The organism is Flavonifractor sp. AGMB03687, from assembly GCF_017811815.1.
GTDB lineage: Bacteria > Bacillota > Clostridia > Oscillospirales > Oscillospiraceae > Flavonifractor.
In genome coordinates, this window is sequence record NZ_JADKZI010000010.1 from 1 (window position 1) to 56,669 (window position 56,669).

The 56,669-nt window shown below is 52.7% G+C and carries 59 protein-coding genes, 3 pseudogenes and 2 other annotated features (1 of these 64 running past the window's edge); of the genes and pseudogenes, 38 read left to right on the top strand and 24 right to left on the bottom strand.

The features are described from left to right. Positions 1–344 precede the first annotated feature (344 nt). Complete coding sequence (locus J9789_RS15325) at positions 345–1,532, bottom strand: IS256 family transposase (RefSeq protein WP_209346561.1); 1,188 nt, start codon at positions 1,530–1,532, stop codon at positions 345–347. Between the two features lie 248 nt (positions 1,533–1,780). Here J9789_RS15325 and J9789_RS15330 point away from each other — a divergent pair, with 248 nt between their 5' ends. The 7 genes and pseudogenes from J9789_RS15330 to J9789_RS15360 all read left to right on the top strand — a co-directional run bounded on the left by J9789_RS15330 (position 1,781) and on the right by J9789_RS15360 (position 6,829). After that, the gene (locus tag J9789_RS15330; protein ID WP_012775604.1) at positions 1,781–2,464 is read left to right on the top strand and encodes a class I SAM-dependent methyltransferase; all 684 of its coding nucleotides are present in this window, start codon (positions 1,781–1,783) and stop codon (positions 2,462–2,464) included. A gap of 32 nt (positions 2,465–2,496) precedes the next feature. Next, positions 2,497–3,405, top strand: coding sequence for an aminoglycoside nucleotidyltransferase ANT(6)-Ia (locus J9789_RS15335; protein WP_001255866.1), 909 nt, complete (start codon positions 2,497–2,499; stop codon positions 3,403–3,405). Then, positions 3,402–3,944, top strand: a complete 543-nt coding sequence (gene sat4, locus J9789_RS15340; protein ID WP_000627290.1) for a streptothricin N-acetyltransferase Sat4 — start codon at positions 3,402–3,404, stop codon at positions 3,942–3,944. Before J9789_RS15335 ends, sat4 begins: the two co-directional genes overlap by 4 nt. A gap of 92 nt (positions 3,945–4,036) precedes the next feature. Beyond that, entirely contained in the window at positions 4,037–4,831 is a 795-nt protein-coding gene (aph(3')-IIIa, locus tag J9789_RS15345; protein WP_001096887.1) for an aminoglycoside O-phosphotransferase APH(3')-IIIa, read from the top strand. A gap of 275 nt (positions 4,832–5,106) precedes the next feature. Next, positions 5,107–5,238 (top strand): annotated as a pseudogene (locus J9789_RS17185) (HTH domain-containing protein); the annotation flags it as partial. A 75-nt stretch (positions 5,239–5,313) separates the two neighbouring features. Then, a pseudogene (locus tag J9789_RS17190) lies at positions 5,314–6,059 on the top strand (WYL domain-containing protein). Positions 6,060–6,169: 110 nt separating this feature from the next. Beyond that, a complete protein-coding gene (locus J9789_RS15360; protein ID WP_000802831.1) occupies positions 6,170–6,829 on the top strand; it encodes a RibD family protein in 660 nt (219 codons plus the stop codon). 650 nt (positions 6,830–7,479) lie between these two features. Here J9789_RS15360 and J9789_RS15365 read toward each other — a convergent pair. Then, the gene (locus J9789_RS15365) at positions 7,480–7,746 is read right to left on the bottom strand and encodes a Cys-every-fifth RiPP peptide CefA (RefSeq protein WP_209346562.1); all 267 of its coding nucleotides are present in this window, start codon (positions 7,744–7,746) and stop codon (positions 7,480–7,482) included. 324 nt (positions 7,747–8,070) lie between these two features. On the opposite strand from J9789_RS15365, the gene J9789_RS15370 reads away from it, so the two are divergent. From J9789_RS15370 to J9789_RS15430, 13 genes are all read left to right on the top strand, one after another. Further along, entirely contained in the window at positions 8,071–8,391 is a 321-nt protein-coding gene (locus J9789_RS15370; protein ID WP_209346563.1) for a helix-turn-helix transcriptional regulator, read from the top strand. 2 nt (positions 8,392–8,393) lie between these two features. Next, the gene (locus J9789_RS15375; protein ID WP_209346564.1) at positions 8,394–8,978 is read left to right on the top strand and encodes a DUF2812 domain-containing protein; all 585 of its coding nucleotides are present in this window, start codon (positions 8,394–8,396) and stop codon (positions 8,976–8,978) included. A gap of 17 nt (positions 8,979–8,995) precedes the next feature. Further along, entirely contained in the window at positions 8,996–9,385 is a 390-nt protein-coding gene (locus tag J9789_RS15380; RefSeq protein WP_209346565.1) for a hypothetical protein, read from the top strand. A 312-nt stretch (positions 9,386–9,697) separates the two neighbouring features. Then, a complete protein-coding gene (locus tag J9789_RS15385) occupies positions 9,698–10,681 on the top strand; it encodes a hypothetical protein (protein WP_209346566.1) in 984 nt (327 codons plus the stop codon). A 15-nt stretch (positions 10,682–10,696) separates the two neighbouring features. After that, complete coding sequence (locus J9789_RS15390; RefSeq protein ID WP_209346567.1) at positions 10,697–11,173, top strand: hypothetical protein; 477 nt, start codon at positions 10,697–10,699, stop codon at positions 11,171–11,173. Between the two features lie 88 nt (positions 11,174–11,261). Then, positions 11,262–11,417, top strand: a complete 156-nt coding sequence (locus J9789_RS15395; RefSeq protein WP_209346568.1) for a hypothetical protein — start codon at positions 11,262–11,264, stop codon at positions 11,415–11,417. A 157-nt stretch (positions 11,418–11,574) separates the two neighbouring features. Further along, entirely contained in the window at positions 11,575–12,111 is a 537-nt protein-coding gene (locus J9789_RS15400) for a sigma-70 family RNA polymerase sigma factor (protein ID WP_209346569.1), read from the top strand. 2 nt (positions 12,112–12,113) lie between these two features. After that, positions 12,114–13,028 carry a DUF4367 domain-containing protein gene (locus tag J9789_RS17445; RefSeq protein ID WP_209346570.1) on the top strand — a complete coding sequence of 305 codons (915 nt, stop codon included), beginning with the start codon at positions 12,114–12,116 and terminating at the stop codon, positions 13,026–13,028. A 161-nt stretch (positions 13,029–13,189) separates the two neighbouring features. Beyond that, positions 13,190–13,630 (top strand): cell agglutination protein Mam3, encoded by a 441-nt coding sequence (locus J9789_RS15410; protein ID WP_245185325.1) that lies wholly within the window; start codon positions 13,190–13,192, stop codon positions 13,628–13,630. A gap of 259 nt (positions 13,631–13,889) precedes the next feature. Further along, complete coding sequence (locus J9789_RS15415) at positions 13,890–14,600, top strand: hypothetical protein (RefSeq protein ID WP_209346571.1); 711 nt, start codon at positions 13,890–13,892, stop codon at positions 14,598–14,600. Beyond that, on the top strand, positions 14,597–14,803 hold the full coding sequence (locus tag J9789_RS15420; RefSeq protein WP_209346572.1) for a hypothetical protein: 207 nt from the start codon (positions 14,597–14,599) through the stop codon (positions 14,801–14,803). Before J9789_RS15415 ends, J9789_RS15420 begins: the two co-directional genes overlap by 4 nt. A gap of 270 nt (positions 14,804–15,073) precedes the next feature. Beyond that, positions 15,074–16,189 carry a hypothetical protein gene (locus J9789_RS15425; RefSeq protein WP_209346573.1) on the top strand — a complete coding sequence of 372 codons (1,116 nt, stop codon included), beginning with the start codon at positions 15,074–15,076 and terminating at the stop codon, positions 16,187–16,189. Positions 16,190–16,218: 29 nt separating this feature from the next. Continuing rightward, positions 16,219–16,416, top strand: a complete 198-nt coding sequence (locus tag J9789_RS15430; protein WP_209346574.1) for a hypothetical protein — start codon at positions 16,219–16,221, stop codon at positions 16,414–16,416. A gap of 125 nt (positions 16,417–16,541) precedes the next feature. Here J9789_RS15430 and J9789_RS15435 read toward each other — a convergent pair whose 3' ends face one another. The 12 genes from J9789_RS15435 to J9789_RS15490 form a co-directional block, all read right to left on the bottom strand. Further along, positions 16,542–18,101, bottom strand: a complete 1,560-nt coding sequence (locus tag J9789_RS15435) for a S1 RNA-binding domain-containing protein (RefSeq protein WP_209346575.1) — start codon at positions 18,099–18,101, stop codon at positions 16,542–16,544. A 27-nt stretch (positions 18,102–18,128) separates the two neighbouring features. Next, the gene (locus J9789_RS15440) at positions 18,129–20,036 is read right to left on the bottom strand and encodes a VirD4-like conjugal transfer protein, CD1115 family (protein WP_245185326.1); all 1,908 of its coding nucleotides are present in this window, start codon (positions 20,034–20,036) and stop codon (positions 18,129–18,131) included. 11 nt (positions 20,037–20,047) lie between these two features. Continuing rightward, a complete protein-coding gene (locus J9789_RS15445; RefSeq protein ID WP_348633708.1) occupies positions 20,048–21,034 on the bottom strand; it encodes a hypothetical protein in 987 nt (328 codons plus the stop codon). A 283-nt stretch (positions 21,035–21,317) separates the two neighbouring features. Beyond that, the gene (locus J9789_RS15450) at positions 21,318–21,980 is read right to left on the bottom strand and encodes a DUF6100 family protein (protein ID WP_209346578.1); all 663 of its coding nucleotides are present in this window, start codon (positions 21,978–21,980) and stop codon (positions 21,318–21,320) included. Between the two features lie 3 nt (positions 21,981–21,983). Next, positions 21,984–22,511 (bottom strand): DUF5697 family protein, encoded by a 528-nt coding sequence (locus J9789_RS15455; protein WP_209346579.1) that lies wholly within the window; start codon positions 22,509–22,511, stop codon positions 21,984–21,986. Positions 22,512–22,644: 133 nt separating this feature from the next. Then, entirely contained in the window at positions 22,645–25,701 is a 3,057-nt protein-coding gene (locus J9789_RS15460) for an ATP-binding protein (RefSeq protein ID WP_209346580.1), read from the bottom strand. Positions 25,702–25,731: 30 nt separating this feature from the next. Beyond that, positions 25,732–27,108 carry a C39 family peptidase gene (locus tag J9789_RS15465; protein ID WP_209346581.1) on the bottom strand — a complete coding sequence of 459 codons (1,377 nt, stop codon included), beginning with the start codon at positions 27,106–27,108 and terminating at the stop codon, positions 25,732–25,734. After that, positions 27,109–28,101: a hypothetical protein gene (locus tag J9789_RS15470; protein ID WP_209346582.1), complete on the bottom strand. Its 993-nt coding sequence runs from the start codon at positions 28,099–28,101 to the stop codon at positions 27,109–27,111. A gap of 11 nt (positions 28,102–28,112) precedes the next feature. Next, a complete protein-coding gene (locus J9789_RS15475) occupies positions 28,113–28,823 on the bottom strand; it encodes a hypothetical protein (protein ID WP_117777638.1) in 711 nt (236 codons plus the stop codon). Between the two features lie 39 nt (positions 28,824–28,862). Next, a complete protein-coding gene (locus tag J9789_RS15480; protein ID WP_209346583.1) occupies positions 28,863–29,261 on the bottom strand; it encodes a fimbrial protein in 399 nt (132 codons plus the stop codon). Between the two features lie 252 nt (positions 29,262–29,513). Next, positions 29,514–30,065: a hypothetical protein gene (locus J9789_RS15485; protein ID WP_007712695.1), complete on the bottom strand. Its 552-nt coding sequence runs from the start codon at positions 30,063–30,065 to the stop codon at positions 29,514–29,516. A 12-nt stretch (positions 30,066–30,077) separates the two neighbouring features. After that, complete coding sequence (locus J9789_RS15490; RefSeq protein WP_209346584.1) at positions 30,078–31,217, bottom strand: helix-turn-helix domain-containing protein; 1,140 nt, start codon at positions 31,215–31,217, stop codon at positions 30,078–30,080. A gap of 365 nt (positions 31,218–31,582) precedes the next feature. On the opposite strand from J9789_RS15490, the pseudogene J9789_RS15495 reads away from it, so the two are divergent. After that, positions 31,583–32,077, top strand: a pseudogene (locus J9789_RS15495) (lysine--tRNA ligase); the annotation flags it as partial. A gap of 64 nt (positions 32,078–32,141) precedes the next feature. Here the strand turns inward: J9789_RS15495 and ilvD are convergent. Then, positions 32,142–33,803, bottom strand: coding sequence for a dihydroxy-acid dehydratase (gene ilvD, locus J9789_RS15500; protein ID WP_209346586.1), 1,662 nt, complete (start codon positions 33,801–33,803; stop codon positions 32,142–32,144). Between the two features lie 117 nt (positions 33,804–33,920). Here ilvD and J9789_RS15505 point away from each other — a divergent pair, with 117 nt between their 5' ends. From J9789_RS15505 to J9789_RS15525, 5 genes are all read left to right on the top strand, one after another. Then, complete coding sequence (locus J9789_RS15505; RefSeq protein WP_209346587.1) at positions 33,921–34,598, top strand: FCD domain-containing protein; 678 nt, start codon at positions 33,921–33,923, stop codon at positions 34,596–34,598. A gap of 88 nt (positions 34,599–34,686) precedes the next feature. After that, positions 34,687–35,040 (top strand): helix-turn-helix transcriptional regulator, encoded by a 354-nt coding sequence (locus J9789_RS15510; RefSeq protein ID WP_209346588.1) that lies wholly within the window; start codon positions 34,687–34,689, stop codon positions 35,038–35,040. 113 nt (positions 35,041–35,153) lie between these two features. Next, the gene (locus J9789_RS15515) at positions 35,154–36,167 is read left to right on the top strand and encodes an acyltransferase (RefSeq protein WP_209346589.1); all 1,014 of its coding nucleotides are present in this window, start codon (positions 35,154–35,156) and stop codon (positions 36,165–36,167) included. Positions 36,168–36,324: 157 nt separating this feature from the next. Then, on the top strand, positions 36,325–36,798 hold the full coding sequence (locus J9789_RS15520; protein ID WP_209346590.1) for a sigma-70 family RNA polymerase sigma factor: 474 nt from the start codon (positions 36,325–36,327) through the stop codon (positions 36,796–36,798). Further along, positions 36,795–37,454, top strand: coding sequence for a zf-HC2 domain-containing protein (locus J9789_RS15525; protein WP_209346591.1), 660 nt, complete (start codon positions 36,795–36,797; stop codon positions 37,452–37,454). The genes J9789_RS15520 and J9789_RS15525 overlap by 4 nt, the downstream gene beginning before the upstream one ends. 56 nt (positions 37,455–37,510) lie before the next feature. Here J9789_RS15525 and ilvC read toward each other — a convergent pair whose 3' ends face one another. From ilvC to ilvB, 3 genes are all read right to left on the bottom strand, one after another. Then, the gene (gene ilvC / locus J9789_RS15530) at positions 37,511–38,530 is read right to left on the bottom strand and encodes a ketol-acid reductoisomerase (RefSeq protein WP_209346592.1); all 1,020 of its coding nucleotides are present in this window, start codon (positions 38,528–38,530) and stop codon (positions 37,511–37,513) included. Between the two features lie 114 nt (positions 38,531–38,644). Beyond that, entirely contained in the window at positions 38,645–39,202 is a 558-nt protein-coding gene (ilvN, locus tag J9789_RS15535) for an acetolactate synthase small subunit (protein WP_209346628.1), read from the bottom strand. A 15-nt stretch (positions 39,203–39,217) separates the two neighbouring features. After that, positions 39,218–40,927, bottom strand: a complete 1,710-nt coding sequence (ilvB, locus tag J9789_RS15540; RefSeq protein ID WP_209346593.1) for a biosynthetic-type acetolactate synthase large subunit — start codon at positions 40,925–40,927, stop codon at positions 39,218–39,220. Positions 40,928–40,983: 56 nt separating this feature from the next. Continuing rightward, positions 40,984–41,202 (bottom strand) — a binding site (T-box leader). A gap of 381 nt (positions 41,203–41,583) precedes the next feature. Here ilvB and rsxC point away from each other — a divergent pair. From rsxC to rnfB, 6 genes are read left to right on the top strand one after another with little or no spacing between them, the layout of a single operon-like run. After that, positions 41,584–42,930, top strand: a complete 1,347-nt coding sequence (gene rsxC, locus J9789_RS15545) for an electron transport complex subunit RsxC (RefSeq protein WP_209346594.1) — start codon at positions 41,584–41,586, stop codon at positions 42,928–42,930. Continuing rightward, complete coding sequence (locus J9789_RS15550) at positions 42,927–43,988, top strand: RnfABCDGE type electron transport complex subunit D (RefSeq protein WP_209346595.1); 1,062 nt, start codon at positions 42,927–42,929, stop codon at positions 43,986–43,988. The genes rsxC and J9789_RS15550 overlap by 4 nt, the downstream gene beginning before the upstream one ends. A 3-nt stretch (positions 43,989–43,991) precedes the next feature. Next, entirely contained in the window at positions 43,992–44,549 is a 558-nt protein-coding gene (locus J9789_RS15555) for an FMN-binding protein (RefSeq protein ID WP_209346596.1), read from the top strand. 15 nt (positions 44,550–44,564) lie between these two features. Further along, positions 44,565–45,212 (top strand): electron transport complex subunit RsxE, encoded by a 648-nt coding sequence (gene rsxE, locus J9789_RS15560; protein WP_209346597.1) that lies wholly within the window; start codon positions 44,565–44,567, stop codon positions 45,210–45,212. Continuing rightward, complete coding sequence (gene rsxA, locus J9789_RS15565; RefSeq protein WP_209346598.1) at positions 45,212–45,802, top strand: electron transport complex subunit RsxA; 591 nt, start codon at positions 45,212–45,214, stop codon at positions 45,800–45,802. The genes rsxE and rsxA overlap by 1 nt, the downstream gene beginning before the upstream one ends. 15 nt (positions 45,803–45,817) lie before the next feature. Further along, positions 45,818–46,732, top strand: coding sequence for an RnfABCDGE type electron transport complex subunit B (gene rnfB, locus J9789_RS15570; protein WP_209346599.1), 915 nt, complete (start codon positions 45,818–45,820; stop codon positions 46,730–46,732). A gap of 58 nt (positions 46,733–46,790) precedes the next feature. On the opposite strand, the gene J9789_RS15575 is transcribed toward rnfB, so the two are convergent. The 3 genes from J9789_RS15575 to J9789_RS15585 all read right to left on the bottom strand — a co-directional run bounded on the left by J9789_RS15575 (position 46,791) and on the right by J9789_RS15585 (position 48,475). Next, positions 46,791–46,961 carry a DUF1540 domain-containing protein gene (locus J9789_RS15575; protein WP_209346600.1) on the bottom strand — a complete coding sequence of 57 codons (171 nt, stop codon included), beginning with the start codon at positions 46,959–46,961 and terminating at the stop codon, positions 46,791–46,793. Between the two features lie 129 nt (positions 46,962–47,090). Then, a complete protein-coding gene (locus tag J9789_RS15580; protein WP_209346601.1) occupies positions 47,091–47,948 on the bottom strand; it encodes a hypothetical protein in 858 nt (285 codons plus the stop codon). After that, entirely contained in the window at positions 47,945–48,475 is a 531-nt protein-coding gene (locus J9789_RS15585) for a gamma carbonic anhydrase family protein (RefSeq protein WP_209346602.1), read from the bottom strand. Before J9789_RS15585 ends, J9789_RS15580 begins: the two co-directional genes overlap by 4 nt. Positions 48,476–48,597: 122 nt before the next feature. Between J9789_RS15585 and J9789_RS15590 the strand changes: the two genes are divergently transcribed. Next, a complete protein-coding gene (locus J9789_RS15590; RefSeq protein ID WP_087335851.1) occupies positions 48,598–48,810 on the top strand; it encodes a hypothetical protein in 213 nt (70 codons plus the stop codon). Between the two features lie 45 nt (positions 48,811–48,855). Here the strand turns inward: J9789_RS15590 and J9789_RS15595 are convergent, their stop codons facing one another. The 3 genes from J9789_RS15595 to J9789_RS15605 all read right to left on the bottom strand — a co-directional run bounded on the left by J9789_RS15595 (position 48,856) and on the right by J9789_RS15605 (position 50,570). Beyond that, positions 48,856–49,398, bottom strand: coding sequence for a putative ABC transporter permease (locus tag J9789_RS15595; RefSeq protein WP_209346603.1), 543 nt, complete (start codon positions 49,396–49,398; stop codon positions 48,856–48,858). 69 nt (positions 49,399–49,467) lie between these two features. Continuing rightward, entirely contained in the window at positions 49,468–50,241 is a 774-nt protein-coding gene (locus J9789_RS15600) for a permease prefix domain 1-containing protein (protein ID WP_209346604.1), read from the bottom strand. Then, positions 50,238–50,570, bottom strand: coding sequence for a helix-turn-helix transcriptional regulator (locus tag J9789_RS15605; RefSeq protein WP_209346605.1), 333 nt, complete (start codon positions 50,568–50,570; stop codon positions 50,238–50,240). Before J9789_RS15605 ends, J9789_RS15600 begins: the two co-directional genes overlap by 4 nt. A gap of 153 nt (positions 50,571–50,723) precedes the next feature. Between J9789_RS15605 and pyrB the strand changes: the two genes are divergently transcribed. From pyrB to J9789_RS15630, 5 genes are all read left to right on the top strand, one after another. After that, on the top strand, positions 50,724–51,782 hold the full coding sequence (gene pyrB / locus J9789_RS15610) for an aspartate carbamoyltransferase (RefSeq protein WP_087335844.1): 1,059 nt from the start codon (positions 50,724–50,726) through the stop codon (positions 51,780–51,782). Between the two features lie 143 nt (positions 51,783–51,925). Beyond that, on the top strand, positions 51,926–52,474 hold the full coding sequence (locus J9789_RS15615) for an RNA polymerase sigma factor (RefSeq protein WP_209346606.1): 549 nt from the start codon (positions 51,926–51,928) through the stop codon (positions 52,472–52,474). Further along, positions 52,471–53,292 carry a hypothetical protein gene (locus J9789_RS15620; protein ID WP_209346607.1) on the top strand — a complete coding sequence of 274 codons (822 nt, stop codon included), beginning with the start codon at positions 52,471–52,473 and terminating at the stop codon, positions 53,290–53,292. The genes J9789_RS15615 and J9789_RS15620 overlap by 4 nt, the downstream gene beginning before the upstream one ends. 61 nt (positions 53,293–53,353) lie before the next feature. Continuing rightward, positions 53,354–53,563: a binding site (T-box leader), on the top strand. A 46-nt stretch (positions 53,564–53,609) separates the two neighbouring features. Beyond that, a complete protein-coding gene (locus J9789_RS15625; protein ID WP_209346608.1) occupies positions 53,610–56,243 on the top strand; it encodes a valine--tRNA ligase in 2,634 nt (877 codons plus the stop codon). A 171-nt stretch (positions 56,244–56,414) separates the two neighbouring features. Further along, positions 56,415–56,669, top strand: partial view of a hypothetical protein gene (locus J9789_RS15630; RefSeq protein WP_209346609.1) — the beginning only. It continues 474 nt past the right edge of the window; the window shows 255 of its 729 coding nt (coding positions 1–255); its start codon is at positions 56,415–56,417; the stop codon falls past the right edge of the window.

A 56,669-nucleotide genomic window follows, 5' to 3' on the forward strand; every position in this document is an offset into this window, starting at 1 on the left:
CGGCTGCGGCAGCATCGTCCACGATGGAAGCCAAAGGCTCCCATCATGCCCGACGCTCTGATTAACTAATTTCTACTGTGCAGGTGTCCAACTTGCACTTGCAATTTTCGGTTGAATTTAAATCAGGTGTTGAAATAGATATTGAGATATAGGATATCAGAAATGGCGACCAAATGAGAGGTGTTACTTCCTTGATTGGTGGCTTTTCTTATTTACGGATTGACTTTGACTGTGAATATACGTATAATAATATCAACAATGTTGTTGATATTATTATTAATAAGGAGTGGACAACAGCCTGCGTCAAGTATTGTTCGCAAAAAGGGTTCCTGTAAAATAAGAAGTTAAGCTGCCGGTCGCAACAGCGCCTGAACAGATTGTTCACTGAGGTATGCCCTGGAGGCAGACCAATCTTCTGCATATTCCATAAGATATGTGGTGACCAGTCTGGTGTAGGCATCTGCACTGGGGAATATCCCTACGACACCAGTACGGCGGCGAATCTCCCGATTCAGCCGTTCTAGCACATTGGTGGAAGAAATCTTTCTTGCGTCCAACTGCGGGAAGGCATAAAACGCCAGTGAATCCTCTAATCCATCCTGCAGGCAACGAACAGCTTTGGGAAACCGGCGCTCGTACTGCCGGCAGATTTCCTCAGCCAGTTTGCGAGCCTGTTCCTGGGTGGGGGCCAGCCAGATGGTTTTGAGGCTCTGAGCAAAGATATCTTTGTCCTTGTGAGGAATATGTGCCAGAATATTTCGCATGAAATGTACCTTACACCGTTGCCAACTTGCTCCCGGGAAGCCTTTGCGGATCGCTGCAACAAGTCCGGCGTGTGCATCTGAAACCACCAATCTAGGTGTACAAAGTCCTCGTTCCTGCAATCCTCGGAAAAGTTGAAGATAGGATTCTTCCGACTCTTCCAACATGGGTTCTATTGCCAGAATGTCTCGCTGTCCGTGTTCATCTACACCACAGACCACCAGTATTGCCATACTTACAATTCTGCCGTCCATACGAACTTTTTCGTACAGAGCATCCACCCACAAAATGGGATAACTGCTTTGGGAAAGAGAGCGGCTACGGAAAGCATTTACCTGGTCGTTCAAGCCTTTTGTCATCTCACTGACCTGGCTGCGGGACAGGCTTTCAATCCCAAGGCTCTTGGCCAGTTTTTCCATCTTACGAGTGGATACGCCCTGTACAAATGCCTCCTGCACCACCTCAATCAGTGCCGCCTCACTGCGTTTGCGTTCCGTAACAAAGAACGGAATGTAGCCCCCATGCCGTACCTTCGGCACCATGAGATACATGGTCCCCATCCGGGTATCCAGTCTGCGAGGCCGGTAGCCACAGCGATATCCGCTGCGGCTTTCGGCACGCTCGCTTTTCTCCGCTCCCAGCTGCTGGCTTACTTCAGCTTCCATGAGCTGGCTGCACAGCCATTCCAGCATACTCAGCATGGGATCCGGCTGTGCCACGCATTGCAGTAGCAATTCGGTCAGATTTGTGGTATGATTCTTTTGAGCCATTAGGTTTTTCTCCTTTGTATTGTGATTGTCTGGACAACTTTCATTTTACAGGAGCCCTAATGGCTTGTCTATTTCTTATTTAATTTTGCGAACTCGATTATACGCTATCGGACAACATGATTGATGTAAATGAGCTATTGGAAGAAGCTATTAGAGAAACTGAAAATCTAAATGATGGCGAAGTTTTTCTTGTTAAAGATTTATTCAAGGGATATGATGATAATATATTTTTTCAAAAATACAGTCAAATGAGTCGCTCGCAGAAAGGACTGGCTGGTGCGGGAGAATGGGAGACTTTGAAAAAGATGCTACCTGATTTTAAGGGTAAGCGTGTGCTTGATTTAGGATGCGGCTATGGATGGCACTGTATATATGCGATGGAAAACGGTGCTTCCTCTGTAGTAGGTGTTGATATTTCTCATAAAATGCTCGAAGTAGCAAAAGGAAAAACCCATTTTCCACAGATTGAATATGAATGCTGTGCCATAGAAGATGTGGATTTCCCAGAGGAGAGCTTTGATGTAATACTAAGTTCGCTTGCGTTTCATTATGTAGCAGACTATGAGAATTTAATAAAAAAGATATATAGGATGCTGAAGGCTGGTGGCAATTTAGTTTTTACAGTTGAACATCCTGTTTTTACTGCTCATGGAACACAAGACTGGTATTATAACGAAAAAGGAGAAATACTGCATTTCCCGGTGGACAATTATTATTATGAGGGCAAACGGACAGCTATGTTTTTGGAAGAAAAGGTTACAAAATATCATAGAACACTGACCACATATCTAAATACACTGCTTTCAAATAGTTTTATAATAAATCAGATTGTGGAGCCACAGCCGCCAGAGAACATGATGGATATTCCGGGGATGGCGGATGAAATGCGACGCCCAATGATGCTGATTGTATCGGCAAAAAAGAAGATGTAATAATATAGAAAAAATAAACGAGGAGTATGTAAATGAGATCAGAAAAAGAAATGATGGATTTAGTACTTTCTTTAGCAGAACAGGATGAACGTATTCGAATTGTGACCCTTGAGGGGTCACGCGCAAATATTAATATACCTAAAGATGAATTTCAGGATTATGATATTACATATTTTGTAAGTGATATAGAACCGTTTATATCTAATGATGACTGGCTTAATCAATTTGGGAATATAATAATGATGCAAAAGCCGGAGGATATGGAATTATTCCCACCTGAAGAAAAGGGATTTTCCTATCTTATGCTATTTGATGATTACAATAAAATTGATCTTACCTTATTGCCCTTGGAAGAGTTAGATAATTACCTAAAGGGCGATAAATTAATAAAGGTTCTAATTGATAAAGATTGTAGAATTAAAAGGGACATAGTTCCGACTGATATAGATTATCATGTAAGAAAGCCAAGCGCAAGGGAGTATGATGATTGCTGCAATGAATTTTGGAATGTAACACCTTATGTTATTAAAGGATTGTGCCGTAAGGAAATTTTATTTGCTATTGATCATTTTAATCAGATTGTTCGCCATGAGCTGCTGAGAATGATATCATGGAAGGTCGGCATCGAAACAGGCTTTAAATTAAGTGTAGGCAAGAACTATAAGTTTATTGAAAGGTATATATCCGAGGATTTGTGGGAGAAACTTTTGTCCACCTACCGGATGGATTCCTATGAAAACATATGGGAAGCATTATTTCTATGCCATCAATTGTTCAGGGCGGTATCCGGTGAGGTGGCGGAAAGGCTTCATTATGCCTATCCGGAGTATGATAGGAATATAACAAAATATACCAGGGACATGTATAAAAAATACACTGGTAAAACCGGCTGCCTGGATAGCACATATGCCGCTGATATAGAAGAGAGGCGGGAACAGTGATTACAGAAATGAAAGCAGGGCACCTGAAAGATATCGATAAACCCAGCGAACCATTTGAGGTGATAGGTAAGATTATACCGAGGTATGAAAACGAGAATTGGACCTTTACAGAATTACTCTATGAAGCGCCATATTTAAAAAGCTACCAAGACGAAGAGGATGAAGAGGATGAGGAGGCAGATTGCCTTGAATATATTGACAATACTGATAAGATAATATATCTTTACTACCAAGACGATAAATGCGTCGGAAAAGTTAAACTGCGAAAAAATTGGAACCGGTACGCTTATATAGAAGATATCGCCGTATGTAAGGATTTCAGGGGGCAAGGCATAGGCAGCGCGCTTATCAATATATCTATAGAATGGGCAAAGCATAAAAACTTGCATGGACTAATGCTTGAAACCCAGGACAATAACCTTATAGCTTGTAAATTCTATCATAATTGTGGTTTCAAAATCGGCTCCGTCGATACTATGTTATACGCCAACTTTGAAAACAACTTTGAAAAAGCTGTTTTCTGGTATTTAAGGTTTTAGAATGCAAGGAACAGTGAATTGGAGTTCGTCTTGTTATAATTAGCTTCTTGGGGTATCTTTAAATACTGTAGAAAAGAGGAAGGAAATAATAAATGGCTAAAATGAGAATATCACCGGAATTGAAAAAACTGATCGAAAAATACCGCTGCGTAAAAGATACGGAAGGAATGTCTCCTGCTAAGGTATATAAGCTGGTGGGAGAAAATGAAAACCTATATTTAAAAATGACGGACAGCCGGTATAAAGGGACCACCTATGATGTGGAACGGGAAAAGGACATGATGCTATGGCTGGAAGGAAAGCTGCCTGTTCCAAAGGTCCTGCACTTTGAACGGCATGATGGCTGGAGCAATCTGCTCATGAGTGAGGCCGATGGCGTCCTTTGCTCGGAAGAGTATGAAGATGAACAAAGCCCTGAAAAGATTATCGAGCTGTATGCGGAGTGCATCAGGCTCTTTCACTCCATCGACATATCGGATTGTCCCTATACGAATAGCTTAGACAGCCGCTTAGCCGAATTGGATTACTTACTGAATAACGATCTGGCCGATGTGGATTGCGAAAACTGGGAAGAAGACACTCCATTTAAAGATCCGCGCGAGCTGTATGATTTTTTAAAGACGGAAAAGCCCGAAGAGGAACTTGTCTTTTCCCACGGCGACCTGGGAGACAGCAACATCTTTGTGAAAGATGGCAAAGTAAGTGGCTTTATTGATCTTGGGAGAAGCGGCAGGGCGGACAAGTGGTATGACATTGCCTTCTGCGTCCGGTCGATCAGGGAGGATATCGGGGAAGAACAGTATGTCGAGCTATTTTTTGACTTACTGGGGATCAAGCCTGATTGGGAGAAAATAAAATATTATATTTTACTGGATGAATTGTTTTAGTACCTAGATTTAGATGTCTAAAAAGCTTTAACTACAAGCTTTTTAGACATCTAATCTTTTCTGAAGTACATCCGCAACTGTCCATACTCTGATGTTTTATATCTTTTCTAAAAGTTCGCTAGATAGAGTTCTATATTAGAGATGTAAAGAGTTTTGGTGAAGAGGTTTGTGAGTATGGCTTTTATAACCAGGGTGCAATGAGAAGCACTAACAGCAGCTAGCTTAAGAACGCATAGGATATACTTTTTATGGAAGTCACAGAGGAGGAATAAAATTTGAACAGGATTAACAGAGTAACCTCTATTCTTATTCAGCTGCAATCAAAAAAAATAATTCCTGCCAAAGAAATTGCACAGCGATTTAATATAAGCTTAAGGACAGTTTACAGAGATATCCGGACACTTGAAGAAGCCGGAATACCAATTGGATCTGAGGCCGGAAAAGGATATTTTCTTGTAGAGGGCTTCCTACTTCCGCCGGTAATGTTTACAGCGGCGGAAGTGGGTGCATTGATTACAGCAGGGAAATTTTTAAATTGCCATGGAGATGAATCATTTATAAAGGATTTTGATTCAGCTATGTATAAAATCAAATCTATTTTGAAGCATGGTGAAAAAAACTATGCACAGGAGTTGGAGAACAGTATTAACGTGTACAGCACATCTGGACAGAAAAATACATTGGCGGATAACGTTATTGCAGCAATTCAGACTGCAATCTGCAATAAAAGGGTAATATCAATTCAATATCCTGCATCAGGAGGGCAAGAACCGGAAAGCAGAATGATAGAGCCTATATCACTGGGGTTTTATGAACAGAACTGGTACTTAATCGGTTTTGCAGGCTAAGAAATGAATATAGGAATTTTCGTGTGGATCGGATTAAAAGCATTTGCATAGAAGAAGAGCTCTGTCAAAGCCATGATGGCTCTTTGGAACAAATATTAAAACAAATGCTTTCATATAAAAAACTATATAATGTAATTCTTAGAGCTGAAAAAGGGGAGACATACAATTCTATCAAGAACAGGTATTCTCTCGGCTTCCTTGAAGAAACCGATTTGGGAAGTAAAATGGAAATCGAATTCCAGACAGATTCCTTTGAGATATTGAGCAAGCAGCTGATTGAATATGGATCAGGCATTGAAATAGTCCAACCTGATGAATTAAAATGCATAACCCGTAAACACCTGGCACAAATTACGAATCACTGCCTAAACTTGATTTAGAGAAAGCGATTGGTCTGTTATGTATTTTTTGTAAGGTTTCATATCCCCTGCTGACATACAGCTGTCAGTGTATTATGATATTCTACTATCAAAAAGGAGGATTGAAAAATATGAAACCAAAGATAATTATGCACACACAAATTAGCCTTGATGGCCGCATTAAAGGCTTTGATAATCCGGAAGTTTACTACCAGGTTGCCGGGGGAATTCATTCGGATGCGGTGCTGTTTGGGTCCAATACTGTTTTTACTGCATTTGAAAAATATCCTGCTGAAACAGAGGCTGATTTTGAGAAAATCATAACAAGCCCGGAGGACCCCAGACCAATAGGAGTCATACCTGACAGCAGAGGTATCTTGAGAAGTCTTCATTGCTTAAGAAATCTTGGATATCTGAAGGAAATTGTCATTCTGGTATCAACTGCCACTCCGAAGGAATATTTGAATTATTTGGAGGAAAGGCATTACCCATATATTGTGTCAGGAAATGATCATGTGGACTATGAAAAAGCCTTTCAGATCCTGCATGAGCAATATGGGTGTAAATACATGCGGACAGACAGTGGCGGTGGATTAACCAACAAATTATTAGAAAACGGACTTATTGATGAAATCAGTCTTGTGATATCACCATGTTTTGTAGGTAATAAAGAAAAACAACTATTTGATAACCTTCTGTTATCTGAAAAAGTTAATTTGGAATTGCAGGGAACAGAGAATGCAGAACATGGCTGTCTGTCATTGCGCTATGCTGTGAAAAATAAGGATTAGTGCAGCATACTTTAAAAAGTGTCTGTTGGGACAGTGTCCTAAAGGAAGCATAAGCTCATGGCTAGCGGCGGTGTTAAAGTAACGGCACTCGGCCCCAATATATAGTTGATATGCCCCTAAGCCTTTGAGGGCAAGGCGGTCAACCGCGCCTTTTCCGGTCCGCATACAGTCGTTCAATGAGGGTATCAAGCTCGGCAATGCGGCGGTGCTTCTCGGTGGTTCGTTTCTTCGCCGCCGTTTTCGGCTAATTCTAATTGATCCGAACTGTAAGGATAAGCAATTATCCGGGGCTAGTTAAGTATCTTAGAGAGGAAGATAAAGATAAGTAAACCAATTTTAAAGTTGTACCGAATAAAGCCTTCAAGAGGACAACATGCTTTTGAAGGCTTTATTGCTTACAATTACTTGGATTGTAACGCAAAAGCAGGCACCAAATCAATGAAAAATAGCCTATCCAGGCGACTGTTTCAGAAATATGGGCTTCCGCCAAGGGGATACCAGTGGGGTGCGACATCTTTTTTGCCCACTCAAGGCATAAGCTCTTAGGAAATATGTATAGCTGCTTTTAGATCGAAACCAATGGAGTAGACCGATTCTAGGCTGATAAATTATTTTGCAGTGAGATGTGCCAAGCTGAGGAATGCCCTCTATTAAGCGGGGGTGTCTCCCTCGTTCAGAGGACCAGGCAGCGGGGTAAAGTTCAGGACACATGCGTCAGCAACGCAGCCGTTCAGGGGGCAGGCGTTAACCGCGCAACCAGCGGCACCACAACCATCGACACCACATACATTGGCGGCGCAGGCCACGGCAACACAGGCATTAGCGGCACACCCTACATCGGCAATACAGCCTGCATCAGCAGCACAGCCGAGAGGAGTAGCGTTACCGTATCCATTTCCGATATATTCAGCACTCATTCTTTTCACTCCTACTCAAAATGATTCTCATTACAGAGAATCTGATGAACATACAGAAAGCAGCTATACATATTATTTCCAGCCACTGTATTACAGCAAATCCTCTGTAACTATAAAGGAATATTACGCTAAGCGATATAACGGTTAGCGATATATCCTTTTATAGAAGTATACAAAAAACATGGTAAAAAATCAATAGGTTACATATAATTATACCATTTTCAAAACTCAAAAATTGAATTGGAGTATGTTGAATGCTTGACACTGACATCTGCATCTGATATATTTATATTACAGTAACCGTAATAATATGGAGGCGATAGCTTGAGAGATAATGCTAAAGGCGGAGCACTGACTGAGGTGACTTTCTATATTCTTTTGGCATTATACGAGCCAAAACATGGATACGCAATTATGCAATTTATAGAAGATAGAACAAATGGACGATTGTTACTAGGTGCTGGCACATTGTATGGTGCACTGAATTCTCTATCTGAAAAGAAGTGGATTGAACCTTTTGGGGATGGCGAAGGGAGAAAAAAAGAATATAAGATAACTGAACTCGGCAAGAATGTTGCAGAGAAAGAGTTGTTGCGCCTTCAGGAATTGACCAGAATTGCCGGTGAGATTATTAGGAGGAAATAGTTATGAGTAAAAGATGCTACCGTTTTTTTGGGGGATTATTGCGGACTCAAACAAATTGGTTAAATAAAATGGCTTCGGAAGGATTCCGTTTGGTTCGCACGGGAAAACTGCTTTACGAGTTTGAATCGTGTGAACCTAATAAGTATGAGTACTGCCTGGAATTCATTGGCGAAAAATCTCAGCAAGGTGCAGAGGAGTATAAGAAGTTCCTTGAAGATATTGGATACCATGTCTTTTATAAGAATATTAATTTGAATTACTCTATCGGTAAAGTTAGGGTTCGCCCTTGGGCAGAAAAAGGTGGACGAATTGCAACAAATTCCACCACCTTCAATAAGGAATTGTTAATCGTAGAGAAGGTGAAGGATGGGAAGCCTTTCGAATTACATACTACAAATGAAGATCGTGCTCAATATATAAAGCAACTGAGAAATCCCTGGCTATCTTTCGGACTGATCTTCTTGGTATGCGGCTTTCTAATGAAATCTATCATTCTTGCAATTCTCGCAGTTGCTTCTCTGATTCCTGTTATTCTTTACCAGGTTGAAATTTCTAAACTTGAGAAAGACGCAATAACAAGGGAATAGAGGGAGTGAGCAGTAAAATGAGAAGAAAAGCAACAGTGGTAGGCCTGTGCGGTTTGGTGCTGTTTATTGTTGTTGCGTATGCGTTGGGCTTCAATACAACAAGATTAGCAACAAGAATTGGTTATACGGGCCATGAGTGGTTGGATAGTTGGTCCGGCAAATATATTTGCCTTGATGGATCTATGACTAAGACAATCCATACAAACTCCGATCAGGATGCTATACATGTGGAGGTCGTAACTGAGTCTGGAAATATTTCAATCACGATGACCGATAGTGAAGGCAATACTGTTTTCGAAGAGGATGATATAGAAACATCAGAGTTTAATGTTGATGTATCTGGATCTGTTAAAGTAAGAATTACTGCGGATAAGCATAGAGGTAGTTTTTCCGTTGCAAGCGAATAGTGTGCCAACCGGCTTGAAAAATATACATGCTGCCAATATTATTATGCTTTTGATTTTTTGTTTCCGGTGGCGACACTTGACAGGTCCTGCCGGATGATCCACTCGATGATACCTAAAGCACCCCCCGCTCCATGTTCAGGTGGGTAACGGCAAAGGATACATTAGATTTTAATGGAAAGGGGAGGATTCCATTGTGCTAATATTTAATGAGCCAGCTTTTTTAAGGAACATATGGCCCAAGTTATAAAAACAGTTATAGCAATATGTTTGAGAATATCTGTCGATGCGACTGCAAAAAAGGAGGTAAGACAAATGAAAAGATTTATAGCTTTGATCCTCTCGGCAATTATGATGTTTTCTCTATCGAGCCAAGCATTTGCGGCATCTATTGAGCCAGAAGACGTTACAACGGTCGTGTTAACAGACGAGTTGGGCATACAGACTGGGGAAGGAATGAGTGAAGCTGAGGTTAGGGATGTAGCAAATAAAACATTTGATTACCTAACACCGGAGCAGCAGGAAGTATACATTTATCTAATCGAATCGCTTGCTATAAGCGGAGACTATTCTCTTGTTGAGTTCCATCAAAGATATGTTGATCCAAACTATCGTTTTGAGCCAAGTGCTTCAAGCAGAAGCGCTATTGTGAATGATGAAGTGGTCCTCTATAATGCAGCAAGTATAGCAGGACAATTACAAGCATTGAACCTGCCAGAAGTTGTTTACAATGGCTTTATGGCACTGGCTGCTGCTTTAGCAATGCCTGTTGGGAATGTTGTAGATATAGTAATTGGACTTGGCCTTGGAGTTATCATCGTAGCTAACTGGGATGCGATTAGTAGTAAGTGGAATGATATTGTAGATATTTTCGTTAATGCGTTTGGTTCTACTGTTATGGAGGCTTTCTACTATTTACAGGGACTGGTTGGCATTTATACGGTCACGGTGTCGGGAAAGACTATTACGGTAAATAATGACAAATATAACTGTACGACAAAAGCAGATGTTGCTGTGGCTGATATGAAAAATAATGGGCATCAGTATTATCCAGCAGTGCTAAGTGGTAGCTATGTATGGGTAGCACCTGTTGATATTTCAAGAAAAGTAGCTTTGGCAATTATGAAGATAAATAGCAGCAGTGCAGGAATTTTTACAGTGACATCAAATCTTGCAAGGAACTTGTGCGAAAGTTTAGGTGGAGCAAAGGGACCCGAGATTCATGGCAGTGGATCGAAATATTGGTGGCATTATCATGGGCGTAGCTACATGAATGCTCATTGTTGGTATGTGGCGTGAGAGTCTGGTGGTCGTATGTTGTCATTAACTGCAAATTTGTCTGGAAAAGAATATGAACAACTGATTTCTATTTGCTTTAAGTTTGCGGATCTTTTTTCATTGACGAAAAATGGGTGGATAACACCAAAAGAGGAAAAAGAGTCTACGGACTTAATGCAACGCCTTTTGCCGTATCATATTGAAACGCGTCATACAGATAGATGGTTTTGCTATCGAGTTCCAGATGAACAAAAGATAGAAACTTATCTTTTTCGGGCTACACCTGAATCCCAAAAAATCTTGTTAACATCATATAATTGCATGTTTAATGATGGGGTTATTTGGAGAGTTCCGGAGGATCTATGTTTTTTTAAAGAAGGAAAATTGGTTCTTGGAAGTGTATCGCATGAAAATATATGTTATGTGTATGACGAAGAATTAGGAAAGAAACTACAGGGATGCGGAAAATGGGAAGATATTCCTGAAGAGGAGAATGAACGAATTTATCTATGAGTAGGAGCTGCCTCTCGGAGTAACAGAAAACAATAAAAAAGCCCCCGCTCCAGCATGTGCACAATCGAGTGCCGCTGGAGCGGGGGCTTTGTATTATGCGATTACAAATTCTGCGGGTGATCCGCATGATGATACCCGCAGCAATGTTGAATTCATACAAATGGGTGACGGCAGAAAAAAGAGTGATGAGTTGGATTGCATTCATGTGGTAAATCCTTTTTTGCGCGGTGGATTCGGTATTTAGGTTTTGGCAGGTTTCTAAGGAGGGCATTAGCCACCGGGCGTAAATCAGATCCAAGCAAATACTAAAACTTGATGAACAAATCTGTACAGTGAGAATAAGCCCATGATATAATCATAACAGAATTTCAGAAGAGCTTATTTGATCAGGAGGGGAGAGAATGCTATGTATCTTTTTGGGCGTTTTGACCGAGGAACAGAGAAACTTGGTTGAACAGATATTTCAAACACACCATGTCAAATTTATAAATATTTCCTGCAAAATAGTGAAAACTGAGCCTTTGGCAAATGATGCAGTGGCGACAGCATATTTGAAAATAATGGACAATATTGAAAGAATATCAGAATTGCCCTGTCCCCAAATGACTGCCTTTTGCGTTACAATAGTGAAAAATGCATCAATTGATATTTTGCGCCAATCAAAAAAACATGTTTATGTGGACTCGATAGATGCTTTTGCTGAAAAGTCATCAGATAATTTTGAAGATGCATTCATCCAAAAGCAAAATATACAAAGATTAGTAGAATTGGTCCATTTACTTGCTGACGAAGAACGGTATCTTATTCATATGAGATACGTACAGAATATGAATTATGCCGAGATAGGTGCGATGCTTGGGATTTCAGAGGAATCGGCCAAAAAGCGAGGACAGCGAGTTGTAAAAAAGCTAAAAAGACTGTTTGAAAGGGGGGAATAACAGTGAATGATAGTTTTAATGACTTGTTGAAAATTGCAGCAAATCTTGAGTTTGAAAAGGAATGTTCCCAGGCTGTAGAAGTAGATAGCATGCAACATAATGAAGTGAATTTAAGTCGTGAACAGCTGCAAATTCTAAGCGAAAAGATATTGCTCCTTCCTAGAGAGGGGATATTGATACTGTTCTGCAAATATTGCTTTCATTTTACACCAGAAGAGGCGGAACTGTTCTACCACATAAAGGATGGAAAAGCACTCCTTTTATACTATAAGAAATGGTTGTCTTATATTATAGGAATTGATAATAAAGAGATGATCTCAGAATCCAATTTCAAAGATGCCAGTGTAATGGCAATGAAAAAGTATTTGGATCATGAACTTTATGAAGCTACTCCACCTTTAATTCTGAAAAAAAGCATCAAAAAACGAGTGCTGCGAAAGATTGCAGTAGCTGCCGTTATTGCTGCTGTAACTTTTTCTACGGCTTTAGTTGCAAATGCTGAATTTAGAGAACGTGTTGTTTCTTGGTTTATTGAAACTTTTGAAAAGTATACCATCTTTGAATTAAAGAGTAGTGATGGGTTGCAGATCCAAGAGTTACAAGATTTTTCACCACAATATCTTCCTGATAAGTTCGAATTGCTTGATACGATTGAGCAACCTAGCTTGATTTTATATGAATATGAGCGTGGTGACGACGAGTTTTTGAATGTTTTGATTAGTCTGTCGGATACCAAAGTTTATGTTGATACAGAAGGAAGCCTATTGGAAACCGTACAAATAGAAGGTGTTTCTGGATACTACTTCAAGAAAGACGGAAATAATTACGTTATATTTGAAAAAAACGGCTACTATTTCTCGGTCTATGGAACCATTGACAAGAGTGAACTAATCAGGGTTGCTGAAAATATAAAATGAAATAGATGTCCCCTTTTGTCTCCCTGTGCGTTATATGAGTAAAGACTCATAAACGCACAGGGAGTTTTCTTATACAGAAAAAAGTTTTTGACGGAAAAAGATTGTCCCTTTTTGCTTCTCTGTACGTTATATGGGTAAATAGCCAAAGAGGAGGGTTTCTTTTGAATAGAAGTAAGAAAAAAACGGTTGTACTAGCACTAACGGCGATTACGCTTATGAGTGCATTGACTTTCCCGGCATCGGCCATGGGAGCTGTTCCACAGCCCCTCGATCAAAGTGCTCAAAATGCCACTATTGATTCTCGCTGGACGAGTACGACGCTTGTTGTTCCATCTATCAAAAACTCAGGAAAGAATATTTCTGTGTCGCTCTTAATCAAGCCCAAACAAAGTAAAGAAAAAACGAAGGGAACTCTATATTTGGAGCAGTATGATGGATCAGGATGGAAGGAAGTAAAGTCTTGGCCGATTAGCGAAAGTGGGACGGTCAATGTCACAAAAACTTACACTGTAAAGGATAAAGCCAGATATCGTGCAAGAGTTGCGGTTACTACAGGCGCAGATGATATTTCGGCTACTTCTACAGAAGTGGATCTTTCATAGAGACGGAACATTTCAAATTTATGGAAGGTGTGATCCCAATGGTGTAAGATATCTATCATGACAGTTTGGCCGATACGTATTTTGGAAAGGATGGGATGCTTTAATTTGTGAAAAAAGAAGATAGAGAGAAGCTATATATTGTCGTTGCCTGCTTTGGGGGCGGAGTCATTCTTGTACTGCTGATGCCGCTGTTTTTTCGCCTCCTTTTAGCACTATGACACAATGAGATATTTTATTTTCGTTACAAGGAGGAATAGATGTGAAAAAATTTGGAGCTTTTATGTTGGCTTTGATTCTGGCCATGAGTTTATCTGTTTCTGCTTTTGCTGCAGATAATAACGATTCTCCCAGCGATATTCCGCAAAACGCTACCGTTACCACCTTTGTTGGAGATGATGGCCTGGTTTATGAGTACATTCAGTATGCTGAGCCCGTCTCCTACGCATATGACGGAACAACCCATACTTTATTGGGTGTTCTCCGTCGCCAAGAAAACAAATCTGCAATTATGACCAGAGACTATCGTGAATGGAAAGAGTGGAAGGTCATCGACAATGGTATCGAGCAGTCTTGGGTATTCATGTCAAAACCTTATTTTGTAAAGAGTATTGCCCGCGGTGAAACTTACCAAAAGTCGGTTGAAAAGGCGGTTTCGATTTCTCCAAAAGCGGGAATCAGTATTCCTGCAGGTTGCCAACCGACAGTAAACAAAGCACTCAAGGGTGAATTTTCACTTAGTCTGACCGGAAGTTACAAAAAGACTATCACCATCACCCTCAGCGGTCCGGATGATGATAGCTCCAATAATACCAGAACTTTTTATTATAAGCTCGGTTATCATAAACATAACTTAACTATCATTGAAACATTGCGTTCCAATTGGGATGGAGTGATTAAAGAAACTACACACAAAAATTGTTATGGATACGAACCTGCTGTGAAGTCGTATTCGGAGGATAGCAAGGCATGAACAAATTGATGGCGATTTTGCCGATTTTCTTTATTTTTATTGCAAGCATATCCTTTATCTTGATTGTCGGGTGTTGGGCTGCAAACTATGTTCCAGAGGCCTTTTTTTATAAGACTATTCCTTTCGCTATTATTTGTGCCGGAGCACTGATCGCTTTGGCAATTTTGGGTAGACAGACTGCAGACAAATTCCGTAACAAGTAGACTAAGGCCATCCTTAACGGAACATACGTTGATAGGTGTTACACTGCGGACATTCTATGTTTCCCTAAACTGGACTGGAATAGTACCGGTAAAGTCATCGAAAAGAAATGGAAATTGTATGAGGCCCATTAAAGTAATAGGCGGAATCGTATTGATTTTTATTGTTTTAAGTATCGCAATTTTAGCGCTAGCGCCTAAGTAACATATCAATGCTTTAAAATTACAGATTTTTATGTTTTTGCCTAAGAGTAAAAATTAAGAGGTATGTATATGAAAAAGTTTTTAGCCTTTTTCCTTGCTTTGATCATGGTATGTTCTTTGTGCATATCTGCAATGGCAGCAGATGCTGAAGCGGAATATCAGGATGAAGGTGAGAATTTAGCAACTGCACAAGAGATTTATAAACAAGCAGAAATCTTCGCACAAGCCAAAGGACTACAATTACTCCCTGAAGAAGTTGTCTTTGCTTCTTCCGCGAATAACAGTGAAACAATTCCCCCTGCATCGGCTCCATCGAAAGTCGCTAAACCTTCCTCTTCCATTACAGTAACGGAGGGGAAAGGCTCAACTCAAACACTCACCGCCAATGGCGAAAAATGGTTCACCTTCAAAACAACATCTGGTGGTGCGTACAATATTTATACGACTGGCTCAACAAACACTTATGGCGAGTTGTATAAGAGTGGATTGCTTGGCCTGAGCTTAGTGACCAAAACAGGTACCGGTGGGAGTAACAATAACTTCCAAATCAAGGTGGATTTGAACAATAATACAACCTATTATGTTAAAGTAAAAGGCGGCACGTCTTCTTCAAGTGGAAGTTTTAGATTCTATTTTGTTGGTAACCGTGATTCTAAGACTTCTTCGAACGGCGGCGAGTGGAGATGGTCAAAAATGGATGTAGACCCAGACGGCGCGTTCTTTAATATTGACCAAATCACCTACTTGACTCCAACGCAGGCTACAGGGTATTATAATGTGGTCTCGACCGACAGTATTCGAAAAGTTCGTGACGCAGTTATCAATCTTACTACCACTAAAGCTATTGAGTGGATTATGAAGTATTATGGTGTCAATGCTGATGTGGCAAAATGGATTCTTGATATTTTGGCTGTTGGATCTGCGGTTGTTCCCCAAATCCCCTCATTAACCTCTGTAGAACTTGATTCTATTGCTAAAGCCGCAGCCCGAGATGCAAGTACAGGTATGTGTACCAAAGGCTTGATTGTATATAGCGTTACAACATATACCAGCACAGGAAGCGGTGGAATGATACCGGTTACCATGAATACATATGAACGCTGGAATGGTACTACAATGTATGGCCAAAAATATTATAGAGGTACATTTTCGCTTCCTGCCAATCCGAAACCTCTGTGGCGTTAACCAATTTTGCGGCGTAAGGGGATGCAACAATGAGAAAGTTCATACGAAATGTAATTATTACGCTTGCCATCCTTGGTTTAATATGTGCTGCATTTTATAAGATTGGATGGCTGACAAGCTGGCGCGAGGTGATAAGTTTATATATCATCGCCTTTATAGTGATTGTTGCTAATAAAGCAATCGATATCGCTGTTTCGAAAATCCAGTCGCGCAAAAAAGACAGATAAGCAGTTCATACCTTTACGCTATTAAATGTCTGCTTCGCTGTTCAGAGTAGCAGCAAACAATAAAAGCCCCCGCTTCAGCAAGGCACAAGAGAGTGCCGCTGGAGCGGGGGCTTAATACTATGTTATTACAGGTTCTGCCGGATGATCCGCGTGATGATGCCCACGGCTACGCCACGCTCCATGTCCAGGCGGGTGACGGCAAAGGACACATCATCCTTTTTCCCGGGCATCCGGTAGTCATAGCAGGAGTGGGCCACCGCATTGACGCCGTTGGAAAGTCTGACATAGACGACGCCCTTGTGGACATCGGTGACCTTGCCGGCGTACTTGCCCTGGATGCGGCACTTCTGCAGGTTGTCCCGGTCGGTGTTTTCCGAAGTGCTCTTGATGTCAGCCCGGATGCTCAGGTCTTCCGGACTCTCGCGCCGCACGCTGAGGATGCGGACCAGCACCTCATCGCCCACAGCAAAACGCTCATGGGCGTCGCCGATCCAGTCCCAGGCCAGATCCCGGGCCAGGATGGAGCACTCGACGCCGAACACTTCCACGCGGATGACTTTCTCAGCCACGGCGATCACACGGGCCTGCACAATGCGGCCTTCGTAGACACGGTACATGCCGTCAGCATCCAAATCGAAGTAGAAGATCTGGCGTTTACGCATCATCGCCTCCCGGCGGCTGGCGACCACGCTGCGGGTCTTGGAGTCAATGCCCCGCACCACAAAGTCGATGTCGGCGCCCAGCATGTTGCCCAGGATCTTGTTCTGGCGCAGCATCAGGTCGGCGTAGTCCTGGCCAGAAGGGCTACGGCCCAGGTTGATCATCATTTCCTTGATGGGAATGATGATGCGGAAACCCTTGTAGTCCACCACGGCCACCGTCTTACGGTTGTCCAGCTGCTCGATGCCGCCCAGCTGGCCCGTCAGAATACGGCGGGTGCGGTAGGCGTTGTGGATCTCATGCCAGATGACATCCTCACGGTCTTCCGCCGTCTCGACATCCTCACGGCTGCGGATGGTCAGGATAGAGGGCTCGCGGCGCGTCTGCACATTCCACCGGCGAGCGGGCGCCCGGGGAGTGGTGGCTTCGGGTGCCTGCTCATCCACCGGAGCGGGATCATCTTCCAAAACGGATTCACCCTCCGCAGTAGTATCCTCGGCCGGGGCCTCATCCATCGGGAGCGGCTCAGCGTCTGCCTGCGGAACAGGGGCCTCCGCCTCAGCAGCGGTATCCGATACCTTCTTCTTGCGGGAAGTGCGCTTGGGCTTTGCGGCAGGCGGTTCTTCGACGGCCTGGGGAGTCGGCTCAGAAGCAGCGGTATCGTCACCTACTCTGTCTTCCTCTGCGGGGAGCTCTCCGTCGCCGTCAGCCGTTGCCTCATCGTCCTGCTCGAAGTCTGTGTTCTCGTCAGAAGGAGCCTCGGCGGCGTCCTCGTCGCTGCTCACAGCATCATCGCCGAACATTTCGGCTTCCGTAAGCTCCGGCAAATCACCGGTGGTATCATCGGAAGGGGGCGCGCTGTCGGGCTGATCCATAGCGGCCAACAGAGAGTTCAGGTCCTCGCCGTCAACCGGGGCAGTATCAGGAGCAGTCGTATCCTCGGAGGGAGCGGGGGAATCCTCCAATGCGGTGGTCTCAGGAACAGGGGCCTCCTGTTCCAGAAGTTCCTTTTTCTTGGTTGCCATATAAGTAAACCTCCTTAATTTGGTGTATTACGAAAGGATCGAATCCTTGTCGGTTGAAACAATGCCCTCCGGGGGTTTGGCTCCAGGTTTTTTCACATCAGCAGCAGGAGCGGAAGGCTTGGGCTTTTTTCGTGTCGGCTTTTTCGGTGCGGCGGGCGGCGGGGGAGGAGCAACAGGGGCAGCTGGCTGTTCCTGCTCCATCTGCCGCCATTCAGGAATGTGGGAAGAGGCTTTGCAAGAATGGAGCTTAGGCGCCTCCGGGTGCTTGGAATAGTCCATCTTGTCAACTTTAAGTACCTTCTGACCGCGGATGATGACCAGAGCCTGCGTGATGGGCAATCGAAGTACTTCATCCGGGGTGAGGACAGGCCGCTTGCCAACGCCAGAAGTTTCACGGAATTCCGGTGTGTAGTTGGAAATGCGCCAGGTGCCCAGCTGCTTGGATTTGCTGGATACCGACACTGAGGCCAGACCGGTGCGCTCGGAGATAAACTCAGCTGTGAGGCCATCCGTGCAGCCCAGAAATAGTTGCGCGTCGCAGTTGCCCAGGATTTCCTGCCAGAGATTGAGAGGGTAGCGGTTCTGAAGGCCCGCGAGATTTTGGAACACGCAGCTCATGGAAATGTTGCGAGAGCGAATCACACTGAGTCGCCGCGAGAGATCAGGGATGGTGCCGCAGGCGGTAAGCTCTTCCCCTAAAATGTGGACAGGAATTGGAAGTTTGCCGCCCTCACAGTTTTTGTCCGCATACCGAACCAGCTTGATAAAGCAGAAAGAGAGAAACAGACTTGCCAGAAAATCAAAGGTACTGTCCTGGTCGCTGGTAACAAGGAAGTAGGCACACCGCTCTTGGCCGGGAAGCTCCAGATCGATTTCGTCCCGGGTGGTAATTTTCTTGATCAGTTCTGACTGGAATACCTGCAGGCGGGAACCCAGACCGATGATGACACCGCTGCGCACGGTATCGCTGGCCTGCTTGAACAGACTGTACGGAGCTTTGGCAGGATGAGTGGGAGGCAGAACATCGAACAGATTGTCCAGATCGGATTCTCCGTTTAGCGTCAGCAAACGGTACACCTCACCGATATTGCGGTTCTCCGCCGCATAACTCTGATCCACATAAAGGACAAGGGCTTTCAGCAGATTCATTTCGCAGCTGTCCCAGAAGTGGTCGCCCTTGCCGGTACTGTTGGTGTTCTTGATGATGACATCCACAAAGAGTTGGGCCATCAGTTCCTGCCCTTCCACTTCGGAAAGGCAGTTCCAGCTGTCCGAGTTTTCCGGGAGTACCAGATTGAACACCTTGACACAGTAGCCTTGATTGCGCAGGTACTCGCTGGATTTTTCGTAGAGCTCGCTTTTGGGGTCAGAAATGATCAGGGATTCTCCGCGAATCACCGCCTGAAGGATGCGGTTCATACAGAAGGAGCGGGTCTTCATGCTGCCGCTGGAGCCGTATACGGCCAGATTGCCGTTGATTTTGGGATTTTCAGGGATGCAGACCGCTTTCCCATCTAACATTCCCAGCACAACACCTTTATGCTTGCGAAGGTCGGGCACCAAATCGAGCACACCCGCCATCTCCTTGCGGCTCAACCAACCAGAGGTGCCATAGGTTCCCTTGGCCGAATAGATGAAATTTCGGTCAGTATCATATTCGCCCGTATCGCTGTAGCCCATCTTCATCACCATCAGGAGCAGGATAGCCAGCAGGCCGATGCAGATCAGGACACCGTATACCCCATAGGGAGGGTGCAGCACTGAGGTCAGGCAGGTAAAAAAGTCGGGCGACGCCGCCACCGGAGATGTGCCGTCTCCGGGAACGCCGCCGCCCTGTTTCCAAGCTGCGTAATTGCCCAATATCTGCCCCAGAAAGCCGCCAGAATAGAGAATGGCGAGGATGGCCAAAGGAGCAGCCATCAGGCAGGCAATCATTTTCTTTTTGTTTATGGGAAGAACCTCCTCTCGAATTTGATGAAGTCAATGGTTTGAAAGCGCACCCTGCTGCCGCAGTAGCGCCGCAGTACATCTGCCTGAAAATCAAAGCAAATGATTATTCCGGAACTGTCCATAAGATCGAGGGCGCTGTTGAAGCGCGCAATCCTGGGCAAATCGAAGAAGTAGCAAAACAAAACAGGCGTTCCATCCGCTTCAAAGGCATCGTGTTCGATGGCCCGACTCGCAGCCCCGGTTGTAAGGCCCTGCTTCAAGATGTCATTGAGCTGCGCTGTCTTAGCACAATCGCACAGCAAGGCCAGCAGCACTTCTCCCTGATGGTCGTTGGTAAAAAAGAAAAAATGGTCGTAGCTTCCGTCCAGCATGAAAGAGTCATGTTTGGCGCCGCCAGTGCTGGTCAGCATCTGGTAAGCGAGTTCCATGCTTTCCCCCAGAACGACTCCCTGCACAGCGTCTGCATTGTATTGCCCGGTGAGGCGCTGCTGACACAGAACGCTCCACATCAGAGCCTTTACCCGCATCTCGGACTTGTAGCGCCATTTCATCAGAGCTGCGCTGCTGTTGTAAGTAATATAGATGCCGCTGGAGGTAAGGAGCACACCAGTGAAGCGAGAACTGCGGATCTGCGTGGTATCCACCCCCATCTCCTTGACTTCACGGGAACTGTAAAATGAGGGATACTCCACGGCCCCATCGGAATAGCCCTGCGGGGCAAAAACCTTCGGTTTTTCATCTTGGAAAAGTCCCACCCCAGCATTGTCCATCGTGACATAGGTTTCTGCCAGACGGTGAAGACGAAGCCGACGCCCAATCTCGCTTTTCAGCCGATTGGTGTCGGTATCGCCTGTCAGATAGGGAGCAAAACGCTCAGGCCAGTTGTCCAGCAGCCTGTTTTTTGCGCGAACGCCTAAACGATAGCCGCGGAGTTTGTCACGGTAATAGGTGCGGAGAAGCCCGCTCTTTTTCAGATCGGTCACAACCGACTCCAAATAGTAAGGACTGGCTGGGAGACGGTTGAGCTGGCTGGTGGGGAACTCTCCTGAGATGGCTGTCAACGCCAGAAGCCGGAACGGGAGCGTGTCCGGCTGTGGAAATGTCCGGCTGCTTTTCCCAAGTGATCACCTCCCTTGTGAATTGTTTTTTTACCGTGATGACTGAGAACTTCGGTAAAATTCTGCAGTGGCGCAAGTCTGGAAGCGTTGAAAATCCGGGCTTTTTTGTGCCATCAAGGTATGTCGGGAAAAATAAGGGCCAAAAGGCTCAAAAATCCGAGATGGTTTTCAAGCTCTCTTTGCGCTCTGCAAGCCATTGGGGAAACCGCTGTTTTTCCATGACAAAGATCTTGGTGCAGTCCTGCTCTCCCAGCTCTGTGGTATTATAGGCATCGCATAGCAAACCGGTATCATCGGCCATCACAAAGGTGGACAACAGATCCAGCAACTGCTTTTCCTCCAGATTGTCATAATCACGCACCCGCCTGGTGGGAAGTGTTTGATCGTAAACTTGGGCAAAGCAGACAACACAATTCCGGTAATGGGGGAGAGGCTGTTCCTTTGCGTACTGCTCCAGAGCGAAATAGAGCGGGTCTAACAGGAACTCGGAACTTTGCCGTTGCCGGCGCTTCGGGAGAAGCCCGGGAAGGGTCACTTCCAGGACCCCGTTTTCATAGGCTATCGAGATGCCCTGCGCCACGCTGGCGGATTGGAGATACTCGCCCTTCTGGATGGAGGTGCTGGAATATATCAAATGCCGCAGCCGGCAGGCGATCCGTTCCGCCCGAAGCGCAGCATCCGTAGAGAGAATTTCGTAATTGTCGGGATAGCGTTGGATGTCTGTTGTGTCCATCGCATACAGCGCATTACTCAAACGGGATATATCGTCGAGAATGCTCCCTATTCTGCGGGAAATCAGTTTTCGATCCAAAAATCATGTGCCTCCTGCTTTCTTGAAATACTGGGTTTGTCCATCTTGGGATACGGTGCAAAAACCGGATATGTCGGGACAGTCGATTTTGGCAATCTGTGTCGGAGAATCGACCAAGATGATGCGACGGCTACCGCCCTTGTTGCCCCGTAGAGCATGACAGACTAACGCTTCCTGTCCATGGGCGACATAGGCGACTTCATACAGTTCCCCATCGGCGAAAAAGACCAGTTTGACAGGAAACTCCGCAGGTGCGTGATAATCAGCCTGCTGAATGAAATCCAAAAGGACCCACACCGCCTTGATAAGCGCCTGATCAGCTTTGGGCGAATAGCCGGCAGGAAAATATCCGCCGTTATCACTTTGGAAAATGCGGCCCTGCCTTTCCAGATGGGAAAGCAGGGCTTTCGCTGTTTCAGACTTGCCAGGGTGAAAGCAAAGAAGCTGCTGCTGGCTGAGACCAGGATACATAGTCACCGTCCGCAGTAGCGTTGCAGCTTCATTTCCATAGATTTCAGCCCTGGTCTTCATGAGCTCACCTCCTGTTTGTAAAAATAGATGACGCATAAAAGACGCCATCGGGGCGCCTTTCAAAAATAGTCGCTGAAAGGCGTCATCGCAGCGTCTATTTGGCGTGTTTTGAAGAAATGTAGGAGAACAAGGGTTATGCAGACTCCTGTTCACGGCGCTTGCGCTCCAGAATTTCACGAAGTTCACGCCGGTCGGTGGTAATCAGGTCCTTCTCAAGAGGGCTGGCCTTAAACTCAACCATGACATTGTTGTTGTTGGTCGAGATCAAGCCATTGCCACGCTCAAAATGGGTGACCTCCATCGTTTCCGCATCGGACAGATGCAGGGTCTCCTGAACCCGTTCCGCTTCATCATCCTCCAGGTTAAGAATGATCTTTGTCTTGCTGTTGTTGATGATACCTTTGCCAAAGCGACCTTCATCCAGATTGAAGAAATCGTTGAGGTCTTGGCTCGCGAAGACCGCCGAGCCTCCATACCCACGTATCGTTTTCGCAATCTCCAAAAGGAAATCGCCGGCCAGCCGTGTGCCTGTGGCGCCTGCACCGGAAAGGAGCTGCCAGCATTCGTCGATGAAGATTGTTTTTTCTTCCGTGCGGTCAGCCTTTGCCCGGTCCCACACGAAATCAAGCGCCACAAACATTCCTACAGTCAGCAGATCGCCGGTGAGCGAGGAAATGTCCAGCACGGTATATTTGTTATCCAGACTTACATTGGTCTGCTTGTTAAATGTACTGGCCGAACCGTGAACCAGACGGTTGAGAATATGAGCCATGCGGATAGTTTCCGGCGCAGCTTTCAGAATCTCATGCAGGTCGCCTAGCACCGGCATTTCCCGGTACTGACCCGGATTGGCCGGGTCATCCAGTGAAGCGTTATCATGCGTGATGCCCTTTGCGTTGTAAGTGCGGATCAACGCTTCGTCCAAAAGCTGACGCTCTTCATGGCTCATATCGGGAATGAGCAGGCTGAAAAAGATGTGCAGCTGCTGGATTTTTGCCGCCAATTCAGAAAGCTGGATTCCGGGGCCGTCCAGAAGTTCATTGACAGACCGATCAACCTTGCGGATCTCCATAACATTGATGCAGTGAGGGCTTGCCGGGGAGATTTGGATAAACTCGCCGCCTACGTTTGCACAGGCGCGGTGAAACTCGTGCCCCTTCAAGGGAGCGACGATGAAAATAGGGATATTTTTACGCCGCATTCTTAACGCCATAAGCTGCATTGTGAAGGTTTTGCCTGCGCCACTGGTACCTAAAATCGAAATGTTGGCATTTTTGTAAATCGCGGAATTGAAAATATCCACGATGATGAGGGAACTGTTGTACTTGTTCACCCCCAAAAGGATGCCGTTGTCGTCACACATCTCAAAGGAAGTGAAGGGGTAGCAGCTTGCGGCGCCGCCAGTCAGCAGGTTGCGCTTGCCACGCTCAAAAAGTCCTTTCTCCATGGATACCAGCGGGAGCGCAGAGAGAAATGCCTGTTCCTCACGAAAATGGCAGGAACGGACATCCATATCCTGCGAAAGCAGAAGCTTTTTCATCTCGCTGACCTTCCATTCCAAATCTTCCTCAGTAGGGGCAGTAACGGTAATCAACAGATTCAGATAGTAGAAGTCCTCGTTGTTGGCAAGACCTTCCTTCAGAAAATAGCCGCTTCGGATGGCGCCGTCGATGTCGTCAAAATCGGTGTTGGTGTCGCTCGCGTCCTTGATTTTGGAACGATTGATGCGGAGCTGCTGGCCTACCCGCTGGATGATGCGCTCTTTGGGCTGCCTGGAAAGGAACATGTCCATGTCGATGCCGTCGCCGGCGTTGACGATTAAACTCAGCCATCCGGCGGGAACCTGCGTCTTATAACCATCCGACGGAATCAGCAAATAGGCGTAGTACAGCCCGTCTATGCACAGATAGCGCCCATGAGTAAAATCAATACTTTTGGGAGCGGCAAACTCGGCTGCAGGGATATGGTCAATCTCGCTTTCCCGGCCTTTTGCCGCATACTGTGCAACAACCTCCTGTGCCCGGAGTGCCAGCGGTTTGATGGCGCTCTCATTTCGGCAGAGGAGATTATAAAGAACATCAACCGTAAATTCGTCCTCGTTTTCGGGGATAATCACTTCATTACCGCATTGCCGGAGGTAATTGGATGCAGTATGTACGGCGCTTTGCAGGGACTGAATAGCTTCCTCTTCCTGTTCCGAACGCCGGGTGTTGTTCCAGGGCTCATACTCAAAAATCAGGAAAAAGCGCCGTGTGACAGCTTCCCGGGCGCCGATCTGCTGCACAAAGCTCAGATAGTCTTCCTGCATCAAACGGCACTGCTCATTTTTCTCCTGAGCCATCTCCCTGCGTACTGTGTCCAAATGACGGTTGATGTCCGCGCGACGGGTCAGCACCTTGATCTGCAGCTTGACGGGAGAGATTTTCAGATACGACACAAAAGAGTAGATGATATTGCGCTGCTCTCTTGCGCTGCGGAGCATAAAGTTGATGGGAACCACCTCGACCACCTTGACATACCGGTGGTCTTTGGTGTAGATGATGCCGTTCTGGATCTTTTCGATGGGAAGATAGTCTGCCACCGGATTCAGGCAGGCGGGCGGCTGCTCTTTGATATGAGCGGGGCGCTTGGGCGGATGTACCTTCTCCTTCCGCTTGTTGGGCTTTTTCTTCGCTTTTTTGGACGAAAGTTCTTTCTTCGGCTTTTTCTTGGGCCGGAGCTTCTCACGAATCTCGTAACTGCGAACCTCGTCAAACTCAGCTGGAAAATCCGATTCACCGGAACGCCTGCGCTTCGGAGGCCGAGACTCCTTTTCTTTCGGAGTCCTTTGCTTGAGATGTCTGCCGGGGCGTTTCATAGGGGGCGCTTGCTCATTCGGCTGCTGACCATCGCCGCCGACGATGCGGCGATTCCGCAGATATTTCAAAAAGATAATCAGAAATTCCGACAAACTCTCGCCAGAAATGCCGATCAATGCGACCAGAGCCGCAGGAAGGGCGGTCAGGCACAAAATGATAATGCGGGTCGTCAACCCGAACGGAACAAACATGAAGACCGGCACCCCGATGGCAAAAGCCAGGATACCGGCCTCAATAACATTCCGCGCACGGAACATACCGCCGAAAAATGTGCCTGATTCAATGAAATTCGGCGGTATGATATAAATATCATGGTCGTTTTTGTTGCTCATACATACCTCATTTCCGTAACCGAAGGAAGGTCAACCGATAATCCAGAACGGACCGCCGGCGCCTGCACGACGGCTGGCCTCGTTTAAGATAATGGACAGATCCCAAAGTTGCTCACTGCGCTTATAGCTGGCCGGGTCTGCCACCATGATTTGACCGTCTTTTACACCTCGAAGAACGATGAAGTGGCCGGAAGAAGTGAAATGCCCTTCAGCCATGATTGCCACAACCAGCTTTCCCTCAGAAAGTGCATCGACGATGCGCTGCGGCTCGGATGTCGTACAGCCGGATACCGGCAGCCCCCAGGCTTCTGCTGCGGCAGGAATCAGGGCGTGATAGGAGCCGCTGTTGTCACACCAGTATCCATTTTCATAGGACCACCGTGCCATCTCCACGGGATCAACCGTATCGTCCGTAAGGGAAGACACTACGATTGCCATGCTGGTCGGCCCGCAGCCGTAGCCGCCAATGTTGTCAGTTCCATAAGGCTGGCTGGCATAGCGTTCATCCAGCTGATTATAGTACACCACCGGTGTCACACCATCGGTAAAGGTTACATCCCCAAGAGAGGGGATGCTGTTTCCGGTCCACTCTGTCATGTTCTGGAGCAGCCCATCACCCAAAAAGGTACTCAGGTTGGAAGCGTAGTCAGAGGCAAGCTCCTTTTGCTCATCCGTGAGTGCGAAAACATGGTCCGCAAGATAGGATTCACCGTTATACCGGATCGTGTAAATGATCCATGTTTCGGTAGTGGTGGTTTCCTCGCCGGTTTCCGGGTCTTCGGTAGTAACCTCACGGGATTCCTGAACGCTGGTGTAGGAATACAGGTGTTCCTTATTGTCCCGGAGAACAGCGGCCAAATCATCCAGTGAAATGCTTTCAAAATCCTCATCCCGGGCCGCACAATACTGAGAGATGATGAGATTGGCATTGAAAACAGGGCCGGAGGAATAGGAATTCTTGATCTCCATGTGGTCAGCACCAGACGAAGCAAAATCTTCCTCGATCCGGGCCATCACATCATCCAGCGCCTCGCCCAGAATGGAATTGATGGTGAATGTGATGTCATTGGCGTTTTCCACGATAGCTGTCTCGCTGTTGAGGACAGGGGCTTCGGAATCTGCCGGAGAAAAGGCGTTAACCAGACCTCCAAAGATAAGCCCCGGGAGCATCAGGATAAACAGTACCGGGAGCAAAAGCAGAATGATAATGACGGCAATGATCTTGCCGATGTGCTTGCGTCCGGCCCAAACGGCCCCGGCCACGGCACCATACGGGCCGCCGGCGGCGGCTCCTTTTGCGGCACCGGAAATTGCCTTGCCTGCCTTAATGGCGCCTTTTATCGTGTGGGCGGCGGATGCTCCGGTTTCCACAGCGTCGGCAAGACCAGTCTTTTTTTCTTCATCCATTTAGAGCCTGTCCTTTCTGCGGGGAGTGGGGGGCAGCTTTTTGACGATTGACTCGTTGTAGGCTATCGAACCATCCGGCGCCATGTAGGGGGATTTCTCTACAGTGTCAACAGCGTATTGCTTATACCATGCCGCACCGTCGGCGGAATGAACCGTTGTGTATTGGCCCTCGGGTGCAACATACTGATCTGCATGATACATTCCGAAAGCGATACCCACCGGATGCTCGGCGGTAACTTCGGTGCCTGTGATACGCCCGCCGCCGATCTCAACATTCTGGTATTGGGGAATGTTTTCAGCGCCAGCTTCCAAAGCAGCGTGCCCCATGTAAGAGTGAAGAGCGTCAACAGCTTTCTCACCGGAAATTGTACCCATCTGGGTGATGTTCCCGGTGGCAACAGAACCGATCACATTGTTGGCGAAATTGCCGCCCTTGCTGACGGACGAAGTATAGATGTGGCCGCCGATACCCCCCGCAGCACCGCCTACGAGACCACCAAGGCCGGAGGCTTTTGTTTCTGAGGGAGTTGTCGCTGTTTTTACCGCATTGTTCGTGACCTTCCGGCCAATTACCCCGGCCAGACCGCCGCTGGCAAAGCCGGCACCAAAGCCGCCGCCCTTACCACCACCGCCTGCATTCACATGGGTGGAATTGCTGCTGTGCCCACCGCCGAAATGGTGGCTGGAAAAGCTCTTGAATCCACTGAAGCCCCGGGCGGCTATCATGGCTTCCGCCAACATACTGCCGCCGGTTTGGCCTACATTGACTCCCAGACTTGCCATGAAGGAGTCGATTTTCTGTGATACTTTGAGAAAACCAATCGCACACATGAACCAAATCAGGACATTGCCGGATACTGCTTCTTTGCCTACGGCATCTACCTGCGCCTGCACTTCTTCCTCCGTAACGGCGGCAAAAGCGGGTTGGCAGCATAGACAGGCAAGAAGCCCGACCATGAGCGCAAGAAACAGAATTCTTCTGAGTTTTTTCATTACGCCCCTCCTTAAAGCGAAAGCGGGTTGGAGATAAACGAACCAACCATGCTCGTAAATAGGCGCAGGCACCAGGCGTTCATAAGCAGCAGAAAAATCTGCCCGCCCAGCATCCGACACCAGGATTTCCAGATGTTTGATGTGGTTTGGCTTGCCCCCATCGCAAAAGCGACTGGTGCAGTATAGACCAGCACACCAAGCAATACATATCGTTCCGCTGCTTCAAGCAGCAGTTTCAGATAGTTCCATGCCAAAATGACGACCAGAATCAAAGTGATCAAGGCCACGGCTCCATTGGCACATACACCGATGATCACCAGCATCACCGAATTGAAATCAGCAAAGCTGAGGGGCGGCAGTTCCGAATCCATGATCCAGCGGTACGGGGTGCCGCCGATGGTCAGTATTGTGTTGATGATCTCGTCTGAAAAAAGTGCCAGCAGAATGAAGAGAACCGAGCGGATGCTCAGCTTCACAGGATCTTCTGCCTCGATACCGGCGCTCAGACCAAAATTCTTAAACAGCTGCCATACCCAGTTGAGCAAAATCAGACCGACAGCCAGAGCTACAAAAATCCCGTACATCGTCTCTGCGGCGGGGAAATAGCGCAGAAAAACGGTCATGTCACAACCAAGCGCGCCCAAAACCGAAGTAGTCACAAGGTCGAGACCTGCCATGATCTGCTCTGCAATCCATTCAACGATGCCATCCAGGATACCCATAAATTACGCCTCCTTCCAGCGGGTGTAGAGTTGTCTCTGTCATCCAGCCCACTGACCGCCGGCAAACAGAGGCGTCACATAAGCCATGATAAAGCCCAATCCGTTGAGGATCGCCCAGGTGATACAGATGCGCTTCAGCCAAGCACGGCTTTCATCGACGGTCCGGTCGGAGCGGGAGAAGTTCATCAACAGCAGGGCGACCGAGGCGGTCACAATGGCCGCAATGGTGGAAATAGCGACGATCTGCGTGTAGACATCCTGCATGATCTCTTTGGCTTTAGACCAAACATCGGTTGCAGCGAAGGCCGGCTGACAGAAGACCAGCGACATCGTGACACAGAGAAAAGCCATATAGGCGAGTTTGGCAGCGGAAAAATGATGCTGAGGCGTGCGGTCGGCATCTTTCCGCTTCGGCTGGGGAAGTTTCAGTTTCTTCAATGTTTGAGGACCTCCAATCCAAATGTGATGATCGTTGCTCAAAAAGCAAAGAATAAGCCCACACCTGATTTACAGATGCGGGCTTATTCCCGGGCCGGACGGCCGTTTGGACAGAAAAAGCACCTCGGAAAAAGGCGCTGTTCTCTGTCCGTATTCGGTTTTGGGTGCAAGTTTGAGCATATTCAGTCTAACACATGGAGATTTACGCCTCAAGGGCAGAAACGCGCCAATTATTTTCCCGATATGTGCCAATTATTTGCCCTGCTTGTTTTCGCCGGCCTTCAAGTCTGGGAAAAATTGCTCCAGCACATCCAGGCTGTCCTTGGAGGTATATCCCCACAGCACGGAACTGAGGGCTTCGATGGCCTCCCGCCGCTTACGGTAATAGGTGCGGAAGGAAATATCCCGGATATGAGGACGCAGGTTCTCGATGATCTCCTCCACATTTTTCAGCTGCTGGGGGGAGAGGAAAGAGTAGTACAGAAGCCAGTAGTATGCTTCACCGTTCTTGTGCTTGGTGCGGAGCAGATCGACTGCCGAATCCAGCAATTTCAGCATTTTGTGGCTGCGCTCAATGCACTTGGCGTGATGCTCAATATCGCTGCCCGCCAGATCGGCGCCGGCCAGGTAGACAGAATCCAGAAAATCCTCGATGGAAGTGCCATACTCGATCTCAAATTTTGTCCGGACATGCTGAACAGACAGCTCCAGGCTCCAAACCACATCACGGTATTTTTTCAGCAGCTTCCAGGTGTCGTGGTACAGCGGGTTTTCAGCAACATTCTTTTCGTCAAATTTCTTCATGGTTATGCCTCCTTAATCGTTTTCAACAATGGGGTTGAGAGTAAGTTCAAAACTTGCGACCTGCTTGTTGCCGCACAACACAGCCAAGCCTAAGCGCAGCACCGTTTGATCGCGCGCGCGGGGTAGTAATACTTCCCGGCAGTCGCCCGATAAAGGATATAACTTGTAGTGAGAGAGGGAGCATCCAAAGCACGAAATCCCTTGTGCCATCAGGATTTGCGCCATTTTCTGCAGGATGATTTCAATGTGAGTTTTTGAAACGCTGGAGAGTTCGTCTGAAACGATGACCTCATGCTCCATGGTGGGCTCTTCCTGGTCAACACAGCCCTCCGCAGGAAGCTCCAGACGGATATTGAGTGTCATAGCGACCTCCTCTTTGTCCACCATCACATCAGATATTTCAAACATGGTGGACAAGTAGTTTTTAAGATAGATTACACTGCCGTGGCGGCCGGGGAAGGACATGAGGGAAATATAGTCCAAGGAGGACAGCTTTTTAAGAATACGGCCAACAGTGGCCCGAGAAAGGCCCCAGCGAGCGGAAAGTTCCGTATAGGTGACCAAAGGGTTGCCGGTGCCATTGCGAAAATAGGCTACAGGCCCAAGCGCCGACCCCTGCACTTGACTGTCGTTGTAGATGGCTGAGACCCATAGATCCAGCACGATGTCCATTTCAGAACAGCGGTCAGAGCTGATTAAATCAGTAACGATGGATACCGGTAAAAAGAAAAAGCCGGTGTCCTTTTGACAGGGAGCGTTATACTCCAGAACCGTGTTGTGTCGGGACCAGTTCCGGATTTTATAGCGGATCACATTCCCTCGCCCCAGAGAGGAGAAGTCAATGAGATGACGCTGCTGAAGCTCTCCCAGGATGGAAAGCGCCTGACACTGAAAACGAGTCCGAAACCATTGAGAAAGCTCTTTGAGCGTACAGACCCATTCGCCGGGGTAGACGGTGTAGCTGATGCCATCAATTCGCCGGTATGAGGTGCGGAAGTTTGCAAAGCTGCAAAGCACGGTATAATAAAAAAGGCCGGAGCCGCCGCTTGCGCGAATGCTCCGGTCATCTATCAGACGATGGATAAACTGTCGGTAAATCCGACAACGTGGATAGTCCACCACCTGTTTAATTTGTAATTGATAGGCTGGCATAAGAATCTCCTTTTTATATATAAGGTATGAAATTGGATTGCACTGCGAAAAAATCGTTGACTTGAACATCTCTGGGGCTTATGCTATACTTGTTTCTGTATGAATCTGCTTGCTGATGCTGGCAGTATCCATGCAGGCTTTACTCTTCCTGGGGCTGTTGCCTTTCAAAGCAATGTAGCCATTCATTGTGCCAATTTTAAGCCATCTTCGAGCCAATTCTGAGCCACTACAACTTTTTACAACTTTCCCACAACTTTTGCTCAAAACCAAACGGCGCAGGAAGGCATGAAATGGAATCAAAGCTGTATGAAGAATGTCATGAAGGTGGCGGTTTTATGGCACAACAGGCTATGTTGAAACAAGATGAAACGGTCAGAACTCAAATCCCCACCATGAAGCCCCTGGAGAAGGTGGACGCCCCCAAGGCCGCCGCTCCCGTTGCTGCTGCCACCGTGGACGTGCCCGGCGCCGAGGCCGGCCCCATCGACTTCTCCAAGGTGGAGATCGAGCCCCTGTTCAAGGATGAGGTGGACTTTGACACCTTCTCCAAGTCCGATTTCCGGGCTGTTAAGGTGAAGGAGTGCACCGCGGTGCCTAAGAGCAAGAAGCTGCTGAAGTTCGTCCTGGATGACGGCACCGGCACCGACCGCGTGATCCTCAGCGGCATTCACGACACCTACGAGCCCGAGGAGCTGGTGGGCAAGACCCTGATCGCCATCACCAACCTGCCCGCCCGCAAGATGATGGGCATCGACTCCTGCGGCATGATCATCTCCGCCATCCACTATGAGGAGGGCCAGGAGAAGCTGCACTGCCTGATGGTGGATGACCACATCCCTGCTGGCGCCAAGCTGTATTGATCGCTTTGAATCCAGTGAAAAAGCGGACCTGCCAATCGGCAGGTCCGCTTTTTTGTTGTTTGATTTACTCCAGCACAGCACCGCGAGAGGCAGAGGTGACCAGTTTGGCGTAACGGGCCAGGTAGCCAGTCTTGACCTTGGGTTCCGGGCACACCCACTTGGCCTTGCGCTCGGCCAGGGTAGCCTCGTCCACCTGGACCTCGATTTTGCAGGCGGGGATATCGATGGAGATGATGTCGCCCTCCTCCACGAAGGCGATGGGGCCGCCCAGAGCAGCCTCGGGGGAGACATGGCCGATAGCGGCACCGCGGGTGGCGCCGGAGAAACGGCCGTCGGTGATGAGGGCCACGCTCTCGCCCAGGCCCATGCCCACGATGGCGGAGGTGGGATTGAGCATCTCGCGCATGCCGGGGCCGCCCTTGGGACCCTCGTAGCGGATGACCACCACGTCGCCGGGCACGATCTTGCCGGCGTAGATGGCGGTAATGGCCTCCTCCTCGGAGTCAAAGACACGGGCGGGGCCGGTGTGACTCATCATCTCGGGAGCCACGGCGGAGCGCTTAACCACGCAGCCCTCGGGGGCCAGGTTGCCCTTGAGCACGGCAATGCCGCCGTCGGCGGAGTAGGGATTCTCCACGGGACGGATAATCTCCGGGTTGCGGTTGGTGACACCCGCCAGATTCTCCTCCAGGGTCTTGCCAGTGCAGGTCATGACACTGGTGTCCAGCAGGCCCTTCTTGGTGAGTTCCTTCATGACGGCGTACACGCCGCCGGCACCCTCCAGATCCTCCATGTAGGTGTCGCCGGCGGGGGCCAGGTGGCACAGGTTGGGGGTCTTGGAGGAGATCTCGTTGGACATGTCCAGATCCAGCTCGATGCCGCACTCGTGGGCAATGGCGGGCAGGTGGAGCATGGTGTTGGTGGAGCAGCCCAGAGCCATGTCCACGGTCTCGGCGTTGTGGAAGGCGGCGGGGGTCATGATGTCCCGGGGACGGATGTTGTTCTTCACCAGGTCCATGATCTGCATGCCGGCGTGCTTGGCCAGACGCAGACGGGCGGACCACACGGCGGGGATGGTGCCGTTGCCCCGCAGGCCCATGCCGATGGCCTCGGTGAGGCAGTTCATGGAGTTGGCGGTGTACATGCCGGAGCAGGAGCCACAGGTGGGGCAGGCGTTGTTCTCGTAGTCCTCCACGCCTTCCTCGTCCAGCTTGCCCGCCTTGTAGGCGCCTACCGCCTCAAACATGTGGCTCAGGCAGGAGCGGCGGCCGTCGTTGAGCCGACCGGCCAGCATGGGACCGCCGGAGCAGAAGATGGTGGGGATGTTGACACGGGCGGCGGCCATCAGCAGGCCGGGCACGTTCTTGTCGCAGTTGGGGATCATGACCAGGCCGTCAAACTGGTGGGCGATGGCCATGGCCTCGGTGGAGTCGGCGATCAGGTCACGGGTGACCAGAGAGTACTTCATGCCGATGTGGCCCATGGCAATGCCGTCGCATACGGCGATGGCGGGGAACTCCACCGGGGTGCCGCCGGCAGCCCGGACACCGGCCTTGACGGCCTCGGCGATCTTGTCCAGATTCATGTGGCCGGGGACAATCTCATTGTAGGAGCACACCACGCCGATGAGGGGACGCTCCAGCTCCTCCTTGGTGTAGCCCAGAGCGTAGAAAAGAGAGCGGTTGGGGGCGCGTTCCACGCCCTTGGTAACATTATCGCTGCGCATGGGAAATGACCTCCTTCTATGTATCACTTGCGTTGTATGATGACGCTTGCATTGTCTGACTATATATTATATGATAGGGATAGAACTGTCAAGGACTGACCAGAAGGGAAGTAGGGTATGGAAAGGAAAAATCTGGCCCAGCAGACGGCGGAACGGCTGTACAGCCGCATTGTGTTGGAAAAGGGGCTGACCGCAGGGGAGAAGCTGCCCAACGAGGTGGAGCTGGCCCGGGAGCTGGGGGTGAGCCGGGCCACCCTGCGGGAGGCCATCCGTACATTGACCGCCCAGGGTGTACTGGAGGTGCGCCGGGGTAAGGGTACCTTTGTGGCCCAGCAGGTGGCGGAGATGGACGACTTCGGCTTCTCCAGCCTGGAGCAGATCCGCGGCCAGCTGCGGGACCTGTTTGAGCTGCGCTCTATCTTTGAACCCCGGGCGGCGGAGCTGGCCTGCCGGCGGGCCACAGCGGAGGAGCTGGAGGAGATCCTGCACCGGGGCATGGAGGTGGAGCGGTGTATCCAGGCCGGGCAGGACCGGACCCAGGCCGACCGGGCCTTCCACGCCGCCATCGTCCGGGGGACCCACAACGAATTTCTGGTCCGGCTGCTCCCCCTCATCGACCAGGCAGTGGCATCGGCGCTGACGGCTGGGGAGCACCAGGAGCAGCTGGCGGAGGATACCCGCCGGGACCACGCCCTGCTGATGGAGTTTTTCCGCAAGCGGGACGGAGAGGGAGCCGGGTACGCTATGGCCATCCACATGCGCCACAGCATGGACGTCATGGGGCTGGAGGAGTAGTTGGCAACCCAAAGTTGCGCGATAGTTGGTGGAGGCAACCGGGATTTTTGCGTATACTGGGCCCATCCAATCCAAAGAAGGTGACGTGATGCTGTTTGGGACCATTGCGGCTGGAGTGGGCCTGCTGATTTGGTTGGCTGGAATGGGAATTTTTCTGGTTCTGCTGATCCTGGCCATCCGGGCACTGCGGAAGTATTTGCGCAGCGGGCCGGTGCGGCGGGAGAAGGCAGAAATAAAGCGATCCCTGGGGGAGACCCTCAAGGACCACCGGACCCGCTGCAAAATGACCCAGGAATTTGTGGCCGAGGCCATCGGCGTAAGCCGTCAGGCGGTGAGCAAGTGGGAGAGCGGCGCAGCTGACCCCAGCACATCCAACCTGCTGGCTCTGGCCAAGCTGTACGGGGTATCTGCCACAGAACTGCTGTCTGGTACGGAGACGTAAATAAGAGGGGGCCTGTTCTAAATGGGACAGGCCCCCTTTTTGCCGGGATTGACGGAGGATAAAGGGAACCGTATAATAGCATCATAACAATGTTATGGACAGGGGGGAGAGCAGTGGCAGAAGAACACCAGGGCGGCTATAAGCTGCTGAGCCGGTACCGGAGGGAACTGATGGGGCTGGCCATGCTGGGCGTCATGCTGTTCCACGCCTATGAGCTGGAGCTCACCTCCCTGCCTCTGCGGGCCTTCCGCCAGATGGGCTTTGCCGGTGTGGACATCTTCTTGCTGCTGTCCGGCATGGGGATCTGCTGCTCCATGTACCGCAGGGAGGGGGAGCCGGTAGGGCAGTACTACCTTCGCCGGTGCCGGCGGCTGCTGCCCGCCTTCTGGCTGGTGGTGGGCCTCTACAGTGTGGCACTGGCCCTGGCCGGGCGGATCAGGCCCGATGTGATCCTGTGGAACCTGTCCACCCTCTCCTACTGGTGGAACATCCCGGGCGGCTTTAACTGGTATGTTTCCGCCATTGTGGTGCTCTATCTGCTGGCGCCCTTCTATTACCGCCTGTTCCGGCGGTGTCGCCAGAAGGAACTGCTTACTCTGGCAGTTTATGTAGTGGGCTATGTTCTCTACCGTCAGACCTGGAGTGCCGGTATGCTCCATCTGCTGGACTTTTTCCTGCGGGTACCCGATTTTGCCATGGGCTTTCTGCTGGCCTCTTATCTGGAGGAGGGCAGAAAGCTGAACCGGCGGCATCTGGTGTTCTGGGCTGGGACGGTGGTCCTGTCTGTGGCGATCGTATGGCTGTGGCGCACCCAGCCGGTGATTGCGCCCCTCTGTCTGGCGGTGACTCTGGCCCTGGTGCCCGCCTGCCTGGTGCTGGGCAAGCTGCTGGACTGGCTGCCCGGACGGTGGTTCCATCGCTTTTTGCGGACGGTGGGCGGCAGCAGCCTGGAGATCTATCTGCTCAATGTAATCATCACCCGGGAGTTTGACCTGCTGGCCCCCTGGCTGGACCACGATCCCATCCGCATCACCTATTACCTCATTGCCTATCCCATCAACCTGGTGCTGGGGATCTTGCTCCATCGGGGACTGGAACGGTTGAAGAAAGAGCGGACAAACGACTGATTGTACTAAAATTCCATTATTCCGAGAAAAATGGCCGCCTGATGGCGGCCGTTTTTTGTTGCAGCAGGTCCGTTTTCCTTGGGAGAAAAGAGCGAAAATAAGTTTGTAACGATTAGGGCGTATGTGCGTCTTATAGGTGGAAAGAGAGGAGATGCGGATGGACTTTGACCAGCTGTATCAGGAACAATTTCCCGTGGTGTACCGCTATCTGACGGCCCTGTGTGGGAATCAGGCATTGGCGGAAGAATTGACTCAGGAGACCTTTTACCGGGCGATTGAACACGGCGATTCGTTCCGGGGAGAGTGCAGACTGTCGGTGTGGTTATGCCAGATCGGGAAAAATTGCTGGCGCTCCTATTTGCGCAAAGCCAAACAGAACGCGGATGAGGGCGCGTTGGAAGGGATGGCTGCCCCTCAAGATGTGGAGGAAGGCCTGCTTACCCAGGACAGCGCCCGGGAGATTCATCAGCGATTGCACGCTTTGCCGGAACCATACCGGGAGGTGTTTTCTCTGAGGGTCTTTGCGGAATTGCCCTTTGGACAGATTGGGGCGTTGTTCGGAAAGTCGGAAAACTGGGCCAGAGTGACGTATTACCGGGCCAAACAGAAAATTCGGGAGGGATTGTTATGAAATGTGAGATCATCCGGGATCTGCTGCCGTTGTACTGTGACGAGTTGTGCAGCCAAGAGAGCCGTCAGGAGATCGAAACCCATCTGGGGCAGTGTAAAGCATGTCAGAGCTATCTGGAGGAAATGAGAGGGGAGAGTGTCCCTGCGCCGCCTGCCCCCGATGTTGAAGTGGAGGCAAAGATCTTACAAGGTGTGAAACGGAAATTCTCTCGCCGGCGCAGACGCTCTATCCTTATCGCTGTGGCGGTTATGCTGGTTTTTTCTGTGGTTCTGGTGGGTGCTGCCGATGTGGAGCGGCCGGTACCTTATACAGATGGCCTGGTAACGGCGCAGCTGGCGGTGGATGAGGTGATCGATCTCTATTACCATGGCGGGAGCTACAACACCTTTTATGGCTTCAGCCGGGAACTGGATGGCCGCAATGCTGTATTCCTGTATTTTGATGAGACCATCGTCTCTGGGATCAAGCCCCGGGGGGAGGGGCATTTGAGCATTGGAAATGCGCTGTTGACTGACTACGAGACGGCGACCTATCAGGTCAGCCGGGAAGTGGACGCGGTCTACTATCTGGTGGGCGATTATGTAACGCTGCCTGATTTGGATCAGGAGGCCTTTGAACAGGCAACGGCAGATGCGGTGCTGCTTTGGGAGCGCTGAGACAGTAAAAATAAAAGGGGTACGGCGTAAGCCGTACCCCTTTTGCATGTGTCCAATTAGTTGGAAGCGGTGTCCAGATCGGTGTCGCCACCCCAGATCATGTTCTTGCGCAGCTCCTCGCCCACGATCTCCATCTGGTGCTTCTTCAGCTGAGCACGCTTGGAGTTGAAGAAGGTGCGACCGTTCTTGTTCTCGGCGATCCACTTGCCGGCGAAGGTACCATCCTGAATGTCGTCCAGAACCTTGCGCATGTTCTTCTTGGTCTCCTCGTAAGGCAGGACGCGGGGACCGGAGACATACTCGCCGAACTCGGCGGTGTCGGAGATGGAGTAGTTCATGGCAGCTACGCCGCCCTTGTTGATCAGGTCGATGATGAGCTTCATCTCGTGGATGCACTCGAAGTAGGCGTTCTCGGGCTCATAGCCGGCCTCGACCAGAGTCTCGAAGCCACACTTCATCAGGTCAACCACGCCGCCGCACAGCACGCACTGCTCGCCGAACAGGTCGGTCTCGGTCTCGTCGTGGAAGGTGGTCTCCATGACACCGGCGCGGGCGCCGCCGATACCGGCGATGTAAGCCAAGGCGATCTTATAGGCGTTGCCGGTGGCGTTCTGCTCCACGGCCACCAGGCAGGGCACGCCCTTGCCGTTGACGTAGGTGGAGCGGACGGTGTGGCCGGGGCCCTTGGGGGCAGCCATGAACACGTCCACACCGGCGGGAGGAACGATCTGCTGATAGCGGATATTGAAGCCGTGAGCGAAAGCCAGAGCCTTGCCCTCGGTCATGTAGGGGGCGATGTCCTTCTTATAAACATCGGCCTGGACCTCGTCGTTGATGAGGATCATCACGATGTCGCCCCACTGAGCGGCCTCGGGCACGGTCTTGACCTGCAGGCCGGCCTGCTCAGCCTTGGCCCAGCTCTTGGAGCCCTCACGCAGACCCACGCAGACGTCGCAGCCGGAATCCTTCAGATTCATGGCGTGAGCGTGGCCCTGGGAACCGAAGCCGATGATGGCGATCTTCTTACCGTTCAGGTAGGACAGGTCACAGTCCTTCTCGTAATACATCTTAGCCATAGTCGTTGCACTCCTTTGTCAGAATGATTTGATGGACCCATAGTAACACAGCAGGGACCAAAAGAATGATAAGTATGATACAATCTCCGGAAAGATTTCGGAGAGGGGGGGAACTTACAGGATGTTCTTGCCCAGATTGAACTCGGTCTGCTCCTTGGTCTCGTCGCCAATGGTGTAGGCGCCACGCTCCAGGGCCACCATGCCGGTACGGACCAGCTCCAGGATGCCGAAGGCCTCCAGCAGCTTCTGCATGGCCTCCGCCTTGCTCTCATCGCCGATGAGGGCCAGGGTCAGGGATTTCAGGGACACGTCGATGATGGAGGCCCGGAAGATATTGGCGATCTGAATAACCTCGTTGCGGATGTCGTGGGTCTCCGCCTTGACCTTGAACATGACCAGCTCGCGGCGGATGGAGCGCTCCGGCTTCAGCTCCTGCACGGAGTAGACGGGGTACTGCTTGCGCAGTTGGTTCATGATCTGCTCGATCATGGGGGCGTCGGCCCATACCTCGATGGTGATACGGGACACCGTGGGGTCGTCGGTGGTGCCCACGGCCAGGGATTCAATGTTGTAGCCCTTGCGGGAGAACAGCCGGGAGACCTGGGACAGGACGCCGGCGGCGTTTTCCACCAGCACCGAAAGGGTGCGGCGGGTGGCGTTCATTTCATTCATCATTCCACACCCTCCTCAGTCCAGGATAAAGTCGGTGACGGGAGTACCCGCGGACACCATGGGGTGGACCATGGCGTCCTTGTCAATGGCGCACTCGATCAGATAGGGGCGACCGCTGGCCACGGCCCGGCGGAAGGCCGCCTCAAACTCCTCCTGTGTGGCGGCCCGCTCGCCCTGGATGCCGTAGGCCTCCGCCAGCTTGACGAAGTCGGGGCCGCGGTCCAGGTCGGTCTGGGAGAAGCGCTTCTGATAAATCAGGTTCTGCCACTGGCGAACCATGCCCAGGGTACGGTTGTTGAAGATGACCGTGATCACCGGGATATTATAGTGCTCCACGGTACACAGCTCATGGCAGTTCATGCGGAAGCAGCCGTCGCCGGTGCACTGGACCACCACCTTGCCGGGATTGCCCACGGCGGCGCCCATGGCAGCGCCCAGGCCGAAGCCCATGGTGCCAAAGCCGCCGGAGGTGATCAGCTGGCCGGGGCGGGAGAAGTGGTAGTACTGGGCGCACCACATCTGGTGCTGGCCCACGTCGGTGGCGATGATGGCGTCCCCGTCGGTGACGGCCTGAATGGTCTCCAGAATCTCGTGGGGATGGAGGATCTCATCCTTCTTCAGGGGGATCTCCTTGTGGGAGAAAACCCATTCCTTCCACTCGGGGTAGTCGTGGGCGGGCAGCTTGGCATTGAGCAGCTCCAGCACCCGGCGGGCGTCACCGATGATGTGGTGGTCGGTGACCACGTTCTTGTCGATCTCAGCGCGGTCGATGTCGATGTGGACGATCTTGGCGTTGGGAGCGAAGGTGGCGGGGTCGGTGGCCACCCGGTCGGAGAAGCGGCAGCCGATGGCGATGAGCAGGTCGCACTGGTCACTGGCCATGTTGGAGGCGTGGGAGCCGTGCATGCCGATCATGCCGGTGAACAGGGGATGGTTGCCGGGGCAGGCGCCGCCGCCCATGATAGTGGAAGCCACGGGGGCGTTGAGGATTTCAATGAACTTGCGGAACTGAGGCACCGCGCCGCGGGAGCGGATGACGCCGCCGCCCACCAGAACCAGGGGCCGGCGGGCCTCCTCGATCATGTCCAGCAGGGTCTGGATGTCGCCGGCGTCGGGCTCGGGGGCCTTCAGCTCGTGGCTGGCCCGGCGGAGCATGGCGGCCAGACGGCCGTGGTTGGGATGCTCGGCCAGGGGGAGAGGCTCATAGTCGGCCTCGGCGGCAGTGACGTTCTTGGCGATGTCCACCAGTACAGGGCCGGGGCGTCCGGTGCGGGCAATGGCGAAGGCCTCCCGGATCACGTCGGCCAGCTGGTTGGGGTCCTTCACCAGGTAGTTGCACTTGGTGATGGGCATGGAGATGCCGGTGATGTCAACCTCCTGGAAGGAGTCCTTGCCGATCAGGTTCTCGCTGACGTTGCAGGTGATGAACACAACGGGGGAGGAATCGTAGTAGGCGGTGGCGATGCCGGTGGTCAGGTTGGTGGCACCAGGGCCCGAGGTGGCGAAGCACACGCCCACCTTGCCGGTAGCACGGGCGTAGCCGTCGGCGGCGTGGGAGGCGCCCTGCTCATGGGCGGTCAGAATATGGCGGATCTTATTCTTATAGCCGTGCAGCTCAAACTCGTCATATACGTTTAGAATGGTGCCGCCGGGGTAACCGAATACGGTATCCACCCCCTGCTCCAGCAGACATTCCATCAGGATCTGGGCTGTTTTCATTCTCATGGTGGAAAAGACCTCCTTTGGCTGGTATGGAGAAAAAACAACATGGCGGCTTCGTCCCATAGGACGAAGCCGCCATGACACTCCGTGGTACCACCTAATTTCGCGGGCATGCCCGCGCACTCTAACCCCAATAACGGAGGGTGACCGTTCCCGCCTACGGTATTCGGCGGGACCGCTCCCGGGTGACCTTCCGATGCGGCCTCACGGGAGCTTACACCAACCGCTCCCTCTCTGCGCTTATGCGCCGCCCGTACTTTCCCGGTCATCGCATTTCTCTGTACTCGCACCTGCCGCCGAGTGGCTGGGGGGCGGGTAAAGTTGTTGGGTACTATCATAACTTTCCCGCACTGCTTTGTCAATTCCTGTTTTGGAACTTCTGCATTTTAAACAAGTAAAGTGCAGGGGAGAGCAAAGGAAATCCACAGTTCCGTCAAAGAGCCAAACTCGTCGGTATAACTTTGCTTTTACATGCAAAAATGCCCGAAGGATGAGGCTTTCTGATAAAACTTGTAAGTTTAGTAGAAAAAATGGGGAGAAATTTGACGGTTTTAACTGGACAATTTGTGCGCTTTGCGATATGATAATTCTGTTTGAGATACCGGTCAAACAACTCAGAAAAATGGCCCGTGTGTGGGTCAGATTTGCGAGGTGGACCTATGAAGCAAAGCTTTTACGGCGGCGTGCACCCCCATGACCGGAAGGAGCTGGCACGCCACAAGGAGATAGCGCCTCTGAGCGCTGCTCCCAAGCAGGTTGTCATCGCTATGTCCATGCATATCGGTGCGCCCTGTAAGCCCATCGTTGCGGTGGGTGACCACGTCAAGGTCGGACAGAAGATCGGTGAGATCGCCGGACTGGGCGCTCCCATCCATGCCTCTGTCTCCGGCGAGGTCAAGGCGGTTGAGCCCCGTCCCTACGTGGGCGGCGGCAAGGCCATGTCGGTGGTCATTGAGAACGATTTCCAGGATACCTGGGGATCCGAGCTCACTCCGCACCCCGACTACAGCAAGCTGAGCCCGGACGAGATCGTCAACATTGTTAAGGAGGCTGGCATTACCGGTATGGGCGGCGCCGGCTTCCCCACCCATGTGAAGATCAGCTCCGGCATCGGCAAGGTCGACACCGTGATCCTCAACGGCGCCGAGTGTGAGCCCTACATCACCGCTGACCATCGCCTCATGCTGGAGCATGGCGAGAAGGTCATCGGCGGTCTGCGCATCCTGCTGCAGGCCTTTGGTCTGCAGACCGGTACCATCGGTGTGGAGGCCAACAAGGAGGACGCCGTTGAGCATCTGCGTGCTCTGGTGGGCGGCCGCAACGACATCACCGTGCAGTCTCTGCGCACCCGGTACCCCCAGGGCGCTGAGAAGCAGCTCATCCAGGCCATCACCGGCCGTGAGGTGCCCCCCGGAGGCCTGCCCGCTCATGTGGGCTGTGCCGTGTTCAACGTGGGCACTGCTGCTGCCGTGTATGACGCCGTGGTGGAGGGCAAGCCTGTCACCCACCGTGTGATCACCGTCACCGGTGACGCCATCCAGGAGCCCAAGAACCTGCTGGTGCCTCTGGGCGTGTCCTTCCAGGAGCTCATCGACGAGGCTAAGGGCTTCAAGGAAGATCCTGAGCGTGTCCTCACCGGCGGCCCCATGATGGGTATTGCCCAGTATAACCTGGACGTTACCTGCATCAAGGGCACCAACGCTGTGCTCTGCCTGACCAAGCACGAGGCCGCTCCCGTTGTGGAGGAAGAGGTCTGCCTGCGCTGCGGCCGCTGCGTCAACGTCTGCCCCATGCACCTGACTCCCGTGTACATGCATCTGTACGCCGAGAAGGGCATGTGGAAAGAGGCTGAGGCCCTCAATGTCATGGACTGCATCGAGTGCGGTTCCTGCAACTACATCTGCCCCGCCCGCATCCACCTGGTCCAGTCCTTCCGTGTGACCAAGGGTGAGCTGCGGAATCTGGCGGCCAAGGAAAAAGCGGCAAAGGAGGCGGCCAAAGCATGAACGAGGTAAAGAAGCTGAATCTGACGGTGGCCTCGTCTCCCCACGTGGCCTCCCCCATTGATACCCAGAACCTGATGCGCGATGTGCTCATCGCTCTGGTGCCCGCCATGGTCATGGGCGTGGTCTTCTTCGGCCCCCGTGCTCTGGTGGCTACCATCATCTCCGTGCTGGCCTGCGAGTTCTTCGAGTGGGGCTACCGCAAGCTGATGCACAAGTCTTTCTCCAACAAGGACCTGTCCGCCGCCGTTACCGGCGTGCTGCTGGCCTTCGTGTGCGCGCCCACCCTGCCTTACTGGATGCTGATCATCGGCGATTTCTTCGCCATCGTGGTGGTCAAGCAGCTCTTCGGCGGCCTGGGCCAGAACTTCATGAACCCCGCCCTGGGCGGCCGTGCCTTCCTGATGCTGTGCTATCCTGTGGCTATGACCACCTGGATCGTGCCCGGCATCGGCTCTGACAAGTGGGCCGGCCTCATCTCCGGCGAGGTCACCATGGCCGGTGCCGACATCGTCACCGGTGCCACCCCCCTGAGTGCCGACTTCATGCACGGCGGCCTGCTGCCCGAGTCCTCTCTGCTGGATGTGTTCGTGGGCAACGTGGGCGGCTGTATCGGTGAGGTGTCCGCCCTCATGCTCCTGCTGGGCGGCCTGTACCTGATCTGGCGCGGCGTCATCCGTGCCCGCATCCCCGTGGCTTACATCGCCACCGTGGCTGTGCTCACCTTCCTGTTCCCCATGGGCGGCAACGACCGTCTGACCTGGATGGCTTATCAGCTGTTCTCCGGCGGTCTGATGCTGGGCGCCTTCTTCATGGCCACCGACTATGTCACCAGCCCTGTCACCAAGAAGGGCGAGGTCATCTTCGGCATCGGCTGCGGTCTGCTGACCGTGTTCATCCGCTACTTCGGCGGCTATCCCGAGGGTGTTTCCTACTCCATCCTGATCATGAACTGCTGCGTGTGGCTCATCGATAAGGTGGGTAAGCCCAACCGCTACGGCGTTACCAAGGAAATGAAGGCTGCCGCCAAGGCCGCCAAAAAAGCCGGGAAGGAGGGCTAAGCCATGAGCGAAACTGTAACCAAGAAAAAAGAACCCGGCATGGCCACCCTTGTCATTGTGCTCTTTGCCATCTGCGCGGTCACTGCCCTGCTGCTGGGCCTGACCAACTATGTGACCAAGCCCTTTATCGACGAAAATGCCCGGCTGAAGCAGGAGCAGGCCATGGCCGATGTGCTCCCTGCCGACAGCTACACTGAGGTCACCGACCAGTACACCGGCGGCGATCCCACCGTGCTCAACGTCTACAGCGCCGGCGACGCCGGCTATGTGGTCCAGGTCAAGCCTGCCACTTCCTTCAGCGGCAACCTGACCGTCATGGTGGGCGTGGATGCCTCCGGCGCCTGCACCGGCATCTCCATCACCAGCAGCGGCGAGACCTCTGGCCTGGGTTCCAACGCCAGCAAGCCCGCCTTTGCGGATCAGTTCATCGGCAAGACCGGTGAGGTCAAGGTGACCAAGGACGGCGGCGAAATCAACGCCATTACCGGTGCTACCATCACCTCCCGCGGCGTGTCTGAGGCTGTTACCAGCGCCATCGCCGCCGCGGCCAGCATGGGCTAAGGAGGGTATTGAAGCATGAATGTAAAGAATCAACTGCGTGACGGCCTGTTCTTCCAGAACCCCGTTACCGTCCAGCTGCTGGGCATGTGCTCGGTGATGGCTATCACCACCACCCTGTTCAACGGCCTGGGCATGGGCGTGTCCGTTCTGGTCATCCTGACACTGGCCAACATCATTATTTCTATCCTGCGCAAGATCATCCCCAACAACATCCGTATCGCCTGCTTCATCGTGGTTATCGCCGGTTTCGTGACCATCGTTGACCTGTGCCTGCAGGCCTTCCTGCCCGACCTGTCCTCCAGCCTGGGTCTGTTTATCCCCCTGATCGTGGTAAACTGTATCATCCTGGGCCGTGCTGAGGCCTTCGCTTACAAGAACGGTCCCGCTGCCTCCGCTATGGACGGTATCTTCCAGGGCCTGGGCTACACCATGGTGCTGGTCATCATGTGCGTGGTTCGTGAGTTCCTGGGCAACGGCACCTTCGGCGGCGGCCTGCTCAACGGCGGCGACGGCATCCGCATCCTGCCTGAGGGTATCCCCGCTCTGGGTATGATCCTCCCCGTGGGCGGCTTCCTGACCCTGGCCTGCGTCATTGCTGCCATGCAGTACATCCTGAACAAGCCCAAGAAGGGCGACAAGAAGACTGAGGAGGTGGCCAAGTAATGGATTTTAAGGATCTCTTTACCATTGCCCTGGGCGCTGTCCTGGTCAATAACTTCATCGTGGCCCAGTTCCTGGGCATCTGCCCCTTCATGGGCGTCTCCAAGAAGATCGAGACGGCTTCCGGCATGGGCCTGGCGGTTATCTTCGTCATGGGCCTGGCTTCCGCCATCTGCTGGCCCATCAATGAGTTCATCCTGGTTCCTCTGGGCCTGACCTTCATGCAGACCGTGACCTACATCCTGGTCATCGCCTCTCTGGTGCAGTTCATCGAGATGTTCCTGAAGAAGGCCATGCCCTCCCTCTATGAGGCCCTGGGTGTGTACCTGCCTCTGATCACCACCAACTGCGCCGTGCTGGGCGTGGTGCTGCAGAACACCCAGAACAGCTACAACTTCATCGAGAGCGTCGTGTACGGCGTCACCGGCGGCATCGGCTTCCTGCTGGTCATCGTGATCTTCGCCAGCATCCGGGAGCGGATGGAGTTCTCCGAGTGCCCCAAGGCCTTTGAGGGCTTCCCCATCGCCCTGATGGCCGCCGGCCTCGTGGCTCTGGCCTTCATGGGCTTCTCCGGCCTGAAGGTCTTCGGTTAAGGAGGGCGGAAGAGTATGAATACTGTTATTTTTGCCGTGGTGGTCCTGGCTGTGCTGGGCGCCATCTTCGGCCTTGTCCTGGCCATTGCCGCCAAGGTGTTCGCCGTTGAGGTGGACCCCCGCGAAGAGGCCATTCTGGGCTGCCTGCCCGGCGCCAACTGCGGCGGCTGCGGCTTCCCCGGCTGCTCCGGCTATGCCGCTGCCGTGGTGAAGGGCACCGCCCCTGTCAACGCCTGTGCTGCCGGCGGTGAGGCGGTTGCCGCTCAGATCGGTGAGATCATGGGCGTGGCTGCCGGCGCTTCCGTCAAGCAGATCGCTCACGTGCACTGCACCGGCTGCGGCCAGAACTACAAGCAGTACAACTACGTGGGCCTCCACGACTGCGTGGCCGCTTCCAAGCTGCCCGGCGGCGGCGATCTGAGCTGCTCCTACGGCTGCCTGGGTCTGGGCTCCTGTGAGAAGGTCTGCCCCTTCGACGCCATTCACGTTATCGACGGCGTGGCCAAGGTGGACGAGGAGAAGTGTAAGGCTTGTAACAAGTGCGTGGATGTGTGCCCCCGCCACATCATCGCTCTGGAGCCCTACAAGACCAAGCGTCACGTCACCATTCCCTGCTCCTCCCACGACAAGGGTGTGGATGCCCGGAAGGTGTGCGACAACGGTTGTATTGGCTGTTCTCTTTGTATGAAGAACTGCCCCAAGGAAGCCATCACCATGGTCAACAACCTGGCTGTCATCGACTACGAGAAGTGCATCGGCTGCGGCATCTGCGCTCAGAAGTGCCCCCGCAAGCTGATCACCGTGGACGGCAAGGTACCCGAGGTGAAGCCTGCGGCTCCCAAGGCTGCTCCCGCTGCCGCTCCTGCGGCTGCCGCTGCCCCCAAGGCGGAGGCTCCCAAGGCCGAGGCTCCCGCCGAGCCCAAGGAGTAATCCAAAGTAAAAAAACAGGACCTGCGAAAGCAGGTCCTGTTTTTTTGCCTTCAGGTGCTTAGTGCTGGCCCAGCTGGAAGGAGGCGCACTCGGTAGAGGCGCACTTGGTAGCGTTGGGCTCGCAGCAGCCCACCTTGATCTCGTTCAGGGTGCAGTAATTCTGGCCGTTGCAGTGATGGGCACAGTTGGTCACGGAGCACTTGATGCTGTTGTTAGGGGTCTGGTTCATCGCAATTTCCTCCTTGTTACCGTGGTACGCTCCTAGTATGGCCCACGGGGAGAAAACTATGCGCATCTGTCCACAAAAAATTTGAAAGGGAGTCAAGAGCGGTGGAAGGACTGTGTGAAAAACAGTCCATTATTCCTCAGAAGGACCGCTCTCCGCGGAGGAGTTTTCCCCATTCTCCACCACTGTGGGGATAAACCGGGGGGCAAATTTGCCCTTGCCGCGATTTTTCACATAGAAGAAACCGATAAAGGAGAAGAGCACAGCGCCGATGAAATTCACGAAGAGGTCCTGCATGGTGTCTACGATGCCGATGTCCAGATAGCCGCCCAGGCCCAAAGCCTGCTGGGTGCCGTCGGAGGTGACCACAATGACGTCGGTGATGTGCTTCATGGTGATAGGGGTGTTGCCGCCGGTGGGGTCCAGCATCACCGAGCCGATGGTATGTACGATGGTGTCCTTCTGCATGTCCAGCATAAACAGCTGATCCATGGAGAACTCAAAGAATTCCCACAGGACTCCGATGGTCATGGAGAAGCAGAATGCCACCACGGACAGATAGACCGGGGACAGGCTGAATTTCAGCTTTTCATTGCGGTTGAGGATGTCCAGAAGGGAGAAGCCGATGGCGGCGCACAGGAAGCCGTTGAGGGTGTGCAGCATGGTGTCCCAGTAGGGGAACTGGACGTAGTAGGCCTGGATTTCCCCCAAAATCTCCGCCGCAAAGATGAACAGCAGGATGATGACCTCCAGGGTGTCCGGGATCTCAATGCGGATGGTGCGCTCAATGAAGGAGGGCAGGGTGAAGAGGAACAGGGTGAGCACACAGAGGAACACGTTTTCAAAGTTCCGGTTGAAAATCTGGGCTATCAGGGCCAGAATGACCAGCGCCCGAAGGGTGATGTAGACGGCGGTAAGACCGGGCTTGGCCCTGATCTGGGCCTTCAGGTCTCGTCGGCGCTGTCCACGCTGATGTTCTCTCTTTTTCATGTGAATACCTCCTGGGGACCGGCCTGGGGCAGCTGGGCTGCGGCCAGATCCCGGTACATTTGAGCGGAGCGGGGGAGAGAGGCGGCCTCCTCCTCGGTCAGAGGACGGATCACCTTGGCGGGGACGCCCATGACCAGGCTGCCGGGGGGAATGATGGCGTTTTGAGTGACCAGGGCACCGGCGGCCACCAGACTGCCTGCGCCGATGACACAGCCGTTGAGCAGGATCGCGCCCATGCCGATGAGAGTGCCGTCCTCCACCGTGCAGCCGTGGAGCAGGGCCCGGTGGCCCACTGTGACGTCCCGGCCGACGACCACGGGAAAATCCGCGTCGCCGTGTACCACAGACTGATCCTGGATGTTGGAGCCTTCGCCGATTTGAATGGAGCACTCGTCGCCACGGAGCACCGTGCCATACCAGATGCTGGCCCGCTGATCTACCAGAACATCTCCCACCACGGTAGCATTTTCAGCCAGCCAGGCCTCCGGATGGAGGCGGGGAGATGAGGACTCAAAGGGTCGTACCATGGGAAAAAGTTCCTCCTCATTCGTCAAATTCTGAAATCTTCATACCATTATAGCCTGCCTGTGCTGAAACCACAAGTCAAATCTACGGGGCAGCCGCATAGAATGGGGTGGAGGTGAGACCCATGGAACTCAAACGTAACCAGATCACCGTGGGGGAGCTGCTGGATCATCCGGGCAGCCGGGCCGTGCTGCAGCGCCGGTTCCCCATGCTGTTCAAGCACCCCATTTTGGGCGCGGCCCGCTCCATTACCCTGGAGCAGATCCTGGCGGTGGCCCAGGCCTACGTACCACAGAAGAAGATCGATGAGACCCTCAACGATCTGAGACGGGCATAACAGGACCCCCGCTCAAACGGAGCTTGTTTGAGCGGGGGTATTTCTTTAGGCAGGCTTGCGGCGGGACAGATGGAGGTACCAACGCAGAGCGCCGGTGTCCTGGGTGCGCCGAAGCAGGGCGGCGGTGAGAAGGGTATCCACCAGCAGGAGGGCTGCCATTGGCGGTGCCAGCCAGAAGGGGATGTGCATGACCAGCCAGACCACCCAGGGATGGAGCAGGTAGTAGATCAGCAGGGCCAGTACTCCCCAGCAGAGGGCAAAGCGCAGACAGGCGTGCCGCCCCAGGTGGAGGGGCAGGTGGGAGTAGTCCCAGAAGCAGACCCGAAAGACCTTTTCATAAAAAAAGCCGGTGAGCCACTCCACCCCGGTGCAGATGAGCACCGCGGCGGGAAAGAGCAGCCAGGGTGTCTGCTGAATCTCTTGCGGCAGAAGAAGCAGACCCAGGGCTCCCAGGCCATAGACCGGGCAGATGGGCAGGAACAGTCGGCATTTCCGGTCCCGCTTGGCCTCGCCGGTGATACGGACATAGCAGACCTCAATGAGAAAGCCGATAAAACTGTAAATGAGAAAGTACCAGAACCAAGTCAAACAAACCGCCCCGCTTCGTCCGTTTTTTCTATCATGGGACGAAGCGGAGCGGTTCATACAATGCAGGTTTTAACAAAGCTGCATTTTTTGCGAACGGGTGGGGATAAGAGAGACCAGCAGTGCCAAAAACAGCGCGAAAAAGAGGGTCCAGATTATGTAGGGAACGGTAAAGAAGCCTGCGGTAGTGTCACCGCCGGTGTGGATACGCTGAAGCAGGGAAGGCAGGTTCCAAAGAGGCATTCCATAAAGCAGGGCACTGATAGAGAGGATAGCCAGCTTTTCCCCTGCCCAGGCCAGCAGCATCCCGGCGGCAATGGGACGCAGGGGGTGCTCAGTCCGTCGGAAGAGCCAGCGGAAATAGAGGGCGCCGATGGGAAAAGGTATCTGATAAATGAGACCGGTGAGGGCGATCATTTTGTCATATTCCTGCCAATAGGCGGGGGTACCGGACAGTGCATGTGGGACCAGTCCGCCCAGATGCGAAAGACCGTCGTTGGCAAGGGGGCCGGCAATCTGACTGACGATCTGTCCAAGAATAAGGGTGACCAGGAGATACAAAATTCCCATCAGACAGGCCCCCAGCCAAATCCGGCTGATGCAAAAGCTCAGGCTCTGGCTGCGAAGGACAAGCTCTGCTTGCCGATACTCCCGGCGGAGCTGACGGACGCTGCCCAACTGGATCAGGGCCTCTCCCCGGGCCTCTGCCTCCGACATCCCTTGCTCCAGGCAGCTTTGATAGAGGCTGTTCATATGGTCCATTAGTTCGGCCCGCGCCCGGGCCTGATAGTGACGGTCGCGCAGCGGCTCCACAATGAGCTCCGCATGCTCCTCCATCCAGTTCATGTCGGTCCTCCTTCCAGAATCAGGCCCATGGCCCTGATATAGCGGGCCCACTCCTGTTCCTGTGCAACCAGCACGGCACGTCCAGTATCGGTCAGGTGGTAAAAGCGCCGCTCCCGACCGGAGTCCGACTGGAGATAAGAGGAGATCTCCCCGCGGCTCTCCAGTGTGTGAAGAAGGGGGTACAGACTGCCCTGACTCATGGCAAAGACTCCCTCGGAGCGGCGTTCCATTTCCTGGATCAGTTCATAGCCGTACATATCCCGCAAAGAGAGCAGTTTCAGCAGGATCAGGCCGTGGCTGCCCTTGGATAATTCTTTGTTCAGCTTCATAAATACACCTCTTGTTCAGAGGTATTATATGCCTCTTATTAAGAGGTGTCAAGGAGAGGGGCAAAAAAGATGGAAATTTGGCATTTCCGCTCTTGCCGTAACAGGGGGAAATATGATACGATAGAAAAAATTCAAAAGGGGAAATGAAGCGTCATGCGGCATTTGATCGACTTTGGAGACCTGTCAAGGGCGGAGTGGGAGTCCCTGTACCAGCGGTGCAGTGATATTATGGACCACCCCGCCGATTTTATGGACGCCTGCCGGGGGCGGGTGATGGCCAGCCTGTTCTATGAGCCCTCCACCCGAACTAACTTTTCCTTCCAGACTGCCATGCTGCGGGTAGGCGGCACGGTGTTTGGCTTTGCTGATCCCAAGTCCACCTCCACCGCCAAGGGTGAGACCCTGAAGGACACCATCAAGATGGTGTCCGGCTATGCGGATGTGGTGGTCATGCGTAACCCCAGAGAGGGCGCTGCCAAGGCGGCCTCCCTCTACTCCGACGTGCCGGTGATCAACGCCGGCGACGGCGGCCACATGCACCCCACCCAGACCACCGCCGACCTGACCACCATCACCCGCCTGCGGGGCGGCGTGGACGGCCTGTCCGTGGGTCTGTGCGGCGACCTGAAGAACGGCCGTACCGTCCACTCCCTCATCAAGGCTCTGGCCAAGTTCAACGGCATCAAGTTCTTCCTCATCGCACCCCGTGAGCTGGCGGTGCCCGAGTATATGCGGGCCTTCATGCGGGAGAATAACATGTGGTTTACCGAGGTCACCGGCCTGGAAGCCGTCATCCCCCAGCTGGACGTGCTCTATATGACCCGTATCCAGCGGGAGCGCTTCGTGGATCCTCTGGAGTACGAGCGCTGCAAGGGCATCTATGTACTCACCCGCCGGAAGCTGGACCGGGCCCGGAAGGACCTGCTGGTGATGCACCCCCTGCCCCGTGTGGATGAGATCGCCATCGACGTGGACGACGATCCCCGGGCTGTCTATTTTGAGCAGGCCCGCTACGGCATGTTTGCCCGTATGGCGCTGCTCACCGACCTGGCCAACCAGGAGCGTATGCGTCCCGATGCGGTGGAGATCGGCACCAAGCCGGTGTGTTCCAACCCCAACTGCATCACCCAGACGGACCACTATCTGCCCCCTCTGGTGAAGAAGAACGGCGGCGTGGACTGCTGCGCTTACTGCGACAAGGAACTGCACTAATCAGAATGGAAAGCCGGACGGCCAGAGGCCGCCCGGCTTTTTTCATGCGGTGCATAAAAAGTCGAAGTTTTTTGCAACCAACTGCCTGCTGTTGCACTCTATATAGGCAGAAGGGCCTTTCAAAACAGGAGAGGGGGAAACCCATGACGGACGAGGAGCTGATCCGGCTTTATCAGGCCAGAGACCCCCGTGCGGTGGAAGAGACCAAGGCCAGATACGGAGCCTACTGTGCCGCCATTGCCCGCCGTCTGCTTACGGATGCCCGGGATGTGGAGGAGTGCCTCAGCGACTGCGCCATGGCGGTCTGGAACGCCATCCCGCCCGCCTGCCCGGAGCATTTCAAGGGATGGCTGGGGGCCATTGTGCGAAACCGGGCGCTGGCCATCGGCCGGGAGAACGGACGCCGCCCGCCTACGGTGGAGGAGGCCGCTCTGGAGCTGGCTCCATGCCTGCCGGAAGGAGATACCCCCCATGGGCAGCTGGAGGCCAGAGAACTGGGGCAGGCCATTTCCCGGTTCCTCTGGTCACAGAAGCCGCCGGTGCGCACCGTCTTTCTCCGCCGCTACTGGTATGCCGACCGTGTGGAGCAGGCAGCCGCCCACGTGGGCTGGAGCGTCAGCAAGACAAAGACGGTGCTCTTTCGCACGCGGAACCAGCTGCGGGAGTTTTTGAGACAGGAGGGATATCTATGAAGCAGGCGGAACAGGTGCAGGAGATGCTGGGCTTTGTGGACCCGGCTTTGGTGGAAGAGGCGGACTGTCCCCGGCAGAGAAGACCACGCCGAATGGGGCGGCTGGCGCTGGCGGCGGCCTGCCTGTGCGTGGTCCTGCTGGGTTCCGTGTGGGCCGTCAGCCGGGCAGGCGGATTCCGGATGGTGGAGTTTTTTGAAGACCTGATCTTTGCGGATCAGGACGATGACACCTATAACGGCTACAACCTTTGGGGCGGGGTGGATTTTATCCCCCTGGATGAATTGCCCCAGGAGGTGCTGGACACGGCGGCAGAACACCCCGCCTCCACCGTGGCAGTGGACGTACACAGCTGGGCTGAGGCGGAGGTGTACTTTGCGCTGGATTTGCCGGAGAACCCCTGGCTGGACCGTGTGAGGCAGACAACCTTCCGGACCGACCTGAGCAGCGACCAAGTAGGACCCACGCAGCTGGAGTGTAAGGCGAACTATCGGGACGGAGATGTGCGGCTGACGGTAAAAGTCACAGCCCATACCGAGCGGATGAAACATCCGGACAATGAGTTGTACCAGGGTGTGCTGTTTTCGGAAGGGACGCAGTTTACTACGGAGGAGCGGAGCTATGACAACGGACTGCCTGTCCTGCTGGCCACCGTGGAGTTCGCTCCGGGGGATACCTTCTATGATTATTACGGTGAGCGCCTGTATCGGGCCCATTTTGCGGTGAACGGCGTGTGGTACTGGGTGGATGCCTCCAGTCAGGAAGCGCCCGAGCAGGCACTGGAGACATTGGAGGCCATGCTGAACAGTTTTGTGCTCTGAAATGGGACAAAAACCGGGCTATCCTTGACAGGGACGGGAAAAGTGGGTATAATATCTTTCCGAAAAGGCTTGGAAGGGAAGGAGTACCCCCGCGAAAGGTACAGAGAGGAGCCGGTTTGGTGCAAGGCTCTCCGGCGGTGGGGGGAAGGTCGTCCCAGAGCTCTGTCCCTGAATCACAGTAGGGGGCGGCGGGTTCTCCCGTTACAGAGGCAATGAGTGTCCCGCAAGGGAAATTCAGGTGGTACCGCGGACTGACAGGTTCGCCCTGAGCAAAGGCTTGGGGCGAACCTTTTTTGCCCCGAAAAGGAGTGTAACAGATGAAAAAAGAACTTCCCAAGGTCTATGAACCCCAGGAGGTGGAGGGCCGCGTCTACGAGATGTGGGAGAAAAACGGCTGCTTCGAGGGTCACCGTGATCCTGACAAAAAGCCCTTCACCATTGTCATGCCGCCCCCCAACGTCACCGGCCAGCTCCACATGGGCCATGCCATGGACTCCACCCTCCAGGACATCCTGATCCGCTTCAAGCGGATGCAGGGCTACGCCGCCCTGTGGGTGCCCGGCACCGACCACGCCGGCATTGCCACCCAGATCAAGGTGGAGGAGGAGCTGCGCAAGAACGAGGGCCTGTCCCGCTACGACCTGGGCCGGGAGAAATTCCTGGAGCGGGTGTGGGACTGGAAGCACAAGTACGGCAACCGTATCGTGGAGCAGCAGAAGAAGCTGGGCGCTTCCTGTGACTGGTCCCGTGCCCGGTTCACCATGGACGAGGGCCTGTCCAAGGCCGTCCGCCACGTGTTTGTCTCCCTGTACAAGAAGGGCCTGATCTACAAGGGCAGCCGCATCATCAACTGGTGCCCCAACTGCGTCACCGCTCTGTCCGATGCCGAGGTGGAGTATCAGGACAAGCCCGGCTCCTTCTGGCACATCCGCTACCCCATCAAGGGTGAGGAGGGCCGCTATGTCATCGTGGCCACTACCCGGCCTGAGACCATGCTGGGCGACACCGGCGTGGCGGTCAACCCCAACGATGAGCGGTACAAGGACATCGTGGGCAAGAAGTGCATCCTGCCCCTGGTGGGCCGTGAGATGCCCATTGTGGCCGACGAGTACGTGGACATGGAGTTCGGTACCGGCTGCGTGAAGATGACTCCTGCCCACGACCCCAACGACTTTGAGGTCGGCCTGCGCCAGAACCTGGAGACCATCCGGGTGCTGGACGACAACGGCAAGGTGGTGGAGGGCTACGGCCGCTACTCCGGCATGGACCGCTACGAGGCCCGGAAGGCCATCGTGGAGGACCTGGAGGCCGGCGGCTGGCTGGTGAAGGTGGAGCCCCACCAGCACAACGTGGGCACCTGCTACCGCTGCCACAACGACGTGGAGCCCCTGATCTCCGCTCAGTGGTTCGTGAAGATGAAGCCCCTGGCCGAGGAGGCTCTGCGGGTGGTCAACGAGGGCGAGGTCAAGTTCGTCCCCGACCGCTTCTCCAAGATCTATACCAACTGGATGGAGAACGTCCACGACTGGTGTATCTCCCGTCAGCTGTGGTGGGGCCACCAGATCCCCGCCTGGACCTGCGAGGAGTGCGGCCACATCACCGTGTCCGAGGACGATCCCACCGAGTGCGAGCACTGCCACTCCAAGCACATCAAGCAGGAGGAGGATGTGCTGGATACCTGGTTCTCCTCCGCTCTGTGGCCCTTCTCCACCCTGGGCTGGCCTCAGGAGACCGAGGACTACAAGTACTTCTATCCCACCGACGTGTTGGTCACCGGCTACGACATCATCTTCTTCTGGGTGGCCCGCATGATCTTCTCCGGCTGCGAGCATACCGGAAAGCCCCCCTTCCACACCGTGTTCATCCACGGCCTGGTGCGGGACGACAAGGGCCGCAAGATGTCCAAGTCCCTGGGCAACGGCATCGATCCCCTGGAGATGGCCAACCAGTACGGCGCCGACGCGCTGCGCTTCAACTTGGTCACCGGCAACTCCCCCGGAAACGACATGCGCTTCTACACCGAGCGGTGCGAGGCTATGCGCAACTTCGCCAACAAGATCTGGAACGCTTCCCGCTTCCTGATGATGAACCTGACCATCGATAAGTGTGAGCTGCCGGACAAGCTGGAGCTGGAGGACAAGTGGATCCTGTCCAAGCTCAACAGCGTTATTCCTGAGATCACCGAGAACATGGAGCGCTATGAGCTGGGCGTGGCCGCCCAGAAGGTGTACGACTTCATCTGGGACTCCTACTGTGACTGGTATATCGAGCTGACCAAGACCCGCCTCCAGGGCGACGACGAGGACAGCAAGATCCGGGCCCAGCAGGTGCTGTGCTACGTGCTCACCCAGATCCTGAAGCTGCTGCACCCCTTCATGCCCTTCATCACCGAGGAGATCTGGCAGGCGCTGCCCCATGAGGGCGACTATCTGATGCTCCAGCAGTGGCCGGAGCACCACGTCAACCTGGACTTCCCCGAGGAGGAGAAGGCCATGGAGCTCATCATGGACGCCATCCGTGCCATCCGTGCCCGCCGGGCCGAGATGAACGTGCCCCCCTCCAAGAAGGCCCAGCTCACCGTCTCTACCCTGGAGCAGTCCGTGTTCCATCAGGGCATCCCCTTCCTGAAGCGCTTGGCCTACGCCAGCGACGTGAAGGTGGTGGAGGCCACCCAGGAGATCGACGCGCAGGGTATGGTGGCCGTCACCACCCATGCCGCCCGTCTGTTCCTGCCCCTGGCTGAGCTGGTGGATCTGGAGAAGGAGAAGGCCCGCATCCAGAAGGAAATGGACAAGAACCGCAAGGAGCTGGACAAGCTGGAGACCAAGCTGAACAACCCCGGCTTTGTGAACAAGGCCCCCGCCCAGGTGGTGGAGGCCGAGCGCGAGCGGGCTGCCAAACTGAAGGCCCTGCTGGTGAAGCTGGAAGAATCTGCTGCCGCTCTGGCCTGATAAAGAGACGAAAAACTGCGAAACGCCGCCATCGGATGCGGATGGCGGCGTTTCTGTGCCTGTTTTGTCATACTTTGTTACACAACTGTGGTTGTGCTCCCGTTGAGAATCGGATAAAATGTACGGGAGTATGATAAAGCCCGGGGTATCGGGCGGAAAGGAGGCTGGAGCATGAAGCGGCTGATCCCGCTGTTGGCGCTGCTGTTGTTGTTGGGTGGGTGTACCAGTTCCTGCAGCAGTGGGGAGGCGGCTGTTACCTCCACGCCTGGGGATTCCACCCCGCCGGAGGTGCAGGAGAGCGCCGTCCCGTCCCCCTCCGCCGTACCGGAGCCCAGTCCCACGGTGGAGCCCACCCCTGACCCTGTGGAGAGTGCGGAGCCGTCGCCCTCTGTGGAGCCCACACCCACCCCCACGCCCTATGACGGA

Excerpts from the sequence above, each read along its gene's own strand:
- J9789_RS15325 (WP_209346561.1), bottom strand. The coding sequence starts at position 1,532 with ATGGCTCAAAAGAATCATACCACAAATCTGACCGAATTGCTACTGCAA.
- J9789_RS15330 (WP_012775604.1), top strand. The coding sequence starts at position 1,781 with ATGAGTCGCTCGCAGAAAGGACTGGCTGGTGCGGGAGAATGGGAGACT.
- J9789_RS15335 (WP_001255866.1), top strand. The coding sequence starts at position 2,497 with ATGAGATCAGAAAAAGAAATGATGGATTTAGTACTTTCTTTAGCAGAA.
- J9789_RS15360 (WP_000802831.1), top strand. The coding sequence starts at position 6,170 with ATGAAACCAAAGATAATTATGCACACACAAATTAGCCTTGATGGCCGC.
- J9789_RS15365 (WP_209346562.1), bottom strand. The coding sequence starts at position 7,746 with ATGAGTGCTGAATATATCGGAAATGGATACGGTAACGCTACTCCTCTC.
- J9789_RS15375 (WP_209346564.1), top strand. The coding sequence starts at position 8,394 with ATGAGTAAAAGATGCTACCGTTTTTTTGGGGGATTATTGCGGACTCAA.
- J9789_RS15380 (WP_209346565.1), top strand. The coding sequence starts at position 8,996 with ATGAGAAGAAAAGCAACAGTGGTAGGCCTGTGCGGTTTGGTGCTGTTT.
- J9789_RS15385 (WP_209346566.1), top strand. The coding sequence starts at position 9,698 with ATGAAAAGATTTATAGCTTTGATCCTCTCGGCAATTATGATGTTTTCT.
- J9789_RS15390 (WP_209346567.1), top strand. The coding sequence starts at position 10,697 with ATGTTGTCATTAACTGCAAATTTGTCTGGAAAAGAATATGAACAACTG.
- J9789_RS15400 (WP_209346569.1), top strand. The coding sequence starts at position 11,575 with ATGCTATGTATCTTTTTGGGCGTTTTGACCGAGGAACAGAGAAACTTG.
- J9789_RS15420 (WP_209346572.1), top strand. The coding sequence starts at position 14,597 with ATGAACAAATTGATGGCGATTTTGCCGATTTTCTTTATTTTTATTGCA.
- J9789_RS15425 (WP_209346573.1), top strand. The coding sequence starts at position 15,074 with ATGAAAAAGTTTTTAGCCTTTTTCCTTGCTTTGATCATGGTATGTTCT.
- J9789_RS15430 (WP_209346574.1), top strand. The coding sequence starts at position 16,219 with ATGAGAAAGTTCATACGAAATGTAATTATTACGCTTGCCATCCTTGGT.
- J9789_RS15435 (WP_209346575.1), bottom strand. The coding sequence starts at position 18,101 with ATGGCAACCAAGAAAAAGGAACTTCTGGAACAGGAGGCCCCTGTTCCT.
- J9789_RS15440 (WP_245185326.1), bottom strand. The coding sequence starts at position 20,036 with ATGATTGCCTGCCTGATGGCTGCTCCTTTGGCCATCCTCGCCATTCTC.
- J9789_RS15455 (WP_209346579.1), bottom strand. The coding sequence starts at position 22,511 with ATGAAGACCAGGGCTGAAATCTATGGAAATGAAGCTGCAACGCTACTG.
- J9789_RS15460 (WP_209346580.1), bottom strand. The coding sequence starts at position 25,701 with ATGAGCAACAAAAACGACCATGATATTTATATCATACCGCCGAATTTC.
- J9789_RS15465 (WP_209346581.1), bottom strand. The coding sequence starts at position 27,108 with ATGGATGAAGAAAAAAAGACTGGTCTTGCCGACGCTGTGGAAACCGGA.
- J9789_RS15470 (WP_209346582.1), bottom strand. The coding sequence starts at position 28,101 with ATGAAAAAACTCAGAAGAATTCTGTTTCTTGCGCTCATGGTCGGGCTT.
- J9789_RS15475 (WP_117777638.1), bottom strand. The coding sequence starts at position 28,823 with ATGGGTATCCTGGATGGCATCGTTGAATGGATTGCAGAGCAGATCATG.
- J9789_RS15485 (WP_007712695.1), bottom strand. The coding sequence starts at position 30,065 with ATGAAGAAATTTGACGAAAAGAATGTTGCTGAAAACCCGCTGTACCAC.
- J9789_RS15490 (WP_209346584.1), bottom strand. The coding sequence starts at position 31,217 with ATGCCAGCCTATCAATTACAAATTAAACAGGTGGTGGACTATCCACGT.
- ilvD (WP_209346586.1), bottom strand. The coding sequence starts at position 33,803 with ATGCGCAGCGATAATGTTACCAAGGGCGTGGAACGCGCCCCCAACCGC.
- J9789_RS15505 (WP_209346587.1), top strand. The coding sequence starts at position 33,921 with ATGGAAAGGAAAAATCTGGCCCAGCAGACGGCGGAACGGCTGTACAGC.
- J9789_RS15510 (WP_209346588.1), top strand. The coding sequence starts at position 34,687 with ATGCTGTTTGGGACCATTGCGGCTGGAGTGGGCCTGCTGATTTGGTTG.
- J9789_RS15520 (WP_209346590.1), top strand. The coding sequence starts at position 36,325 with ATGGACTTTGACCAGCTGTATCAGGAACAATTTCCCGTGGTGTACCGC.
- J9789_RS15525 (WP_209346591.1), top strand. The coding sequence starts at position 36,795 with ATGAAATGTGAGATCATCCGGGATCTGCTGCCGTTGTACTGTGACGAG.
- ilvC (WP_209346592.1), bottom strand. The coding sequence starts at position 38,530 with ATGGCTAAGATGTATTACGAGAAGGACTGTGACCTGTCCTACCTGAAC.
- ilvN (WP_209346628.1), bottom strand. The coding sequence starts at position 39,202 with ATGAATGAAATGAACGCCACCCGCCGCACCCTTTCGGTGCTGGTGGAA.
- ilvB (WP_209346593.1), bottom strand. The coding sequence starts at position 40,927 with ATGAGAATGAAAACAGCCCAGATCCTGATGGAATGTCTGCTGGAGCAG.
- rsxC (WP_209346594.1), top strand. The coding sequence starts at position 41,584 with ATGAAGCAAAGCTTTTACGGCGGCGTGCACCCCCATGACCGGAAGGAG.
- J9789_RS15550 (WP_209346595.1), top strand. The coding sequence starts at position 42,927 with ATGAACGAGGTAAAGAAGCTGAATCTGACGGTGGCCTCGTCTCCCCAC.
- J9789_RS15555 (WP_209346596.1), top strand. The coding sequence starts at position 43,992 with ATGAGCGAAACTGTAACCAAGAAAAAAGAACCCGGCATGGCCACCCTT.
- rsxE (WP_209346597.1), top strand. The coding sequence starts at position 44,565 with ATGAATGTAAAGAATCAACTGCGTGACGGCCTGTTCTTCCAGAACCCC.
- rsxA (WP_209346598.1), top strand. The coding sequence starts at position 45,212 with ATGGATTTTAAGGATCTCTTTACCATTGCCCTGGGCGCTGTCCTGGTC.
- rnfB (WP_209346599.1), top strand. The coding sequence starts at position 45,818 with ATGAATACTGTTATTTTTGCCGTGGTGGTCCTGGCTGTGCTGGGCGCC.
- J9789_RS15575 (WP_209346600.1), bottom strand. The coding sequence starts at position 46,961 with ATGAACCAGACCCCTAACAACAGCATCAAGTGCTCCGTGACCAACTGT.
- J9789_RS15580 (WP_209346601.1), bottom strand. The coding sequence starts at position 47,948 with ATGAAAAAGAGAGAACATCAGCGTGGACAGCGCCGACGAGACCTGAAG.
- J9789_RS15585 (WP_209346602.1), bottom strand. The coding sequence starts at position 48,475 with ATGGTACGACCCTTTGAGTCCTCATCTCCCCGCCTCCATCCGGAGGCC.
- J9789_RS15590 (WP_087335851.1), top strand. The coding sequence starts at position 48,598 with ATGGAACTCAAACGTAACCAGATCACCGTGGGGGAGCTGCTGGATCAT.
- J9789_RS15600 (WP_209346604.1), bottom strand. The coding sequence starts at position 50,241 with ATGAACTGGATGGAGGAGCATGCGGAGCTCATTGTGGAGCCGCTGCGC.
- J9789_RS15605 (WP_209346605.1), bottom strand. The coding sequence starts at position 50,570 with ATGAAGCTGAACAAAGAATTATCCAAGGGCAGCCACGGCCTGATCCTG.
- pyrB (WP_087335844.1), top strand. The coding sequence starts at position 50,724 with ATGCGGCATTTGATCGACTTTGGAGACCTGTCAAGGGCGGAGTGGGAG.
- J9789_RS15615 (WP_209346606.1), top strand. The coding sequence starts at position 51,926 with ATGACGGACGAGGAGCTGATCCGGCTTTATCAGGCCAGAGACCCCCGT.
- J9789_RS15620 (WP_209346607.1), top strand. The coding sequence starts at position 52,471 with ATGAAGCAGGCGGAACAGGTGCAGGAGATGCTGGGCTTTGTGGACCCG.
- J9789_RS15625 (WP_209346608.1), top strand. The coding sequence starts at position 53,610 with ATGAAAAAAGAACTTCCCAAGGTCTATGAACCCCAGGAGGTGGAGGGC.